This window comes from Rhodococcus sp. C3V, assembly GCF_029269915.1.
GTDB classification, from domain to species: domain Bacteria; phylum Actinomycetota; class Actinomycetes; order Mycobacteriales; family Mycobacteriaceae; genus Rhodococcus_F; species Rhodococcus_F qingshengii.
The window spans coordinates 56,578-114,248 of record NZ_JARJBE010000006.1; the positions used below are offsets into that span (position 1 = coordinate 56,578).

General features: G+C 63.8%; 57 protein-coding genes (2 of these 57 only partly in view). 39 read left to right on the forward strand and 18 right to left on the reverse strand.

All coding sequences use genetic code 11. The features are described 5' to 3' along the window. The 17 genes from nusB to P3G66_RS17255 all read left to right on the forward strand — a co-directional run. Window positions 1-213, forward strand: the 3' end of a protein-coding gene (gene nusB, locus P3G66_RS17175) for a transcription antitermination factor NusB (protein ID WP_007728014.1). Its footprint begins 285 nt before the window's first position; 213 of the gene's 498 nt are visible here — the last part of the coding sequence; its start codon lies beyond the left edge, outside the window; it ends in the stop codon at window positions 211-213. Window positions 214-386: 173 nt separating this feature from the next. Continuing rightward, window positions 387-1,028 carry a bifunctional pyr operon transcriptional regulator/uracil phosphoribosyltransferase PyrR gene (gene pyrR / locus P3G66_RS17180; RefSeq protein WP_003944977.1) on the forward strand — a complete coding sequence of 214 codons (642 nt, stop codon included), beginning with the start codon at window positions 387-389 and terminating at the stop codon, window positions 1,026-1,028. Beyond that, window positions 1,025-1,969 carry an aspartate carbamoyltransferase catalytic subunit gene (locus P3G66_RS17185; RefSeq protein ID WP_003944883.1) on the forward strand — a complete coding sequence of 315 codons (945 nt, stop codon included), beginning with the start codon at window positions 1,025-1,027 and terminating at the stop codon, window positions 1,967-1,969. The genes pyrR and P3G66_RS17185 overlap by 4 nt, the downstream gene beginning before the upstream one ends. A gap of 26 nt (window positions 1,970-1,995) precedes the next feature. After that, entirely contained in the window at window positions 1,996-3,303 is a 1,308-nt protein-coding gene (locus P3G66_RS17190; RefSeq protein WP_003944990.1) for a dihydroorotase, read from the forward strand. A gap of 6 nt (window positions 3,304-3,309) precedes the next feature. Further along, window positions 3,310-3,876, forward strand: a complete 567-nt coding sequence (locus P3G66_RS17195; protein WP_003944773.1) for a transporter — start codon at window positions 3,310-3,312, stop codon at window positions 3,874-3,876. Next, a complete protein-coding gene (carA, locus tag P3G66_RS17200) occupies window positions 3,873-5,048 on the forward strand; it encodes a glutamine-hydrolyzing carbamoyl-phosphate synthase small subunit (RefSeq protein WP_007728009.1) in 1,176 nt (391 codons plus the stop codon). Before P3G66_RS17195 ends, carA begins: the two co-directional genes overlap by 4 nt. Further along, entirely contained in the window at window positions 5,048-8,404 is a 3,357-nt protein-coding gene (gene carB / locus P3G66_RS17205; protein WP_003945010.1) for a carbamoyl-phosphate synthase large subunit, read from the forward strand. The genes carA and carB overlap by 1 nt, the downstream gene beginning before the upstream one ends. Further along, window positions 8,401-9,222, forward strand: a complete 822-nt coding sequence (gene pyrF, locus P3G66_RS17210) for an orotidine-5'-phosphate decarboxylase (RefSeq protein ID WP_007728008.1) — start codon at window positions 8,401-8,403, stop codon at window positions 9,220-9,222. The genes carB and pyrF overlap by 4 nt, the downstream gene beginning before the upstream one ends. 57 nt (window positions 9,223-9,279) lie before the next feature. Next, complete coding sequence (locus P3G66_RS17215; RefSeq protein ID WP_225320370.1) at window positions 9,280-10,479, forward strand: glycosyltransferase 87 family protein; 1,200 nt, start codon at window positions 9,280-9,282, stop codon at window positions 10,477-10,479. Window positions 10,480-10,848: 369 nt separating this feature from the next. Next, window positions 10,849-11,169: an integration host factor, actinobacterial type gene (gene mihF, locus P3G66_RS17220; RefSeq protein WP_003944825.1), complete on the forward strand. Its 321-nt coding sequence runs from the start codon at window positions 10,849-10,851 to the stop codon at window positions 11,167-11,169. Window positions 11,170-11,205: 36 nt separating this feature from the next. After that, window positions 11,206-11,805, forward strand: coding sequence for a guanylate kinase (gene gmk / locus P3G66_RS17225; RefSeq protein WP_003944801.1), 600 nt, complete (start codon window positions 11,206-11,208; stop codon window positions 11,803-11,805). 98 nt (window positions 11,806-11,903) lie between these two features. Next, window positions 11,904-12,203, forward strand: a complete 300-nt coding sequence (gene rpoZ, locus P3G66_RS17230) for a DNA-directed RNA polymerase subunit omega (protein WP_003944996.1) — start codon at window positions 11,904-11,906, stop codon at window positions 12,201-12,203. A 44-nt stretch (window positions 12,204-12,247) separates the two neighbouring features. Next, entirely contained in the window at window positions 12,248-13,498 is a 1,251-nt protein-coding gene (coaBC, locus tag P3G66_RS17235; protein WP_085989960.1) for a bifunctional phosphopantothenoylcysteine decarboxylase/phosphopantothenate--cysteine ligase CoaBC, read from the forward strand. A gap of 188 nt (window positions 13,499-13,686) precedes the next feature. Then, window positions 13,687-14,901: a methionine adenosyltransferase gene (gene metK, locus P3G66_RS17240; protein ID WP_003944827.1), complete on the forward strand. Its 1,215-nt coding sequence runs from the start codon at window positions 13,687-13,689 to the stop codon at window positions 14,899-14,901. 25 nt (window positions 14,902-14,926) lie between these two features. Then, entirely contained in the window at window positions 14,927-16,945 is a 2,019-nt protein-coding gene (locus tag P3G66_RS17245) for a primosomal protein N' (RefSeq protein WP_276116920.1), read from the forward strand. An 85-nt stretch (window positions 16,946-17,030) separates the two neighbouring features. Further along, complete coding sequence (locus P3G66_RS17250) at window positions 17,031-17,786, forward strand: PadR family transcriptional regulator (RefSeq protein ID WP_346349159.1); 756 nt, start codon at window positions 17,031-17,033, stop codon at window positions 17,784-17,786. Between the two features lie 94 nt (window positions 17,787-17,880). Next, window positions 17,881-18,900 (forward strand): alpha/beta fold hydrolase, encoded by a 1,020-nt coding sequence (locus P3G66_RS17255; protein WP_276116921.1) that lies wholly within the window; start codon window positions 17,881-17,883, stop codon window positions 18,898-18,900. A 57-nt stretch (window positions 18,901-18,957) separates the two neighbouring features. On the opposite strand, the gene P3G66_RS17260 is transcribed toward P3G66_RS17255, so the two are convergent. Then, a complete protein-coding gene (locus P3G66_RS17260) occupies window positions 18,958-19,164 on the reverse strand; it encodes a hypothetical protein (protein ID WP_003944900.1) in 207 nt (68 codons plus the stop codon). 288 nt (window positions 19,165-19,452) lie between these two features. On the opposite strand from P3G66_RS17260, the gene fmt reads away from it, so the two are divergent. The 16 genes from fmt (at window position 19,453) to tpiA (ending at window position 35,378) form a co-directional block, all read left to right on the forward strand. Then, window positions 19,453-20,376 carry a methionyl-tRNA formyltransferase gene (fmt, locus tag P3G66_RS17265; protein WP_276116922.1) on the forward strand — a complete coding sequence of 308 codons (924 nt, stop codon included), beginning with the start codon at window positions 19,453-19,455 and terminating at the stop codon, window positions 20,374-20,376. Beyond that, entirely contained in the window at window positions 20,373-21,821 is a 1,449-nt protein-coding gene (locus P3G66_RS17270; RefSeq protein ID WP_075833131.1) for a transcription antitermination factor NusB, read from the forward strand. Before fmt ends, P3G66_RS17270 begins: the two co-directional genes overlap by 4 nt. A 40-nt stretch (window positions 21,822-21,861) precedes the next feature. Further along, window positions 21,862-22,209 carry an MmcQ/YjbR family DNA-binding protein gene (locus P3G66_RS17275; protein WP_003944924.1) on the forward strand — a complete coding sequence of 116 codons (348 nt, stop codon included), beginning with the start codon at window positions 21,862-21,864 and terminating at the stop codon, window positions 22,207-22,209. A 64-nt stretch (window positions 22,210-22,273) separates the two neighbouring features. Next, complete coding sequence (rpe, locus tag P3G66_RS17280; RefSeq protein ID WP_019748384.1) at window positions 22,274-22,957, forward strand: ribulose-phosphate 3-epimerase; 684 nt, start codon at window positions 22,274-22,276, stop codon at window positions 22,955-22,957. Window positions 22,958-22,965: 8 nt separating this feature from the next. Further along, the gene (gene ribD / locus P3G66_RS17285) at window positions 22,966-24,018 is read left to right on the forward strand and encodes a bifunctional diaminohydroxyphosphoribosylaminopyrimidine deaminase/5-amino-6-(5-phosphoribosylamino)uracil reductase RibD (RefSeq protein ID WP_030536416.1); all 1,053 of its coding nucleotides are present in this window, start codon (window positions 22,966-22,968) and stop codon (window positions 24,016-24,018) included. Between the two features lie 5 nt (window positions 24,019-24,023). After that, entirely contained in the window at window positions 24,024-24,632 is a 609-nt protein-coding gene (locus P3G66_RS17290; protein WP_003944892.1) for a riboflavin synthase, read from the forward strand. Window positions 24,633-24,742: 110 nt separating this feature from the next. Next, on the forward strand, window positions 24,743-26,017 hold the full coding sequence (locus P3G66_RS17295; protein WP_003944833.1) for a bifunctional 3,4-dihydroxy-2-butanone-4-phosphate synthase/GTP cyclohydrolase II: 1,275 nt from the start codon (window positions 24,743-24,745) through the stop codon (window positions 26,015-26,017). Beyond that, on the forward strand, window positions 26,014-26,511 hold the full coding sequence (gene ribH / locus P3G66_RS17300; RefSeq protein ID WP_003944999.1) for a 6,7-dimethyl-8-ribityllumazine synthase: 498 nt from the start codon (window positions 26,014-26,016) through the stop codon (window positions 26,509-26,511). Before P3G66_RS17295 ends, ribH begins: the two co-directional genes overlap by 4 nt. Beyond that, on the forward strand, window positions 26,508-26,981 hold the full coding sequence (locus P3G66_RS17305; RefSeq protein ID WP_003944987.1) for a PH domain-containing protein: 474 nt from the start codon (window positions 26,508-26,510) through the stop codon (window positions 26,979-26,981). Before ribH ends, P3G66_RS17305 begins: the two co-directional genes overlap by 4 nt. 74 nt (window positions 26,982-27,055) lie before the next feature. After that, window positions 27,056-29,248 carry an excinuclease ABC subunit UvrC gene (gene uvrC, locus P3G66_RS17310; RefSeq protein WP_276116923.1) on the forward strand — a complete coding sequence of 731 codons (2,193 nt, stop codon included), beginning with the start codon at window positions 27,056-27,058 and terminating at the stop codon, window positions 29,246-29,248. Continuing rightward, complete coding sequence (rapZ, locus tag P3G66_RS17315) at window positions 29,245-30,144, forward strand: RNase adapter RapZ (RefSeq protein ID WP_003944872.1); 900 nt, start codon at window positions 29,245-29,247, stop codon at window positions 30,142-30,144. The genes uvrC and rapZ overlap by 4 nt, the downstream gene beginning before the upstream one ends. Next, window positions 30,141-31,205 (forward strand): uridine diphosphate-N-acetylglucosamine-binding protein YvcK, encoded by a 1,065-nt coding sequence (gene yvcK / locus P3G66_RS17320; RefSeq protein WP_042445666.1) that lies wholly within the window; start codon window positions 30,141-30,143, stop codon window positions 31,203-31,205. Before rapZ ends, yvcK begins: the two co-directional genes overlap by 4 nt. Beyond that, window positions 31,202-32,179 carry a DNA-binding protein WhiA gene (whiA, locus tag P3G66_RS17325; RefSeq protein WP_021344225.1) on the forward strand — a complete coding sequence of 326 codons (978 nt, stop codon included), beginning with the start codon at window positions 31,202-31,204 and terminating at the stop codon, window positions 32,177-32,179. Before yvcK ends, whiA begins: the two co-directional genes overlap by 4 nt. 158 nt (window positions 32,180-32,337) lie before the next feature. Continuing rightward, entirely contained in the window at window positions 32,338-33,357 is a 1,020-nt protein-coding gene (gap, locus tag P3G66_RS17330) for a type I glyceraldehyde-3-phosphate dehydrogenase (RefSeq protein WP_003944851.1), read from the forward strand. 17 nt (window positions 33,358-33,374) lie between these two features. Beyond that, on the forward strand, window positions 33,375-34,586 hold the full coding sequence (locus P3G66_RS17335; protein WP_003944901.1) for a phosphoglycerate kinase: 1,212 nt from the start codon (window positions 33,375-33,377) through the stop codon (window positions 34,584-34,586). Between the two features lie 6 nt (window positions 34,587-34,592). Continuing rightward, window positions 34,593-35,378 (forward strand): triose-phosphate isomerase, encoded by a 786-nt coding sequence (gene tpiA, locus P3G66_RS17340; protein ID WP_042445664.1) that lies wholly within the window; start codon window positions 34,593-34,595, stop codon window positions 35,376-35,378. Between the two features lie 89 nt (window positions 35,379-35,467). On the opposite strand, the gene P3G66_RS17345 is transcribed toward tpiA, so the two are convergent. Beyond that, entirely contained in the window at window positions 35,468-36,268 is an 801-nt protein-coding gene (locus P3G66_RS17345; RefSeq protein ID WP_276116924.1) for a tyrosine-protein phosphatase, read from the reverse strand. 209 nt (window positions 36,269-36,477) lie between these two features. Between P3G66_RS17345 and secG the strand changes: the two genes are divergently transcribed. The 3 genes from secG (at window position 36,478) to P3G66_RS17360 (ending at window position 40,479) form a co-directional block, all read left to right on the forward strand. Then, on the forward strand, window positions 36,478-36,711 hold the full coding sequence (gene secG / locus P3G66_RS17350; protein ID WP_003944946.1) for a preprotein translocase subunit SecG: 234 nt from the start codon (window positions 36,478-36,480) through the stop codon (window positions 36,709-36,711). Between the two features lie 103 nt (window positions 36,712-36,814). Continuing rightward, a complete protein-coding gene (gene ppc, locus P3G66_RS17355) occupies window positions 36,815-39,589 on the forward strand; it encodes a phosphoenolpyruvate carboxylase (protein WP_064444585.1) in 2,775 nt (924 codons plus the stop codon). A 104-nt stretch (window positions 39,590-39,693) separates the two neighbouring features. Beyond that, window positions 39,694-40,479 (forward strand): oxidoreductase, encoded by a 786-nt coding sequence (locus P3G66_RS17360; protein WP_261259513.1) that lies wholly within the window; start codon window positions 39,694-39,696, stop codon window positions 40,477-40,479. Here the strand turns inward: P3G66_RS17360 and P3G66_RS17365 are convergent. The 5 genes from P3G66_RS17365 to P3G66_RS17385 all read right to left on the reverse strand — a co-directional run bounded on the left by P3G66_RS17365 (window position 40,466) and on the right by P3G66_RS17385 (window position 42,981). Further along, complete coding sequence (locus P3G66_RS17365; protein WP_007727952.1) at window positions 40,466-40,978, reverse strand: hypothetical protein; 513 nt, start codon at window positions 40,976-40,978, stop codon at window positions 40,466-40,468. The two genes, P3G66_RS17360 and P3G66_RS17365, sit on opposite strands and share 14 nt — an antisense overlap. 172 nt (window positions 40,979-41,150) lie before the next feature. Next, entirely contained in the window at window positions 41,151-41,399 is a 249-nt protein-coding gene (locus P3G66_RS17370; protein ID WP_261259514.1) for a hypothetical protein, read from the reverse strand. Between the two features lie 134 nt (window positions 41,400-41,533). After that, complete coding sequence (locus tag P3G66_RS17375) at window positions 41,534-41,854, reverse strand: TfoX/Sxy family protein (RefSeq protein WP_003944891.1); 321 nt, start codon at window positions 41,852-41,854, stop codon at window positions 41,534-41,536. A 27-nt stretch (window positions 41,855-41,881) separates the two neighbouring features. Next, window positions 41,882-42,604 (reverse strand): AAA family ATPase, encoded by a 723-nt coding sequence (locus P3G66_RS17380; RefSeq protein WP_276116925.1) that lies wholly within the window; start codon window positions 42,602-42,604, stop codon window positions 41,882-41,884. Window positions 42,605-42,636: 32 nt separating this feature from the next. Then, window positions 42,637-42,981 carry a DUF1801 domain-containing protein gene (locus P3G66_RS17385; RefSeq protein ID WP_276116926.1) on the reverse strand — a complete coding sequence of 115 codons (345 nt, stop codon included), beginning with the start codon at window positions 42,979-42,981 and terminating at the stop codon, window positions 42,637-42,639. A 67-nt stretch (window positions 42,982-43,048) separates the two neighbouring features. On the opposite strand from P3G66_RS17385, the gene P3G66_RS17390 reads away from it, so the two are divergent. Beyond that, window positions 43,049-43,177, forward strand: coding sequence for a hypothetical protein (locus tag P3G66_RS17390; protein WP_257226963.1), 129 nt, complete (start codon window positions 43,049-43,051; stop codon window positions 43,175-43,177). A 10-nt stretch (window positions 43,178-43,187) separates the two neighbouring features. On the opposite strand, the gene P3G66_RS17395 is transcribed toward P3G66_RS17390, so the two are convergent. From P3G66_RS17395 to tkt, 6 genes are all read right to left on the reverse strand, one after another. Then, window positions 43,188-44,111, reverse strand: coding sequence for an SDR family oxidoreductase (locus P3G66_RS17395; RefSeq protein ID WP_007727945.1), 924 nt, complete (start codon window positions 44,109-44,111; stop codon window positions 43,188-43,190). Window positions 44,112-44,435: 324 nt separating this feature from the next. Next, window positions 44,436-45,176, reverse strand: a complete 741-nt coding sequence (gene pgl / locus P3G66_RS17400; RefSeq protein ID WP_030536405.1) for a 6-phosphogluconolactonase — start codon at window positions 45,174-45,176, stop codon at window positions 44,436-44,438. Beyond that, window positions 45,169-46,077, reverse strand: coding sequence for a glucose-6-phosphate dehydrogenase assembly protein OpcA (gene opcA, locus P3G66_RS17405; RefSeq protein ID WP_003944921.1), 909 nt, complete (start codon window positions 46,075-46,077; stop codon window positions 45,169-45,171). The genes pgl and opcA overlap by 8 nt, the downstream gene beginning before the upstream one ends. Then, window positions 46,077-47,621: a glucose-6-phosphate dehydrogenase gene (gene zwf / locus P3G66_RS17410; protein ID WP_030536404.1), complete on the reverse strand. Its 1,545-nt coding sequence runs from the start codon at window positions 47,619-47,621 to the stop codon at window positions 46,077-46,079. Before zwf ends, opcA begins: the two co-directional genes overlap by 1 nt. 4 nt (window positions 47,622-47,625) lie before the next feature. After that, a complete protein-coding gene (gene tal, locus P3G66_RS17415) occupies window positions 47,626-48,750 on the reverse strand; it encodes a transaldolase (protein WP_039972890.1) in 1,125 nt (374 codons plus the stop codon). A gap of 5 nt (window positions 48,751-48,755) precedes the next feature. Beyond that, window positions 48,756-50,858, reverse strand: a complete 2,103-nt coding sequence (tkt, locus tag P3G66_RS17420) for a transketolase (RefSeq protein WP_003944976.1) — start codon at window positions 50,856-50,858, stop codon at window positions 48,756-48,758. Between the two features lie 201 nt (window positions 50,859-51,059). On the opposite strand from tkt, the gene P3G66_RS17425 reads away from it, so the two are divergent. Continuing rightward, on the forward strand, window positions 51,060-52,043 hold the full coding sequence (locus tag P3G66_RS17425) for a heme o synthase (protein ID WP_003944994.1): 984 nt from the start codon (window positions 51,060-51,062) through the stop codon (window positions 52,041-52,043). Between the two features lie 56 nt (window positions 52,044-52,099). Here P3G66_RS17425 and P3G66_RS17430 read toward each other — a convergent pair whose 3' ends face one another. Next, the gene (locus P3G66_RS17430; protein WP_042445639.1) at window positions 52,100-53,065 is read right to left on the reverse strand and encodes a quinone oxidoreductase; all 966 of its coding nucleotides are present in this window, start codon (window positions 53,063-53,065) and stop codon (window positions 52,100-52,102) included. Window positions 53,066-53,148: 83 nt separating this feature from the next. Here P3G66_RS17430 and P3G66_RS17435 point away from each other — a divergent pair, with 83 nt between their 5' ends. Further along, a complete protein-coding gene (locus tag P3G66_RS17435; RefSeq protein WP_003945032.1) occupies window positions 53,149-53,511 on the forward strand; it encodes a hypothetical protein in 363 nt (120 codons plus the stop codon). A 63-nt stretch (window positions 53,512-53,574) separates the two neighbouring features. On the opposite strand, the gene P3G66_RS17440 is transcribed toward P3G66_RS17435, so the two are convergent. The 4 genes from P3G66_RS17440 to P3G66_RS17455 form a co-directional block, all read right to left on the reverse strand. Further along, window positions 53,575-54,549 carry a heme A synthase gene (locus P3G66_RS17440; protein ID WP_021332987.1) on the reverse strand — a complete coding sequence of 325 codons (975 nt, stop codon included), beginning with the start codon at window positions 54,547-54,549 and terminating at the stop codon, window positions 53,575-53,577. A gap of 89 nt (window positions 54,550-54,638) precedes the next feature. Continuing rightward, window positions 54,639-56,033 (reverse strand): hypothetical protein, encoded by a 1,395-nt coding sequence (locus tag P3G66_RS17445; protein WP_276116976.1) that lies wholly within the window; start codon window positions 56,031-56,033, stop codon window positions 54,639-54,641. 47 nt (window positions 56,034-56,080) lie between these two features. Further along, a complete protein-coding gene (locus P3G66_RS17450; RefSeq protein WP_003944914.1) occupies window positions 56,081-56,935 on the reverse strand; it encodes an ABC transporter permease in 855 nt (284 codons plus the stop codon). Beyond that, window positions 56,932-57,671: the 3' portion of an ABC transporter ATP-binding protein gene (locus P3G66_RS17455; protein WP_007727917.1), read on the reverse strand. 202 nt of this gene lie beyond the right edge of the window; 740 of the gene's 942 nt are visible here — the last part of the coding sequence; the start codon falls outside the window, past its right edge — the gene reads right to left on this strand; it ends in the stop codon at window positions 56,932-56,934. The genes P3G66_RS17450 and P3G66_RS17455 overlap by 4 nt, the downstream gene beginning before the upstream one ends.

Below are 57,671 nucleotides of genomic sequence, written 5' to 3' on the forward strand. Positions count from 1 at the left end.
ATCGCCGTGTGGGAGCTCTTCCACGCGACGGACGTTCCGCCGGTTGTCGCCGTGGACGAGGCCGTCGAACTCGCGAAGCAGCTCTCGACGGACGACTCTCCGGGATTCGTCAACGGAATCCTCGGCCAGGTCGTTCTCGTTGCGCCGCAGGTTCGATCGGCTGCGGCCGCGACCTCCCAGCGCGCGCAGGAATCGGATTCGGGTACCGAGTAGCAAGTTTTGTTCCACCACCGCCGTGCGAGTGTCACCGAGCGCGTTGTGTGTCTGCACACAACCGGTCGGAGTCGCTGCTCGCACGGCGGGATCAGGTCTGTCGGCTGATAGGGTGGGGACCGTCAGACATCCTTTAACGATCCGTCCAGTGAGGCGGAGAAGGAGGTCGCTGCATGAGCGTGCCCGAAGGGTCTCGCCCATCCGATCTTGCAGGTCCAGGTAACTCGAAGGCGCCGGTCGGTGCCGAGGCAGGTAGCGAAACCCGCGAATTGTTGTCCGCCCAGGATGTGGGCCGGACCATCGCGCGGATCGCTCACGAGATCATCGAGAAGACCGCACTCGACGGACCCGAGGGAACTGCCCCTCGTGTGGTCCTGATCGGTATCCCGACGCGTGGAACCACCCTCGCCACGCGACTGCGCGCCAAGATCGAAGAATTCTCCGGTGTGCGACTTCCCATCGGATCTCTCGACATCACCCTCTACCGCGACGATCTCCGGAACAAGCCGCACCGCCCGCTCGAGCGCACGTCCGTCCCCGAGGGTGGCGTCGACAATGCGCTGGTCGTTCTCGTGGACGACGTCCTCTTCTCCGGTCGCACCGTGCGCTCGGCACTCGACGCGTTGCGCGATCTGGGCCGCCCCCGCGCGGTCCAACTCGCAGTGCTCGTGGATCGTGGTCACCGCGAACTCCCGCTGCGCGCCGACTACGTCGGCAAGAACGTCCCGACCGCGAGGTCCGAGGACGTCAAGGTTCTCCTCCAGGAGCACGACGGCAGGGAAGCGGTAGTCATCTCCGGGGGTAAGAGCGCGTGAAGCACCTACTTTCCATCGCGGACCTCGATCGTGAGTCCGCGGTAGAACTTCTCGACGAGGCAGAACGGTTCGAGCAGGCACTTCTGGGACGAGAGGTACGCAAGCTCCCGACGCTGCGCGGACGCACGGTCATGACGGTGTTCTTCGAGAACTCGACGCGCACCCGGGTGTCTTTCGAGGTGGCAGGCAAATGGATGAGTGCCGACGTCATCAATGTCAGCGCATCCAGTTCCTCGGTGTCCAAAGGTGAATCCCTGCGCGATACCGCGATGACCCTGCGCGCGGCCGGTGCCGACGCACTCATCGTGCGCCACCCGGCTTCGGGCGCCGCCCACCAGATCGCAAAGTGGACCGGAGCGGCCGACGACGGTGGCCCGGCAGTCATCAACGCAGGTGACGGCACGCACGAGCACCCCACTCAGGCGCTTCTCGACGCTTTGACCCTTCGCCAGCGTCTCGGCGACATCGAGGGCAAGCGGATCGCCATCGTCGGCGACATCCTGCACAGCCGTGTCGCCCGCTCCAACGCACTGCTGCTCTCGATGCTCGGTGCCGAGGTTGTTCTTGTTGCGCCGCCGACACTGCTGCCGGTCGGTGCGCACACGTGGCCGGTCACGGTTTCGCATTCGCTCGACGCGGAACTGCCCGGACTCGACGCGGTGCTGATGCTGCGGGTTCAGGCCGAACGCATGAACGGTGGCTTCTTCCCGTCGCAGCGCGAGTACTCGATCAACTACGGCCTGTCCGAGAAGCGGCTGGCGATGCTGGCCGATCACGCGGTGGTCCTGCACCCCGGCCCGATGCTGCGCGGCATGGAGATTGCATCCGCCGTTGCCGATTCCTCCAAAACTGCTGTACTGCAACAGGTTACCAACGGCGTACACATGCGCATGGCTGTCTTGTTCCGACTGCTGGTCGGGTCGGAGGACGGTGCGCTGTGACCAGAAACGAGAACGGAGAATCACCCGTGAGTGTCCTGCTCCGCGGAGTCCTGATCTACGGAGAAGGTGAGCCCACCGACGTACTCGTCGGCGACGGCACGATCCTCGAGATCGGCGTGGACCTCGATCCGGCCACGGCATCCGAGGTGATCGATGCCGGCGGGCAGATCCTGCTTCCCGGCTTCGTGGACCTGCACACACATCTGCGTGAGCCCGGCCGCGAAGACACAGAGACCATCGAAACCGGAAGCTCGGCAGCGGCTCTGGGTGGATACACCGCGGTCTTCGCGATGGCCAACACGAGTCCCGTCGCCGATTCGGTGGTCATCACCGATCACGTCTGGCGACGCGGGCAGGAAGTCGGCCTCGTCGACGTCCACCCCGTCGGCGCAGTCACAGCAGGCCTGGAAGGCAAGCAACTCGCCGAGATGGCGACCATGGCCGCAGGCGTCGGCAAGGTCAAGATGTTCTCCGACGACGGCCACTGCGTCTACGACCCACTGATCATGCGTCGCGCGCTCGAATACTCCAGCTCACTGGGCGTCCTGATCGCCCAGCACGCGGAAGAGCCGCGCTTGACCGTCGGTGCGGTCGCCCACGAGGGACCCACGGCCGCGCGTCTCGGCCTGGCCGGATGGCCGCGCGCAGCCGAAGAATCGATCGTGGCCCGCGACGCACTGCTCGCGCGTGACGCCGGCGCCCGCGTTCACATCTGCCACGCCTCCACCGCCGGAACCGTCGAACTCGTGAAGTGGGCTCGCAGCCAAGGGATTTCGATCACCGCCGAGGTCACCCCGCATCACCTGCTCCTCGACGATTCACGGCTCGAAACGTACGACGCGATCAACAAGGTCAACCCGCCCTTGCGTGAGGCCAGTGATGTTGCCGCGCTGCGCAAAGGTCTGGCCGAGGGAATCATCGACTGCGTCGCGACCGACCATGCTCCGCACGCCGAGCAGGACAAGTGCTGCGAGTTCGCAGCCGCTCGCCCCGGAATGCTCGGCCTCGAGACCGCACTCTCGATCATCGTGCAGACGATGGTCCAGCCCGGCCTGCTGGACTGGCGCGGTGTTGCCCGGGTCATGAGCGAGCGCCCCGCGGCAATCGTGGGCCTCGACGATCAGGGCCGTCCCATCGAGGTGGGGGAGCCCGCGAACCTGACATTGGTCGATCCGTCGGCCGAGTGGACGGTCCACGGTCCCGACCTGGCGAGTGTCGCGCATAACACTCCGTACGAGTCGATGACATTGCCCGCTCGGGTCACGACCACACTGTTACGTGGCCGCATCACCGCACACGACGGGAATGTGCGGCTGCGGAGTAGCGAGGAGTAGCGCGTCATGGACAGAGCACTGTGGATCATCGGTCTGGCGATCTTCTGGGTCGCGATGATCGGCCTGATGTACGTCGGCTGGCGTGGACGCGCTCGACGCCAGAAAGACAAGATCGGCGAACTGCCGACGGTACCGGCAACCCTGGGTGAACTGCTCGTCCTGCCGACCACCGGCCTGTACGTCGGCAGCACCATCGCACCCAGTTGGCAGGACCGAATCGCCGTCGGCGACCTCGGTTTCCGCGCCACCTGCGAGATCAGCCGCTACAGCGGCGGAATTCTGGTCGAGCGTGACGGCGCGTCGGCCATCTGGATTCCGGAGAAGTCGATCCGCGCGATCCGCACGGAGAACGGTCTTGCCGGCAAGGTCATGAGCAAGGACGGCGTCCTGGTGATTCGCTGGGAATTGCCGAGCGGAACCGAGATCGACACGGGCGTGCGCGGTGACGACAAGACGGTTTATCCGGACTGGGTCAAGCCGGTGACTGCTTCGAACAAGACCGCTTCGAACAAGACGAATGACAACGAAGACGCAAGCTCTGGCGACATCGAGCAGAACGGAAAGAACGCATGAGCGGCTTTGACAACAGCCCCGCAGTACTGGTCCTCGAAGACGGACGGGTGTTCCGCGGAACCACCTTCGGTGCGGTTGGACAGACCCTGGGCGAAGCGGTGTTCAGCACCGGAATGACCGGCTACCAGGAAACGCTCACCGATCCCAGCTACCACCGCCAGATCGTCGTCTCCACCGCACCGCAGATCGGCAACACCGGCTGGAACGACGAAGACGACGAGTCGGTCGGACCGACCGGCGAGCGTGCCGGCGCCAAGATCTGGGTTGCCGGGTACGTCGTTCGTGACCCCTCGCGCGTCACCTCGAGCTGGCGTGCAACCGGTTCGCTCCAGGCCAAGCTCGAAGAGCAGGGCATCGTCGGAATCGCCGGGATCGACACCCGCGCCCTGGTTCGCCACCTGCGTACTCGCGGTTCGATGAAGGCCGGAATTTTTTCCGGTGAAGCCATCGCCGCCGATGACGAACTGGTCCGACGGGTTCAGGATCAGCCGACCATGCTCGGCGCCGATCTTGCCGGTGAGGTCAGCACCACCAGCGGCTACGTCGTCGAGCCGAAGGGCGGGGAGGCGCTGTACACGGTTGCCGCCATCGACCTCGGTATCAAGACCAACACCCCGCGCATGTTCGCCGAGCGCGGTATTCGCGTCCACGTGTTGCCGTCCAACGCGAGTCTCGAACAGATCCTCGACCTGAAGGCCGACGGAGTGTTCCTCTCCAACGGTCCCGGTGACCCAGCCACCGCCGACGGCGCAGTCCACCTCACGAAAGAGGTCATCGGACAGGGCTTGCCGCTGTTCGGTATCTGCTTCGGCAACCAGATCCTGGGCCGCGCCCTGGGCCTGAGCACCTACAAGATGAAGTTCGGCCACCGCGGAATCAACATCCCGGTGATCGAGCATCAGACCGGTCGCATCGCGATCACCGCTCAGAACCACGGCTTCGCGCTCGAAGGCGAAGCCGGTCAGGAATTCGACACCCCGTTCGGCCGCGCGGTGGTCAGCCACACCTGCGCCAACGACGGAGCCGTCGAAGGTGTTCGCCTGCTGGACGATTCGGCCTTCTCGGTGCAGTACCACCCCGAGGCGGCAGCCGGCCCGCACGACGCCGCGTACCTCTTCGACCGCTTCACCAGCCTGCTCTCCGCACGGAAAGAAACCGGAGTCAAGAACTAATGCCACGCCGTACAGATCTCAAGCACATCCTGGTAATCGGCTCCGGTCCGATCGTCATCGGTCAGGCCTGCGAGTTCGACTACTCGGGCACCCAGGCCTGCCGCGTCCTCCAGGAGGAGGGCCTGCGCGTCAGCCTGGTCAACTCCAACCCGGCCACCATCATGACGGACCCCGAGTTCGCCGACGCCACGTACGTCGAGCCGATCACGGCCGAGTTCCTCGAGAAGGTCATCGCCAAGGAAGCCTTGCAGGGCAACAAGATCGACGCCGTCCTCGCGACGCTCGGCGGTCAGACTGCGCTCAACGCCGCAGTGGCGCTGCACGAGCAGGGCATCCTCGAGAAGTACGACGTCGAACTGATCGGCGCCGACTTCGACGCCATCCAGCGCGGCGAGGATCGCCAGAAGTTCAAGGACATCGTCGCCAAGGTCGGTGGCGAATCCGCGAAGTCCGCAGTTTGCTACACGATGGACGAAGTACACGCCACGGTCGCCGAACTCGGTTACCCGGTTGTCGTGCGTCCGTCCTTCACCATGGGCGGCCTCGGTTCCGGCATGGCGTACGACGTCGACGATCTCAACCGCATCGCCGGTGGCGGTCTGGCCGCGTCGCCGACGGCGAACGTCCTGATCGAGGAATCCATCCTCGGTTGGAAGGAATACGAACTCGAGCTCATGCGTGACAGTCGCGACAACGTCGTGATCGTCTGCTCCATCGAGAACGTCGACCCGGTCGGTGTCCACACCGGAGACTCGGTCACCGTCGCCCCGGCGATGACGCTGACCGACCGCGAGTACCAGGCGATGCGCGACCTTTCCATCGACATTCTGCGTGAGGTGGGCGTCGACACCGGCGGCTGCAACATCCAGTTCGCGATGGACCCGAAGGACGGCCGCCTGGTCGTCATCGAGATGAACCCGCGTGTCTCCCGCTCGTCGGCTCTGGCGTCGAAGGCGACCGGTTACCCGATCGCGAAGATGGCGGCCAAGCTTGCCATCGGCTACACGCTCGACGAGATCGTCAACGACATCACCAAGGAAACCCCGGCTTGCTTCGAGCCGACGCTCGACTACGTCGTCGTCAAGGCTCCGCGGTTCGCTTTCGAGAAGTTCCCCGGTGCCGACGGAACTCTGACCACCACGATGAAGTCGGTGGGCGAGGCCATGAGCATCGGCCGCAACTTCACCGAGGCTTTCGGCAAGGTCATGCGTTCGCTCGAGACCAAGCGTGCGGGTTACTGGACCGGCGCCGACATCGAGACAGAGAGCCTGGATGCACTGCTCGCCGATCTGAGCGTTCCGCAGGACGGCCGCATGTACGGCATCGAGAAGGCATTCGCGCTCGGCGCAACTGTCGAGCAGCTCTTCGACGCCACCAAGATCGATCCGTGGTTCCTCGACCAGTTCCAGCAGATTCACGAGCTCGGTGAAAAGCTGCGCGCTGCAGAGTCTTTCGACGAGGCTTCCCTGCGTCAGGCCAAGTACCACGGCATCTCGGACCGCCAGATCGCGGCTCTGCGCCCCGAACTCGGTGGTGACACGCACGCAGGTGAGGACGCCGTTCGCGCTCTGCGTGATCAGCTGGGCGTGCGCCCTGTCTACAAGACCGTCGACACCTGCGCCGCAGAGTTCGAGGCCAAGACGCCGTACCACTACTCGACCTACGAGCTCGATCCCGAGGCCGAGTCCGAAGTTGCTCCGCAGACCGAGCGACCCAAGGTTCTGATCCTCGGATCCGGCCCCAACCGCATCGGTCAGGGCATCGAGTTCGACTACTCGTGTGTCCACGCGGCGCAGACGCTGTCCGAGGCCGGGTACGAGACCGTCATGGTCAACTGCAACCCCGAGACCGTCTCCACGGACTACGACACCGCTGATCGCCTGTACTTCGAGCCGCTGACGTTCGAGGACGTCTTCGAGGTCTACCGCGCGGAGGCGCAGTCGGGCACCGTTGCCGGCGTCATCGTCCAGCTCGGCGGCCAGACCCCGCTCGGACTGGCGAAGCGTCTCGAAGCTGCCGGCGTCCCCATCGTGGGAACCAGCCCCGCAGCCATCGACCTGGCGGAGGACCGCGGCGAATTCGGTCGCGTACTGACCGAAGCCGGTCTGCCCGCACCGAAGTTCGGTACCGCCACCACGTTCGACGGCGCCCGCGAGATCGCAGCAGGCATCGGCTACCCGGTGCTGGTGCGTCCGTCGTACGTGCTCGGTGGACGCGGCATGGAGATCGTCTACGACGAGGCTTCCCTCGCCGACTACATCTCGCGCGCCACGGAGATCTCCGACGATCGTCCGGTCCTGGTCGACCGCTTCCTCGAAGACGCGGTCGAGATCGACGTCGACGCTCTGTGTGACGGCACCGAGGTGTACCTCGGCGGCGTCATGGAGCACATCGAGGAAGCCGGCATTCACTCCGGTGACTCGGCGTGTGCGCTCCCGCCCATCACTCTGGGCCGGGCGGATCTCGAGAACGTCCGCCGCTCCACCGAGGCTCTCGCGAAGGGCATCGGCGTCAAGGGCCTGCTCAACGTCCAGTACGCCCTCAAGGACGACATCCTCTACGTGCTGGAAGCAAATCCCCGCGCCAGCCGCACGGTTCCGTTCGTGTCCAAGGCGACGGCCGTCCAGCTGGCCAAGGCATGCGCCCGCGTCATGCTCGGCGAATCCATCGCGGAACTGCGTGCGAGCGGCATTCTGCCGGCGAAGGGCGACGGCGGAAACACCCCGGCCGGTGCACCGATCGCGGTCAAGGAAGCTGTGTTGCCGTTCAACCGCTTCCGCCGCGCCGACGGTACCGGCGTGGATACCTTGCTCAGCCCGGAAATGAAGTCCACCGGTGAAGTCATGGGAATCGACTTCGACTTCGGTACGGCTTTTGCCAAGTCGCAGACTGCCGCCTACGGTTCGTTGCCCACCACGGGCGCGGTGTTCGTCTCGGTCGCCAACAAGGACAAGCGTTCGCTGATCTTCCCGGTCAAGCGCCTGGCAGACCTCGGATTCACCATTCTTGCCACCGAAGGAACCGCAGATGTTTTGCGGCGCAACGGTATCGAGTGCAAGCAGGTGTACAAGCAGTCGGGTGAAGATGTTCCGGCCGGTGCCGAGACCATCGTCGACCAGATCCGCAGCGGCGAGGTCGCCATGGTCATCAACACGCCGTACGGCAACAACGGCCCGCGTGTCGACGGCTACGAGATCCGAAGCGCAGCGGTTGCGTCGAACATCCCGTGCATCACGACGGTGCAGGGCGCCTCGGCTGCCGTGCAGGGCATCGAAGCAGCCATTCGCGGCGACATCGGAGTTCACTCCCTGCAGGAATTGCACGCAGGTCTTCGTCAGCCGGCACAGCAGTCGTGAGTCACAGTTGGGGGCAGCGTCTCCGGTCCGCGATCGCGGACCGGGGGCGGCTGTGCGTCGGTATCGACCCGCATCCCGCGCTTCTCGACGCGTGGGGACTGCCGCGTACGGCCGAAGGTCTCGAGACTTTCGCCGAGATCTGCGTCGAGGCCTTCACCGGTGAGGTCGGACTGGTCAAACCTCAGGTCGCGTTCTTCGAGGCTTACGGCAGCGCCGGCTTCGCCGTGTTGGAGCGGACCATCTCGGTTCTTCGCGATGCGGGAACTCTGGTCGTCGCGGATGCCAAGCGCGGTGACATCGGTTCGACGATGGACGCGTACGCGCAAGCCTGGTTGGGTGATTCGCCGTTGGCCTCCGACTCGGTCACCGTTTCGCCGTACCTGGGATTCGGGGCGCTGACTCCGACACTCGAACTGGCACGGCAGAACGCCCGCGGGATCTTCGTCCTGGCACGAACCTCCAATCCGGAAGGCGGCGTACTTCAACAGTCGTCGACTGACGGTGTGAGCGTGGCTCAGTCGATCGTCGACGCTGCGGTCGATGCGAACGGCGACGGCCGTGACACCGTCGGACTGGTGGTCGGTGCAACTCGGGACCACGGTCTGGACCTGTCGCAGTTCAACGGCCCGATTCTCGCTCCGGGACTCGGCGCTCAGGGTGCGACGGCAGCGGATCTCGCAGACATCTTCGCGGGATCGACCGAGCTCCTGCTGCCGAACACTTCCCGTGGGGTGCTCAAGCATGGTCCTTCGGTATCGGCACTTCGGGAGGCAGCAATGCGTGACCGAGACGAGATCGAAGCCGCATTGGCGAACTGATCCGTGAGTGACCTCGAGGCTCGTTCGAGCGGTGGAACCCGGTGGTACCGTCCGTCGGTGAATCGTTGGTGGCAGATCGGACTTCTCGTCGCGGCGTGCGCGCTGCTGGCCACCGGGTTCCAATCCGTCACCGGCGTACACGGCGACGATCTCGCCGTGTACCGGACGGCGGGTCAGGCCGTCCTCGACGGCTCGAACCTGTACGACGAGTCGTTCAACGCGAGACTGCCGTTCACGTATCCGCCCTTCGCTGCGCTCGTCGCCGTTCCAGTCGCCCTGGGTTCCTGGGGTGCGGTCCAGTGGGGATGGAGTTTCGTCAGCCTCCTGATGCTGGCCGCGATCATCGTGCTCAGCTATCGCGAAGTCCCGTTCACACGTAAGCGGCCAGTCGTCGTCTACGTGGGTTTCCTGGTCCTGTGGACGGCGGCATCGCCGATCTCCGATCACCTCGGGTACGGCCAGGTCGGGTTGTTTCTGACTCTCCTGTGCTTGATCGACGTGCTGGCTCGACCACGGTGGATTCCCGAGGGTGTGCTGGTGGGGATCGCCGGCGCGGTCAAACTGGTGCCACTCGTCTACATCGGTTACTACGTGATCACCGGGCGCTGGAAAGCAGTTGCGGGCGGCCTCGCCGGCTTCCTCGGCGCCACGGCTCTGGGCTTTGCGGTTCTCCCGCGCCAGACGATCGACTACTTCGGCGACATCGCCTCACTCTCGGGGCGCGTCGCCGTCGGTGACCCGTCCGTGTTCGGTAACCAGTCCGTGCGTGGAATGGCCTTGCGGCTACTTCCCGAGGGCCTGGTGGGTCCGGCATGGCTCGTCGCCTGTGCGGTGTTGGGTGTCCTCGGAATTGTCGCGACGCGGCGCGCTCAGCGCCTGCGGGGCGATCTCGCCGGTTTCACGGTGGTGGCTCTGCTGGCGGCAATCGTGACTCCCATTGCCTGGACGCACCACTTCGTGTGGTTGGTGCCGGCGGTGGGTGTACTCCTCGTTCCGATCAAGTCGGGCGTGGGGGAGGGCACTCGATCGGTCCCTGTGTGGTCCTGGATCGCGATCGGTCTCACCGCTGTCGTAGTGCTGTTTCGGCTTCCTCGAGTCGGCGCGGACATGGATATCCCGGTAGTCGGCTTCGTGCTGGAGAATTCATTGCTCTGGGCGAGCCTCGCGGTAGTGCTCGCTCTGGCCGCCCCCGGCGTGAGTCGCATCGAACCCGAGACGGTCGACGCCGGCGATCCGAAATCGTCGCTGCAGACCTGAAAACGGGCCGCGACACGCGCATAGGCGTCGAAAATGCTCGAAAATTTTGGATGTGTCGGCGACCACGTTCATTCCCGCAGGTAACGATTTCGCACACTCGCACGGGGGTGTCGCACGCTATGGGTCGAAATACATTGTGTTACAGTCTATTTCGGTACTGTACGCACGTTCGTGTGGCGTCGAATTCGTCTCGATCCAGCCGAAAACGGTGACGATCCGTGACATCGATTCGACGCGCATAACCCACCGCGATCTGCATCGGACCGCGGGGGGTGGGTTAGCAATTCGCGCCAGGCGTGAGTACGGTCGCTATCGCTGCTGGTTATCAGCGGAATAGACAAAATTTGCACACGACGAGACGGAGGAACCGTGGCCCTTCCCCAGTTGACTGATGAGCAGCGCGCTGCTGCTTTGGAGAAGGCAGCTGCTGCCCGCAAGGCCAGGGCTGAGCTCAAGGAGCGCCTGAAGCGTGGCGGCACCGACCTCAAGCAGGTCCTCAAGGACGCCGAAGACAACGAAATCTTGGGCAAGATGAAGGTTTCGGCACTGCTCGAGGCGCTGCCCAAGGTGGGCAAGGTCAAGGCTCAGGAGATCATGACCGAGCTGGAGATTGCACCGACCCGTCGCCTTCGTGGCCTCGGTGATCGGCAGCGCAAGGCTCTGCTCACCAAGTTTGACTTCGAGGCCTGAGCCGACAAGTGATGATTGCTGACGCGGCAGTGTCTGATGATTGCTGACGCAACAGTGTCAGAGAGCAAGACCGCAGTGCGGAGGGGTCGGCTGGTTGTACTGGCCGGCCCTTCGGCTGTCGGTAAGTCCAGCGTCGTTCGCGAGCTGAGAACTCGGTTGCCTGAACTCGTTTTCAGTGTTTCGGCGACCACTCGCGATCCCCGTCCAGGTGAAGTGGACGGCAAGGACTACCGATTCACCTCCCGTGAAGAATTTCAACGGATGATCGACTCCGGTGAACTTCTCGAATGGGCGGAAATCCACGGCGGCCTGCAGCGCTCCGGCACCCCCGCAGCTCCGGTCGAAGAAGCGCTCGAAGCTGGAAAGCCCGTTCTCGTCGAGGTCGATCTCGCCGGAGCACGAGCTGTCCGCAAGGCGATGCCCGAGGCTCTGTTGGTGTTCATGGCTCCACCGAGCTGGGACGTTCTGGTGCAACGGCTGACCGGACGTGGAACCGAAACGGAAGACGTCGTGGCGCGCCGACTCGAGACGGCCCGAGTGGAATTGGCCGCACAGGACGAGTTCGACACGGTCATCGTGAACGAGGATGTAAGCCGTGCTTGCGATGAGTTGGTATCCTTGTTGGTTGGGAACTGATTCCGCACCATTCGGGAACCGATTTCCACCCCGTTTCTCAGATATCCGGATCGATAAAACTAGTTCTTCAATGAAGATCTAATTCAGGAGACACAAGAGTGAGCAGCACTTCAGCCGCGTCCGCAGCAGGTCAGGGCGCTCTGCCTGCCTACGACACCCCGCTCGGCATCACCAACCCGCCGATCGACGAGTTGCTCGAACGCACCTCTTCCAAGTACGCCCTGGTCATCTACTCGGCCAAGCGCGCGCGCCAGATCAACGACTACTACAACCAGCTCGGTGACGGCATCCTCGAATACGTCGGACCTCTGGTCGAGCCCGGTCTGCAGGAAAAGCCGCTGTCCATCGCGTTGCGTGAAATCCACGCTGATCTCCTCGAGCACACCGAAGGCGAGTGAGCACCACATCTGCCGCACCCGAACCTCGTTCGGGTGTCGGGGGAGTGTCCGACGCGCCCACATCGATACGTAAGCGCATTGTCGTCGGTGTCGGTGGGGGTATCGCCGCCTACAAGGCGTGCTCGATCATCCGCAGCTTCACCGAGAGCGGTCATCACGTCCGCGTGATTCCGACTGAATCCGCTCTGGAGTTCGTCGGGCGCGCGACGTTCGAAGCACTCTCCGGCAACCCGGTTCACACCGGCGTCTTCAACGACGTCCCGCAGGTTCCGCATGTCCGTCTCGGACAGGAAGCCGATCTGGTCGTCATCGCGCCGGCAACCGCTGATCTGATGGCGCGAGCGGTCATGGGTCGCGCAGACGACCTGTTGACGGCCACTTTGTTGACCGCGCGCTGTCCGGTCGTCTTCGCCCCAGCAATGCACACCGAGATGTGGGAGCACCCCGCAACGGTCTCGAACGTGGCGACACTGCGTTCGCGCGGCGTCCACGTGATCGAACCTGCCTCCGGGCGTTTGACAGGGAAAGACACCGGAGCCGGTCGACTTCCCGAACCCGACGAGATCGTCGGGTTGGCATCGTTGCTCCTCGAGCGCTCGGACGCGTTGCCGCGCGACCTGGAGGGTCGCCGCATTCTGGTCACCGCCGGCGGTACTCGCGAGCCGCTCGATCCCGTGCGCTTTCTCGGTAATCGCAGCTCGGGCAAGCAGGGCTACGCGCTCGCCCGTCTTGCCGCGCAACGCGGCGCGCACGTGACACTGATCGCCGGGTACACGGCTGATCTCGCCGACCCCGCCGCTGTCGACGTCGTGCACATCAAGACGGCCGAAGATCTCCGGTTGGCAGTGGAAAAGCACGCACCGGGACACGACGGAGTCGTCATGGCTGCGGCTGTCGCGGACTTCCGCCCCACCACCGTCGAAGGCAGCAAGATCAAGAAGGGCGCAAACGAACCCGACTCGATCAGCCTCACCAGAAATGCCGACATCCTCGCCGGTCTCGTCGAAGCGCGTCGTGACGGCGACTTGGATGCTCGAACGGTGATCGTCGGATTCGCCGCTGAGACCGGTGACGCCCATGGTGACGTACTCACCTATGCCCGCTCCAAGCTTGCCCGCAAAGGTTGCGATCTCCTCGTGGTCAATGCGGTCGGCGAGGGCAAGGCGTTCGAGGTCGATCACAACGACGGTTGGCTGCTCGGTTCCGACGGCTCGGAGTCCGCTCTCGAACACGGATCCAAGGCTTTGATGGCCAGTCGAGTACTCGACGCCCTGGTCAAGCTTTTTCCCGAGTAGCGACACGCGCCCGGTGGTGAGAGTTACCCCACGATAATCGGGTGAGTACAAGGGTGTTGCGCAGGCGGTCCAACCGTTATCGTCGGCTCAGCCCCCAGCTAACAAAGCATGACAAAACGGTCACCGAACGGTGATTCGGATACTTCAATAAGCTGTAGTCAAGAACTCAGTCGTCGAGAGGGAGATCTGTGAGCAAGTCCGGCAGTCGGCTATTCACCAGCGAGTCCGTCACCGAGGGGCACCCGGACAAGATCTGTGACGCGATCAGCGACTCGATCCTCGACGCGCTGCTCACCCAGGACCCGCGCGCCCGCGTGGCCGTCGAGACACTGGTCACCACCGGCCAGGTTCACGTAGCCGGTGAGGTCACGACCACTGCGTACGCGGACATTCCGAAGATCGTGCGCGACACGGTCCTCGAAATCGGCTACGACAGCTCCGCAAAGGGCTTCGACGGTAACTCCTGCGGCGTCAACGTCGCGATCGGCGCCCAGTCGCCCGAGATCGCGCAGGGTGTCGATCACTCGCACGAGGCTCGCGTCGACGGAATCAGCGACGACGAGATCGACCGTCAGGGTGCGGGCGACCAGGGCCTGATGTTCGGCTACGCCACCACCGACACGCCGGAACTGATGCCGCTGCCCATCGCGCTGGCTCATCGTCTCTCTCGCCGGTTGACCGAGGTCCGTAAGTCCGGCGTGCTGCCGTACCTGCGCCCGGACGGCAAGACCCAGGTCACCATCGAGTACGACGGTGACAAGGCTGTCCGTCTCGACACCGTGGTCATCTCCACCCAGCATGCCGCTGACATCGACCTCGACAACCTGTTGACGCCCGATCTTCGCGAGAAGGTGCTTCACTCGGTGCTGACCGACGTCAACCTCACCGATCTCGACACCTCCGATGTTCGTCTGTTGGTGAACCCGACGGGCAAGTTCGTCCTCGGTGGCCCGATGGGTGACGCCGGTTTGACCGGCCGCAAGATCATCGTCGACACCTACGGCGGAATGGCTCGCCACGGTGGCGGCGCGTTCTCCGGCAAGGACCCGTCAAAGGTCGACCGCAGCGCTGCCTACGCCATGCGCTGGGTGGCCAAGAACGCTGTTGCCGCAGGTCTGGCCGACCGCATCGAGGTTCAGGTCGCCTACGCCATCGGCAAGGCAGCTCCGGTCGGACTCTTCGTTGAAACCTTCGGCACCGAGAAGACCGATCCGGCACGGATCCAGAAGGCGATCACCGAGATCTTCGACCTGCGTCCGGGAGCGATCATCCGCGACCTCGACCTGCTGCGCCCGATCTACGCGCAGACGGCGGCATACGGTCACTTCGGTCGCACCGATATCGACCTCCCGTGGGAGAGCACCGATCGCGCCGACAAGCTGCGTAGCGCAGCTGGTCTCTGATCACTGACGTACAGACGGGGCGCGGGTGGGCGCGGAAAGAGTAGCGGCAGAAGTCGATCCGGTCGCCCGGGTGCTGCCGATGCTCCCGCTCGCTCACCTCGACCGTGAATTCGACTACCTCGTTCCTCGTGAACTCGAAGTGGATGCGCAGCCCGGAGTCCGGGTGCGCATCCGCTTCGCTGGTCGTCTGGTGGACGGTTTCATCGTCTCGCGCGAGGCGACCAGTGACCATCAGGGGAAGTTCGGCTGGCTCGAACGCGTCATCTCGTCCGAGCGGGTCTTGACGGCCGAAATCGCGCAAGTCGTCGATCGTGTGGCGGAGCGTTATGCCGGAACCCGCGCCGATGTTCTCCGTTTGGCGGTACCGCCGCGCCACGCGAAGGTCGAGGCGGAACCGTGGGAGCCCGCCGAGTCACCGTCCGCTCCTGAAGCGATCGAAAATGGTTGGCATCTCTACAGATTCGGTGACGCCTTCCTGTCCGCCATTCGCGAGTCGAAAAGCCCGCGTGCGGTCTGGCAGGCGTTGCCTGGTGAAAACTGGCCACTGCGCCTGGCCGAACTGGCCGGGGCCGTAGCGGCAAGTGGTAAATCCGCGATCCTGGTTGTGCCCGATCAACGCGACCTGGACCGCGTCGTCGCCGCTTGTACCGAACTCTCCGGAGCGGATGCGGTGGTAGGTCTGTCCGCGGGCCTGGGGCCGGCCATGCGATATCGGAGGTGGCTCGCTGCACTGCGCGGGACCGCCCGGATCGTCGTCGGCACACGGAGTGCTGTTTTTGCGCCGACGCCCGAGACCGGTCTTGTCGTCGTCTGGGACGACGGCGACGACAACTTGTCCGAGCCGCGGTCGCCGTATCCACATGCCCGCGAAGTTGCCGTCCTGCGTGGCTACGTCGCCGGGTGCGCCGTCGTGATCGGTGGGTTCTCCCGTACGGCAGAAGCGCAGGTACTCGTCGACTCGGGATGGGCGCACGATCTGGTCGCTACGCGGGACGTCGTTCGTGCCCACGCACCCAAGATCACCGCGCTTGCCGACAGCGATCAAGCCTTGGCCCGCGATCCGGGAGCCAGAGCGGCTCGTTTGCCCGCTATTGCATTCGCGGCCGCCCGGCGCGCTCTGGGTGAGGGCAACGGAGTCCTGGTGCAGGTGCCTCGGCGGGGGTACGTACCGACCCTGGCCTGCGGAAAGTGCCGTGCCCCGGCACGGTGCCGTCGGTGCAACGGCCCACTGGCTCTTCCCGCTGCGGCAGGTCCCGACGGCGCCGGGACACCGGCGTGCCGCTGGTGCGGGGTTGCCGATGCCGCCTACCGATGTCACGCGTGCGGGGCGAAAGCGTTGCGCGCGGTGGTGGTCGGTGCCGGCCGGACCGCCGAAGAACTCGGGCGGGCGTTTCCCGGTGTGAAAGTTGTTCTGTCCGGGGGCAGTGATGTGGTCAAGGAACTGCCACACGGGCCCGCGTTGGTGGTCTCGACAGTGGGTGCGGAGCCGGTGATGACCGGCGGCTACGGCGCCGCGCTCTTGCTCGACGGCTGGGCACTGCTCGGCCGGCCCGATCTTCGCGCCGCCGAGGAAACACTCAGACGCTGGATGTCGGCTGCTGCCATGGTGATTCCGCTGTCCGAAGGCGGTGAAGTTGTGGTTGTCGCAGACTCGGGTATCCCGACGGTGCAGGCGTTGGTCCGATGGGATCCAGTGGGGCACGCACAGTCTCAATTCGAGGAGCGAGACGAGGTCGGCTTTCCTCCGGCCGTTCACATGGCTGCGATCGACGGTGGATCCGCGGCAATTGCGGAGTTGGTGGATTCAGCTGATCTGCCGGCAAGTGCTGTACTGCTCGGACCAGTGGAACTGCCTGCGGGGGAGAGGCTTCCGTATTCCGGTGAGGACGAGAGCGGTGTCGCGCCGGAGCGAATGCTGGTCCGCGTTCCACGCAAGGACGGTCGCGGCCTTGCGGACGCTCTGGCACATGCGAGGGCCGCGCGCAGTGCGCGGAAGTCTTCGGGTCCGGTCCGCATTCAGATCGACCCACGCCGCATCGGCTGAGTTTCGAGTTGTCGGAGGAATCCTTGCGCTACCCGATATGACGATATATCGTCGAACTATCAACGATAGTGATGGAGGTTCGACGATGGATGCAAGTTTCCCGAACGAGGGGATGTTCGGCCGGCGCGGTTTCTTCGGCGGTTTCGGCCGTGAGCAACGGCCACCATTTGTGATGTGGGTCCCGACGGACGACGGCGCGTCGGGCGATGGTCCCGGCGATCGAGACGGTGGACGACGCGGTCGACCGCACGAGCGGCCGGGCTTCGGTGACATGCCACGCAGAGGCCACCGGCGGGGGCGTTTCGGTCCAGACGGCGGACCCGGCCCCGGCTTCGGTCCGGGCGCTCAGTTCGGTCGCGGGCGAGGACGTGGCGGACGAGGTCGTCGAGGAGATGTGCGCGCTGCGATTCTGCTGTTGATCGCGGTAGAGCCGATGCACGGCTACGAATTGATTCAGCAGATCGTCGAGCGCAGCGGCGGCGTCTGGAAGCCGAGTCCGGGTTCGATTTATCCCGCGCTGTCCCAGCTCGAGGACGAAGGACTGGTGATCATCGAAAAGGTTGCCGGCCGCAAGACCGCCAAGCTGACAGAAGAAGGCGTCGCGTACGTCGAGGAACATCGCGCCGATCTCGGGGCGCCGTGGGATGACGTTCGTCTCAGCGTAGGGGAGCCGGAGCAGGACCTTCGAGAACTGATCGGCCAGCTGATGGGCGCGGCCGGTCAAGTGGCTGCTGTAGGCACACCAGCGCAGGTCAAGGCCGCAGCCGACGTGCTTGTCGAGGCGCGCAAATCGCTCTACCGAGTGCTTGCCGGTGATGACGCCGATGAAGGCGGCAATTGAGACGTCGGATACCTACTGTTCGGTAGGGTATGCGCCTCGAAGTTTCTGGTGTTACGGTCAGCTCCCTCGTAGGATCAGAGCAGGAGCAGGAACAATGTCTGGCGTCAAACGGTCTGTGGGACTGACATTTTCGGTAGCAGTGGCGCTGCTGATCGGAGCACCGTCGGCTATATCGGGTGCCGCACCGACGCTTCCGTCTGCGAGTGCCGACGCGATGGACGTTCCTCTCGACGTCGGTCCGGGTCAGGCGACCCGTTCCGTTGCTACGGCATATGCGCATGCTCATCCAGCATCCGCACCTGCCGGATCGAACGATTTCGGCTGTGAGCCTTCCGCCACGCATCCCCGACCGGTTGTACTCGCCCACGGAACCGACACCGAGGCGTACGCGGATTGGGCGGCCCTGTCGCCGGCACTGGCAGCTGACGGCTACTGCGTCTTCGCCCTCAATTACGGCGGTGCGATCAAAGAAGTAGACGGGGACGTCGTACACGAGACCTACGGCGTCGGCGACATAGTCGGTAGTGCCACCGCGTTCGGTTCTTTCGTCGATCAGGTGCTGACCGCGACCGGAGCGGACAAGGTCGACGTGATCGGCTACTCCCAAGGCGCGACGGTGACGCGGTACTACGTCAACAAGATGGGCGGCGACGCCTACGTCGATCATTGGGTCGGTTTGGCTTCGCCGACCTACGGTGGGGTGATGTTCGGGTTGGTTCCCATTGTCCGTGCGATCCCCGGCGGAGAAGACTTTGTCGAAGACGTCTTTTCGCGAGCTGTCCGCGAGCAGATGCAAGGGTCGGATATGTTGAACACCCTCAACGCCGGCGGTGACACCGTACCCGGAGTGCGCTACACGACCATCGGGTCCACTGTCGACGAGATGATCCAGCCGTCCTCGAACATCGCGCTCCGCGGTGCCGGTGCAGAAAACATCGTCCTCCAGGATCTGTGCCCGTCTAACCTGACCGGCCACTTCCGCATGCCGTACGACCCCTACGTGATCGACGTCATCCGGACGGTCCTCGACCCCGATGCCGAGCGGCACGCTTCGTGCAGCGTGGTGCCGCTCGGCACGGATATTCCGCAAGTGGTCATCGACGCAAATTCGTGAGCTGCAAATTCGTGAGCTGCTAACTCGTGAGCACCGAGATCACGTGGGTCGGGATGTTTACTCGGCGAGCTTGGCAGTGGCCTGCGCCCACAGGAAGAACTTGTTCGTTCCGAGGTCGCGGACGGTCTTGATGTTGAACGCTGCCTTCAAATGTTCTGCGTCCGAATCGCTTACGCCGTTGAGTGCCGCGACCGGGGCGTCCGCCAATTCTTCGACGGACTTTCCTGCGTAGGCCTTGTCGAACTTACTGTCGATGCCTGCCATCTAAGTTCCTCCGTGTGATCGGTGTATCCCGTATCAGCCTCCGCCGAGTGGCGACGACAGAAACAGTCAATACCGAGGACCGGTGAATGTGCAGGGTTCTGATCAAAGAAATTGCTGAGAAAGTGGTTCGGTGTGGCGCGAGGTAGGTCGTAGCTCTCGCAGTCCTTAGACTGACAGTTCCACCCACCGACACATCCGGGAGCATTTTCGTGAGTTGCAGTCCACCGCGTTCGACAGGCCGATCGGCTGATCAGAGTCCGAAGAGCCCAACGAAACGGGAGAGCTGACATGCGCGTCGTGTTCGCCGGAACACCCGAACCCGCGGTTCCTTCACTGCGTCGGCTCATCGAATCCACCAACCACGAAGTGGTAGCCGTCGTCACGCGTCCGGACGCTGTGGCGGGCCGCGGTCGAAAAGTCACCCGATCGCCGATCGGTCTGCTTGCCGACGAGCACGGCATCCCGGTGCTGACGCCGGCCAAGGCGTCCGATCCCGACTTCGCGGCCGAACTCGCCCGCCTCGAACCGGACTGTGCACCCGTCGTCGCCTACGGAAACCTGTTGCCACAGAACGTCCTCGACATTCCGAAATACGGTTGGGTCAATCTGCATTTCTCATTGCTTCCCGCGTGGCGCGGCGCCGCGCCGGTGCAGGCCGCGATCAGTGCCGGTGACGAGGTGACGGGTGCGAGCGCGTTCCGTTTGGAAGCCGGGATGGATACCGGCCCCGTGTACGGAGTGATGACCGAGCGGATTCGCGACACCGATACGGCGGGCGACCTGCTCGGACGTCTCGCGGAAAACGGCGCTGCCCTCCTCGAATCGGTACTCGACGGACTCGAGGCCGGCGAGATCAACGCGGTTCCGCAGTCTGCCGACGGCGTCTCGTATGCCCCCAAGGTGACGGTGGACGCGGCCCGCGTGCGGTGGGAACTGCCCGCTCGCACAGTGGACCGGCATATCCGAGCCGTCACACCCGCACCCGGGGCATGGACGATGATCGGTGATCTTCGAGTCAAGGTCGGCCCGATCACCGTCACGGACGAGACCCTGGCAGTCGGTGAGATCTCGGTACGCAAGGATGGTCTGTACATCGGTACCGCGACCACCGCGGTGCGACTCGGGCAGATTCAGCCCCCGGGCAAGAAATTGATGTCGGCAGGGGACTGGGCACGCGGTGCCCGACTCGACGCGGAGGTACGAGCACAGTGACCGAATCACGACGACCGGCACGACGGGCACAGGGTCCCGGAGCCAAGAACGGCGGGGGCGGCAAGAACACCAAGCCGAAGCAGGCCAAGCGGCCTGATCCGGCAACCGCCGGGCTCGATCAACCGCGTCTGGCAGCGCGTGACGTCCTGCGCGCGGTCCGCGAGCGTGACGCGTACGCGAACCTGGTTCTGCCAGGGCTCCTGCGTGACCGCAAACTCGACGCACGCGATGCGGCGCTGGCAACCGAACTGGCGTATGGCGCGGCACGTGCTCAGGGACTGCTGGATGCGGTGATCGCGCATGCAGCGGGTCGGCCGATCGAAGAGATCGACGGAACGCTGCTCGATGTTCTCCGACTCGGCTCGTACCAATTGCTGCGCACTCGTGTCGCACCGCACGCTGCCGTCGCAACCTCGGTCGATCTGGTCCGCGCCGAAAACGGCCAGGGCCGAGCAGGATTCGTCAATGCGGTCCTGCGCCGTGTTTCCGAACGCACCCAGGAGGAGTGGGTCGAGCTGCTGGCCCCGAAGGACCCGGTCGGCCGGCTCGCCTTCGAGCACGCTCACCCCCTGTGGATCGCGCAGGTATTTGCCGACTCGCTCGGCGCTGCTGCCGGTGAACTCGAAGACGTCCTGATCGCCGACGACGCCCGCCCTGCAGTACACCTCGTCGCCCGCCCCGGCGAGATCTCCGCCGAGGAGCTTGCACTGGTGACCGGCGGCGAGATCGGGCCGTACTCGCCGTACGCCGTGCATCTCGACGGCGGTGACCCCGGACAGCTCGAGGCGGTCCGCCAAGGCTTGGCGGGCGTGCAGGACGAGGGCAGTCAGCTGGTGGCCCGCGCCCTCAGCATTGCTCCTCTCGAAGGTGAAGACTCCGGACGCTGGCTCGATCTCTGCGCAGGTCCGGGCGGTAAGGCAGCGCTTCTCGGCGCTCTCGCCGGTATCGAAGGCGGGCGACTCGACGCCGTCGAGCCCGTCGAACATCGCGCCGAATTGATCCGCAAGACCACTCGCGAGCTTCCCGTGGACGTACACGTGGCGGACGGCCGCGAATCCGGGCTCGAACCCGGATACGACCGCATCCTCGTCGACGCTCCCTGCACCGGGTTGGGTGCGCTGCGTCGGCGCCCGGAGGCACGTTGGCGTCGCCAGCCGTCCGATGTGGCCCCGCTCGTGAAGTTGCAGCGTGAATTGCTCGCTGCCGCAATCGAACTGGTTCGCCCCGGCGGAGTGGTGCTGTACTCCACGTGCTCGCCGCACTTGTCGGAAACGCTGGCAGTGGTCGCCGATGCGGTGCGGCGTCATGGCGTCGTGGAACTCGACACCAAGGAATTGGTGCCAGGTGTCCCAGACGTCGGCGACGGATCGTCGGTTCAGTTGTGGCCGCACCGCCACGGGACCGATGCGATGTTCATGGCCGCTTTGCGCAAGCCGCTGGCCTGATCGGATGACTTCTGGGCATCGGTAGTCGTATGGTGCCTACATGGTTACGTGGGAACAGGTTGTAGTACTCGGTTCGGCTCTTCCCTCCGTGGAAGAGTCGACCTCGTACAACACCCCGGCACTCAAGGTGGCAGGTAAGACTTTTGCGCGGCTCCGCACCGAAGCGGAGGGCGCTTTGGTCGTGATGTGCGGTCTGGACGAGAAGGAGGCGCTACTCGCCAGTGGCGAGGCGGCTTTCTTCACCACCGATCACTATCACGGGCACGGCTCGATCCTCGTGCACCTCGAACTGATCGACGAGGTGCAGTTGGGTGAGATGCTCGAAGACGCGTGGCGTATCAAGGCACCGGCCAAGGTGCGAAAGCTCCACACCGTCGTCAAGAACTGATCGGATTTCACCGGCTCCGATGTGCATGCACGGTCGGCAATGAGACACAGCTAAACTCGGCGTCGTGGCTTCCCCGATGATTGCACCGTCCATTCTGTCCGCAGATTTTGCTCGACTCGCTGATGAAGCGACTGCCGTGTCCGGCTCCGACTGGCTTCACGTCGACGTGATGGACGCGCATTTCGTTCCCAATCTCACGCTGGGTCTGCCGGTGGTCGAGAGTCTGCTGAAGGCGACGGATATTCCGCTCGACTGCCATCTCATGATCGAGAATCCGGAGCGCTGGGCGCCGCCGTACGCCGAGGCCGGTGCGTACAACGTCACGTTTCACGCCGAGGCCACCGACGATCCGCGTTCGGTTGCCCGCGATATTCGTGCAGCTGGTGCCAAGGCGGGGCTGAGCATCAAGCCTGGAACCCCGATCGACGACTACCTGGAAATCCTCAAGGACTTCGACACCCTCTTGATCATGAGCGTCGAACCCGGATTCGGTGGTCAGTCCTTCATGCCTCAGGTGCTCGACAAGGCACGCGCAGTTCGAAAGCTCGTCGACTCGGGTGAGCTGACGCTCCTTGTCGAAATCGACGGCGGCATCAACGCTTCCACGATCGAGCAGGCCGCTGAAGCAGGGATCGACTGCTTCGTCGCCGGTTCGGCGGTGTACGGAGCGAGTGATCCCGGTGAGGCGGTGCGCAAGCTGCGCGCGCAGGCCGCCTCGGCGTCGCCGCACCTGACGCTGTCGGTCTGAGCCGCTCGATGGCAAAGGGTGGACAGGCGTCGACGGCTGATCTCGACGCCGCGATGCAGATCGCGCTGGCCGCAGCTGATTCCGCGCGCGGATTCACCAGCCCCAACCCACCGGTCGGCGCGGTCATCCTCGCTGCCGACGGAACCATCGCGGGCGTCGGTATGACGCAACCGCCCGGTGGACCGCACGCGGAGGTCGTGGCTCTCGACGAGGCCGGCGATGCAGCGCGTGGCGGTACGGCAGTGGTGACACTGGAACCGTGCAATCACCAGGGGCGAACCGGCCCTTGCTCACAGGCATTGATCGATGCCGGAGTCTCGGCGGTTGTCTACGCCGTCGGTGATCCCAATCCCGAGGCTTCCGGCGGCGCAGCGACGCTCATGCGCGCTGGAATCAGCGTCACGGCCGGACTGAGAGCACCCGAGGTGGAAGCTGGTCCACTGCGGGCCTGGCTGCACAAACAGCGCACCGGTCGCCCGCACATCACGTGGAAGTACGCGGCCAGTCTGGACGGACGCAGCGCCGCCGAGGACGGAACGAGTCAGTGGATCACCGGTCCGCAGGCGAGGGCGCGCGTGCATGCGCAGCGAGCGCAGATCGATGCGATCGTGGTCGGTACCGGCACCGTGTTCGCCGACGATCCGTGGCTGACCGCACGTCAGCCCACCGGTGAGCTCGCGGCGCACCAGCCCGTTCGCGTCGTCGTCGGAAAGCGCGAAATACCCTCGACAGCAAGCATTCTCGACGACACCGCACCGACTCTGGTGCTCAACACCGACAACATCGACGAAGTAGTCGAGGCGTTGGGGGAGTACACGGACGTACTTCTCGAGGGTGGGCCCCGTCTGGCCGGAGCATTCCTTGCCGCCGGATATGTCGACGTCATAGAGGCATACATCGCTCCGATCCTGCTCGGCGCGGGCGCCTCCGCACTCGTCGATGCCGGAGTGCACACCATCACCGACGCCCACCGATTCCGTTTGGAGTCTGCGGTAACGATCGGCCCCGATATTTTGTTGAGTCTGGTTCCGGAGAGTTCTGCTCCGGGGAACGAGGAGTAGGGCGCGTGTTCACAGGAATTGTGGAAGAACTCGGCGAAATCGTCGCCAAGGAAGAACTGGTCGATGCTGCACGTTTCACGGTGCGCGGGCCACTGGTCACCTCCGACGCCGGCCACGGTGATTCGATCGCGGTCAACGGAGTGTGCCTGACGGTGGTCGACGTGCTTGCCGACGGTTCGTTCACCGCAGATGTCATGCAGGAAACCCTGAACCGCTCGAGCCTGGCGAAATTGGATGTCGGCTCTCGCGTCAACCTCGAGCGTGCCGCGGCGCTGAACAGCCGACTCGGCGGCCACCTGGTTCAAGGGCATGTCGATGGAACAGGCCACGTCATTTCCCGCTCGCCGTCCGAGAACTGGGAGGTAGTGCGGATCGCACTGCCCGACTCCATTTCCCGTTACGTCGTGGAGAAGGGTTCGATCACCGTCGACGGAGTCTCGCTGACGGTCTCCGCGCTGGGCGGAGACCGCGGGTTCGAGTACTTCGAGATCTCGCTGATCCCGACAACGCTCGAGTTGACGACGCTCGGAACCGCTGTGGTCGGTACGCCGGTCAACCTCGAGGTGGACGTGATCGCGAAGTACGTCGAGCGGCTTCACTCTGCCGGTCGGTAGGACCAGGCTGATCGGACCCGTCCGATTGGTCGTAGGGTTGTCAGTGCATCCGTCGGATGCACTTGTTGTATTCGATGATGTGAAAAGTCAAGACTTTGGAGTGCGAGCACGTGACCAGGTTCGACAGTATCGAGCGCGCAGTAGCAGATATCGCTGCAGGTAAAGCTGTTGTCGTCGTGGACGACGAGGATCGCGAGAACGAGGGCGACCTCATCTTCGCCGCCGAGAAAGCCACCCCGGAACTGGTGGCGTTCATGGTCCGGTACACCTCCGGCTACCTGTGCGTGCCGCTCGACGGTGACGATTGCGATCGGCTGGGCCTGCCCCCGATGTACGCCACCAACCAGGACAAGCACGGTACGGCGTACACCGTCACCGTCGACGCCCGTGAGGGAATCGGTACCGGCATCTCGGCGTCGGACCGCGCTGCGACGATGCGTCTGCTCGCCAACCCCGAATCCGGTGCCAACGATTTCACTCGCCCCGGTCACGTCGTTCCGCTCCGCGCGAAGGAAGGCGGAGTACTGCGTCGTCCTGGCCACACGGAAGCTGCAGTCGACCTCGCCCGCATGGCGGACCTGCGTCCTGCCGGCGTCATCTGCGAAATCGTCAGCCAGAAGGACGAAGGCGCGATGGCTCAGACCGACGAGCTGCGAGTCTTCGCCGACGAACACAACCTTGCTCTGATCTCGATCGCGGACCTCATCGCGTGGCGTCGCAAGCACGAGAAGCACGTGCTGCGTATCGCCGAGGCCCGCATCCCCACCCGCCACGGTGAGTTCACCGCTGTCGGCTACACCAGCATCTACGACGAGGTCGAGCACGTTGCGCTGGTGCGCGGCGACATCGCAGGCCCCGACGGAGACGGTAGCGACGTACTCGTCCGCGTTCACTCCGAGTGCCTCACCGGCGACGTCTTCGGTTCGTTGCGGTGCGATTGCGGCCCGCAGCTCGACGCCGCACTGGACATGGTCGCCCAGGAGGGCCGCGGCGTTGTTCTGTACATGCGCGGGCACGAGGGTCGTGGCATCGGTCTCATGCACAAGCTGCAGGCCTACCAGCTCCAGGACGCCGGTTCCGACACCGTCGACGCCAATCTCGAACTCGGCCTACCGGCGGACGCCCGTGACTACGGCATCGGTGCCCAGATCCTCGTCGATCTGGGGATCTCGTCGATGCGTCTGCTGACCAACAACCCGGCCAAGCGTGTGGGTCTGGACGGCTACGGCCTGCAGATCACCGATCGTGTTCCGATGCCGTTGCGCGCGAATGCGGAGAACCTCACCTACCTGCGCACCAAGCGCGATCGGATGGGTCACGATCTGATCGGACTGGACGAGTACGAGGCGAACCAGAACACCGCACAGCCGGGAACCGCACTGTGAGCGGGGAAGGTCAGCCGCAGCTCGCGATCGCCGAGGCCAAGGATCTGAAGCTGGCGATCGTTGCCGGGCAGTGGCACGCGACGATCTCCGAGGCCCTGATCGCCGGCGCGCAGCGCGTCGCGCAGGAAGCACAGATCAAGGACGTGACACTGGTCCGTGTCGCCGGCGCGATCGAACTGCCGGTCGTTGCGCAGGCATTGGCGCGCACGCACGACGCCGTCGTCGCTCTCGGTGTTGTCATCCGCGGCGGTACGCCGCACTTCGAGTACGTGTGCGACGCGGTCACCGCGGGCCTCACACGCGTCTCGCTCGACGAAAGCACCCCCGTGGGGAACGGTGTCCTGACCACCGACACCGAGCAGCAGGCTCTTGACCGTTCGGGTCTGCCGGGTAGCGTCGAGGACAAGGGCGCACAGGCCTGCGCCGCCGCACTGGACACCGCAGTGACCCTGCGCCATCTCCGAGCACCATGGACCGAGGATTCGTTTCGATGAGTACACCCGGCGACAACGAGAACTGGGAACTGATCGCGTCACCGCGTAAGTCGACGCGATACGCGATCGGAGTTGCCGTCCTCCTGGTGATCGTTCACGTCACACTTGCACTCCTGCTCCGCCAGGGGTCCACCGGCGTGTACTTCCGTGCCGCGGACCAGATCGCGATGGCAGGCATCGGCACCATTCTGGCTCTCGGTGTGCTGATGTTGACGCGGCCCCGGGTCAAGGTGGGCAAGCAGGGTATCGCCGTACGAAACATCCTGGGCGAGAAGATCGTCGACTGGGATCTGTTCGAGGGACTCTCGTTCCCCGACGGTGCCGCCTGGGCACGCATCGAGTTGCCCGACGACGAGTACATGGCAGTGATGGCGATCCAGTCCAACGACCGCGAGTACGCCGTCGACACGGTCGGTAAGTTCCGCGAACTGGCCGACCGCTACGCACCGGTCGCGCACAAGAGCAACTGACGTCTTCCGACCGGTTCGGTGCCCGCATCCTGCGCGTTTCCGAGTCGGTCGGTGGCGGCGACTAACCTGAAACCGTGCCGGATCCCTCGACTTACCGCCCCGCTACCGGAACCATTCCGGCTGCGCCGGGCGTCTACAAATTTCGCGATCCGCATGGTCGGGTCATTTACGTCGGAAAGGCGAAAAGCCTCCGTTCACGTTTGAACTCGTACTTCGCGGACGTCACGACACTTCATCCCCGTACTCGGCAGATGGTGACCACCGCCGGCAGCGTCGAGTGGACCGTCGTCAGTACCGAAGTCGAAGCGCTTCAGCTCGAGTACAACTGGATCAAGGAATTCGATCCGCGGTTCAACGTCCGGTACCGCGACGACAAGACGTATCCGGTTCTCGCGGTGACGCTCAACGAAGAGTTCCCGCGACTGTTCGTCTACCGCGGTCCGCGGCGCAAGGGTGTCCGGTACTTCGGTCCCTACTCCCATGCCTGGGCGATCCGCGAAACTCTCGATCTGCTGCTACGAGTCTTTCCCGCACGAACGTGCTCGTCCGGAGTCTTCAAACGGCACAACCAGATCGGTCGTCCGTGTCTGCTCGGCTACATCGACAAGTGCTCGGCGCCCTGCGTCGGGCGAGTCAGCGCCGAGGAGCATCGACAGATCGTCGAAGATTTCTGCGACTTCCTCGCCGGCCGCACGGACAAGTTGGTCAAAGATCTCGAAAAGCGCATGCAGCAGGCTTCCGAGGATCTCGACTTCGAGACCGCAGCCCGTCTGCGTGACGATATCGGCGCTTTGCGCAAGGCGCTCGAGAAGCAGGCCGTCGTACTCGGTGACGGCACCGACGCCGATCTCGTCGCCTTTGCCACCGATGATCTCGAAGCCGCCGTTCAGGTGTTCCACGTGCGGGGCGGACGCGTGCGGGGTCAGCGTGGATGGGTCGTGGAGAAGGCAGGCGACGCCATCGACTGGGCCGCACTCGACGCCGAGTCCGACCTGCCGATCCTGGTCGAGCAGTTCCTCACCCAGTTCTACGGGGAGCAGGCGGCCCTCGACCCGGGAGCGGGTTCCGAGGCCGGGATCAGCGCAGTTCCCAAGGAAGTTCTGGTGCCGGTTCTGCCGGCAAACGCGACCGAGATCCAGGCGTGGCTGAGCAAGCTTCGGGGATCGCAAGTGCAACTGCGGGTTCCGCAACGCGGCGACAAGAAAGACCTCGCCGAAACAGTTCAGCGAAACGCGAAAGAGGCTCTGGCGCAGCACAAGCTCAAGCGTGCCGGCGATTTCACTTCGCGTTCTGCGGCGCTGCAGGGCATCCAGGAAGCACTGGACCTGGACTCGGCTCCGCTACGAATCGAATGCATCGACATCAGTCACGTCCAGGGAACCGACGTCGTGGCGTCACTGGTCGTGTTCGAGGACGGGCTCCCGCGTAAGTCGGACTACCGGCACTACGCGATCAAGGAAGCCGCCGGCGACGGTCATTCCGACGACGTCGCGAGTATCGCCGAGATCACGCGTCGGCGGTTCCTGCGCCACAACCGCGACCTGGGCGTCCTCGCGGCGTCGGCGTCGACCATGGACTCGGACGGTGGGGACCTGGCTCCCGAAGCGGCGATCGACCCGGCGACGGGCCGGCCTCGGCGGTTCGCCTATCCGCCCAATCTGTTCGTCGTGGACGGCGGCGCCCCTCAGGTCACGGCGGCAGCGGGGGTCCTCGACGAGCTGGGGGTCACTGACGTCGCGGTAGTCGGGTTGGCCAAAAGACTCGAAGAGGTATGGGTACCGGGGGAAGAAGATCCGGTCATCCTCCCTCGGACGAGCGAGTCGTTGTACCTACTGCAGCGCATCCGAGACGAAGCCCACCGCTTCGCGATCACGTTCCATCGCAGCAAACGCTCGAGGCGGATGACGGCTTCGGCTCTGGATTCGGTCAAGGGGCTCGGTGAAACTCGTCGAACCGCTCTGGTGGCTCACTTCGGTTCCGTGGCGAAGCTGAAAACGGCAACGGTCGAGGAGATCATGCAGGTCCCCGGTATCGGTGAGACCACCGCCACAGCAGTTCTGGCCGCACTCGGCACGGATTCGGCTGCAGCCGACGCGGGCGCTGAAGCTCGAGCGCTGCCAGCCGCGGTAGGGGATGATGAGCTGGACACGGAATCCGAATCGTCTGTTACGTCTGCTGACGCGCCCAGCGCCAAATCCGGTAGCGGCGACGAGGGCTCCGAGTCGCGAGAATTGTCCATGCCGACGACGGGGCCGAGTGCACAGTGACTACCGACAGCGCCAAAGACAGTCGAACGATGGATTTCCTGCTGGTGACGGGATTGTCCGGAGCAGGTTTGAGTACCGCTGCCAAGGTGCTCGAAGACCTCGGCTGGTATGTCGCGGACAATTTGCCACCTGAGCTCATTTCCCGAATGGTCGGTCTGAGCTTGACCTCCGATCCGCCGGTCGATCGTCTGGCCGTCGTGATCGACGTGCGGAGTCGACTCTTCACCGGCGATCTCGGGTGGGTGCTCACCGAGCTCGAGGCGGAACCGATCCACACTCGGGTGCTGTACCTCGAAGCGTCGGACGACGTGTTGATCCGACGGTTCGAACAGGTGCGCCGCAGTCATCCGTTGCAGAACGACGGCATCGACGGCACGTTGTCCGAAGGGATCGCAGCCGAGCGTCGGCAGTTGGCCGTGGTGAAGGCGGCCGCCGATCTGGTCATCGACACGTCGGCACTGAAGGCGCATCAGCTGCGTCAGAAGATCGAAACGGCGTTCGGAAACGATGCCAACCGAACGATGAAGGTGACGGTCCAGTCGTTCGGATTCAAGTACGGCCTGCCCATGGACGCCGATCTCGTCTGTGACGTTCGTTTCCTGCCCAATCCCCACTGGATCCCTGAACTTCGCCCGCACACCGGTCAGGACGCCGACGTTCGCGACTACGTGTTGTCGCGCGAGGGCGCGGAAGACTATCTCGACACCTACCGACATCTGGTGGATTTGACGATCGCCGGATATCGACGAGAAGGAAAGCGCTACATGACAATTGCGGTCGGATGCACCGGCGGTAAGCACCGAAGCGTAGCCATGTCCGAAGCTCTCGCGAGGCGTTTGGGTTCCGAGGACGACATCTCGGTCAGCATCGTGCACCGGGATCTGGGGCGCGAATGAGTGAACCGACACATCGCTCGCGGGAGACACCCGAGGGGCCGGCCATCGTCGCGCTCGGCGGCGGGCACGGATTGTTCGCCACGCTCCAGGCCGTCAGACGCTTGACGTTCGACGTCACCGCCGTGGTCACGGTCGCCGACGACGGTGGTTCGTCGGGCCGGCTGCGCGCCGAACTCGGCGTCATCCCGCCTGGAGACCTCCGGATGGCGCTGGCAGCTCTCGCGTCGGACGAACCCGAGATAGTCGACTGGACTCGGACCATTCAGCATCGCTTCGGCGGTGTCGGCGCACTTGCCGGGCACTCGGTGGGCAATCTCATCCTGGCCGGACTGACCGAGGTGCTCGGCGATCCGGTCGTCGCGCTCGACGAGATGGCGCGACTGCTGCGAATCCGTGGCCGTGTGCTGCCGATGTCGCCGATCGCGCTCGAGATCGAAGCCGACGTTCAGGGACTCGAAGAGGACCCCCGCGTCAGCCGCTGCATTCGTGGACAGGTTGCCGTCGCGACCACCCCGGGCAAGGTTCGGCGTGTGAGACTGCTCCCGTCCAATCCGCCCGCGTGCCCCGATGCCGTGACTGCGATCGATCGTGCCGATCTCGTGGTTCTCGGCCCGGGATCGTGGTTCTCGAGCGTGATCCCACACGTCCTGGTACCCGAACTCGTCGAATCACTGTCGTCGACGAAGGCTCGAAAGGTACTGGTGCTCAATCTCGCACCCGAGCCGGGGGAGACCGCCGGATTCTCCGCGGAGCGTCACCTGCACGTACTCTCCCAACACGTGCCCGATTTCCGGGTCGACTACGTGGTGGTCGACTCGGCGTCGGTACCGGCCGGGCGTGAACGTGAACATCTGCAGCGTGCGGCGGATCAATTTTCAGCCGAAGTCAGGTACGCGGATGTCGCGGACACCTCACCGGGCGCAGCGCATGTACACGATCCGGCAAAACTGGCCGATGTACTGGCTGAACTGTCGAGCAGTGCGGCAGTAGGGGATTCGACACAGTCTTCCCTGCAAGAACAGCAATCCGAAGAACAGAGGGAGAACGCTTCGTGGCAATGACAGCGGAGGTCAAGGACGAACTGAGCCGGTTAGTGGTGACTCAGGTCAGCTGCCGCAAGGCAGAGGTCTCCGCGTTGCTGCGCTTTGCCGGTGGGCTCCACATCGTCGGCGGCCGGGTGGTCGTCGAAGCAGAGGTGGATCTGGGCTCCACGGCGCGACGTCTGCGCCGGGAGATATTCGACCTGTTCACCTACAGTGCCGACGTGCACGTACTCAGTGCGGGCGGGCTTCGAAAGTCCGCTCGTTACATCGTGCGTGTGGCGAAGGAGGGTGAGGCCCTCGCGCGCCAGACGGGACTGCTCGATCTTCGCGGGCGCCCGGTTCGCGGCTTGCCTGCGCAGGTCGTCGGCGGAAGTGTCGGCGACGCCGAAGCAGCGTGGCGCGGTGCGTTCCTCGCGCACGGTTCCCTGACCGAACCCGGCCGTTCGTCGGCGCTCGAAGTGAGCTGCCCCGGCCCGGAAGCTGCACTTGCTCTGGTTGGAGCTGCGCGGCGTCTGGGGATCTCGGCGAAGGCACGTGAGGTTCGCGGAACGGATCGTGTGGTGATCCGCGACGGTGAGGCCATCGGCGATCTCCTGACCCGAATGGGAGCCCAGGACACACGCCTGGTGTGGGAGGAGAGGCGGATGCGACGCGAGGTCCGCGCCACCGCCAATCGTCTCGCCAATTTCGACGACGCAAACCTGCGACGCTCTGCTCGCGCTGCCGTTGCGGCTGCTGCGCGCGTCGAGCGTGCGTTGGAGATCCTCGGTGAGGACGTGCCCGATCACCTCGCGGCGGCGGGTGCACTGCGCGTCGAGCATCGGCAGGCGTCCCTCGAAGAACTCGGCCAGTTGGCCGACCCGCCGATGACCAAGGACGCCGTTGCCGGACGTATCCGTCGCCTGCTGTCCATGGCTGATCGCAAGGCCAAGGAAACGGGCATACCCGACACCGAATCCGCAGTGAATGTGGAGCTACTCGAAGAGGGGTGACCTGCCCTCCGTCAGGGTGGGCTGCGCACGTTCGGGCCACGCGCATTAGGGTATGAGTCACATCGACCGATGAACCCCACGTCCGCGTCGTGCACACACGGATTCGGAGTATGCGTGGGTCAAGTTGCACACCAGAATCATGGTCAAAGGAGCGAATTGTGACTGTCCGGGTTGGCGTAAACGGTTTCGGCCGTATCGGACGTAACTTCTTCAGGGCGGTGGATGCGCAGAAGGCGCTCGGAACCACCGATATCGAGATCGTGGCAGTCAACGACCTGACTGACAACGCGACGCTCGCTCACCTGCTGAAGTACGACTCCATCCTCGGCCGTTTGCCGTACGACGTGTCGCTCGACGGTGACGACACGATCGTCGTCGGCGATCAGCGCATCAAGGCCCTCGCACACCGTGGCCCGTTGAACGAACTTCCCTGGGGCGAGCTGGGCGTCGACGTCGTCGTCGAGTCCACCGGCATCTTCACCGACGCCGCAAAGGCCAAGGGACACCTCGAAGCCGGCGCCAAGAAGGTCATCATCTCGGCTCCGGCCAAGGGTGAAGACATCACCATCGTGATGGGCGTCAACGACGACAAGTACGACGGCAGCCAGAACATCATCTCCAACGCGTCGTGCACCACCAACTGCCTCGGCCCCATCGCCAAGGTTCTCGACGACGAGTTCGGCATCGTCAAGGGTCTGATGACCACGATCCACGCGTACACCCAGGATCAGAACCTGCAGGACGCTCCGCACGCAGACCTCCGTCGCGCCCGCGCAGCTGCCCTCAACATCGTTCCCACCGGTACCGGTGCAGCCAAGGCAATCGGCCTGGTTCTCCCGCAGCTGCTCGGCAAGCTCGACGGCTACGCACTGCGCGTGCCGATCCCCACGGGCTCGGTCACCGACCTCACCGCGAACCTGAAGAAGTCGGCCACCGCCGACGAGATCAACGCTGCGATGAAGGCTGCTGCCGAAGGACCCCTCAAGGGCATCCTGAAGTACACCGACGCACCGATCGTCTCCTCGGACATCGTCACCGACCCGCACTCGTCGATCTTCGACTCGGGTCTGACGAAGGTCATCGACGACCAGGTCAAGATCGTCTCCTGGTACGACAACGAGTGGGGCTACTCCAACCGCCTCGCCGACCTCATCGGCCTCGTCGCCAAGTCTCTCTGAGCGGAGTTTCGATAACAGTGGCAGTTCAGACGCTGAAGGATCTGCTGGACGCTGGGGTCGAGGGGCGCACCGTACTGGTGCGTTCCGACCTCAACGTCCCGTTGGATGGCGGAGAAATCACGGACCCGGGTCGCATCGTCGCGTCCGCTCCCACCCTGCGGGCACTCGCCGAGGGTGGAGCGAAGGTCATCGTGACCGCGCACCTCGGGCGCCCCGACGGTCAGCCCGATCCCAAGTTCTCCCTCGCACCGGTTGCCGCGAAGTTGGCCGAAATCCTCGGTCGCAACGTGCAACTCGCCGGTGACGTCGTGGGACAGGACGCGCTGGCTCGTTCCGAAGGACTCACCGATGGTGACGTCCTGATGCTCGAGAACATCCGTTTCGACCCTCGCGAGACCAGCAAGGACGAAGCCGAGCGGGTCAAGCTCGCCAAGGCTCTCGTCGAGCTGGTCGGTGACGACGGCGCATTCGTCTCCGACGGATTCGGTGTTGTTCACCGTAAGCAGGCGTCGGTCTTCGACGTCGCGAAGCTGCTCCCGCATTACGCCGGATACCTGGTCGGCGCCGAGGTCGAGGTGCTCGCCAAGCTCACGCAGGACGCGGCGCGTCCGTACGCGGTGGTGCTCGGTGGCTCCAAGGTCTCGGACAAGCTGGCCGTCATCGAGGCACTGGCGCCGAAGGTCGACACTCTGGTGATCGGCGGCGGAATGTTCTACACGTTCCTCGCGGCTCAGGGTGTGTCCGTGGGCAATTCGCTGTGTGAAGAGTCCATGATCGAGACCTGCAAGGATCTCCTCGACCGGTACGCCGACGTCATCCACATCCCTCAGGATGTTGTCGTCGCGGACTCCTTCTCGGCCGATGCCGAGTCGAAGATCGTTCCGTTCGACAAGATTCCCGACGGCTGGATGGGTCTGGATATCGGACCGGAGTCGGTCAAGCGCTTTGCCGCGATCCTGACCGGCGCCAAGACGGTGTTCTGGAACGGCCCGATGGGCGTGTTCGAGTTCCCGAAGTTCGAGGCAGGCACCCGCGGTGTCGCCGAGGCAATCGTGGAGGCAACCGAGAAGGGCGCCTTCAGCGTCGTCGGCGGCGGCGACTCCGCAGCAGCCGTTCGTCAGCTCGGTATCCCGGACGAGGGCTTCTCGCACATTTCCACCGGTGGTGGCGCTTCCCTCGAGTACCTCGAGGGCAAAGAGCTGCCTGGCATCGCAGTACTGGAAGGCTGATCCGACATGGCACGTAAGCCGTTGATCGCCGGCAACTGGAAGATGAATCTGAACCACCTCGAGGCTATCGCCCTGGTGCAGAAGATCGCTTTCTCCTTGCCTGCGAAGTACTTCGACAAAGTGGACGTCACGGTCATCCCGCCGTTCACCGACATCCGAAGCGTCCAGACGCTGATCGAGGGCGACAAGCTCCTCCTCACTTACGGCGCGCAAGATGTCTCGGCTCATGACTCGGGTGCGTTCACGGGCGAGATCAGCGGCTCCATGCTGGCCAAGCTCGGTTGCACCTTCGTCGTGGTCGGTCACTCCGAGCGTCGCACCCTTCACGGTGAGACCAACGAGACCGTCCTCGCGAAGACGAAGGCTGCTCTCAAGAACGGCCTCACGCCGATCGTGTGCATCGGCGAAGGCCTCGAGATCCGCGAAGCGGGCGAGCATGTCGCCTACAACGTCGACCAGCTCAAGGGTTCGTTGGCGGGCCTGAGCGCGGAGGAGATCTCCAAGATCGTCATCGCGTACGAACCTGTCTGGGCCATCGGCACCGGCCGTGTCGCTTCTGCCGCCGATGCACAGGAAGTGTGTGCTGCGGTGCGAGCAACAGTGGCCGAACTTGCCGACGCCGAGGTCGCGGCCGGCGTTCGCGTTCTGTACGGCGGTAGCGTCAGCTCCAAGAACGTCGGAGAGATCGTCGGCCAGACCGACGTCGACGGCGCTCTTGTCGGAGGCGCGTCGCTCAAGGCTGACGAGTTCGCGACACTGTCTGCGATCGCTGCAGGCGGTCCACTCCCGTGATGATCGGGTAGTGAGCTGAAACTGCTCGAGACTAAGACTGCGGGTGTGTGACCGAGTAGGTCACACACCCGCAGTTTTTTGTTCGCGAGTCAGCTCACCAGTTTGGTTTCCAGAGCGCCGACGAGTTCGGGAGCAAGCTCCAACCCGGCGGTCAGATAGTTCTCGACGGTCCCGTAGTGGTGCTCGACCTGCTCGAAGGCAGCGCCCAGGTAACTCGCGTCGACGGAAAGCAGCAACCGGATCACCTCGCCCTTGTCTGCATCTGTGGCAGCGGCGATCTTCGCGACTGTTGCATCGATGTACTCGGCCGAGTACGTGTTCGTGAGCAGGTAGTCCGCCGTGATCGTTTCGCGCGGTACACCAGCGAGTGTCTGCAGTAGTGCTGCCGCCCAACCTGTTCGGTCCTTGCCCGCCGTGCAGTGGAAGAGTTGCGGCCCCTCGGTGGTCGCCAGGGCGGCGAACAACTGCGAAAATCCGTTCCGAGTGACGGGGTCTGCGACAAAGCTGCGATTGATGTTCTGCATGAAAGCTGTTGCAGCGTCCGCTGTTCGGAGAGCCATCGCTTCGGCGTGGATGTTTCCGGACAGGATGGGAATGTGGGCGTACATCGCCGGCGCCGGCACGATGTCGGGAGTTTCGTTCGCCTCGGTTTCGGAGCGCACGTCATAGACGGCGGTCAGCCCCAGCGATTCCACGATTGCAAGATCCTCGGGCGAGGGCGTCAGTACGTTTGCACGGTAGAAGACTCCGCGGCTCATCGCCTGTCCGCTGGTCGTGACGTACCCGGGGCCGGCCACGTCGCGGAAGTTGTGAATCGAAGCCAGACGTGGTGTGTCAGGCAGGGGTGTGTTGGGCAGGGCAGTGTTGGGCAGGGCAGTGTCGGAAAGCATGGAGCCGGCCTTTCGGAGGTAGAGTCGCGTCAACTGAAAAACTACTGAATCGGTATCTCGACAGTGTGATCGATGCCACTGACCAAGAGTCGTGCCTGGCCGGGTGCAAAGTCATGTGCGAGGCGGGTATGTGGTCAGGCTATCTGTGCGCGCCTGTATGGTGTTATCGGTTGTAGTTGTCCCTATTGGATTGGTGGACGTAGACAGACATGAAACTGTTCCTGGATATCCTGCTGGTCATCACCAGCTTGCTCCTCATCGCCTTGGTGCTCCTGCATCGCGGTAAGGGCGGCGGTTTGTCGAGTCTGTTCGGTGGCGGTGTCCAGTCCAGCCTGTCCGGCTCGACTGTTGTCGAGAAGAACCTCGACCGGTTGACGGTCTTCACCGCGTTGATCTGGCTCATTTCGATCGTCGGCATCGGCCTGGAGATCAAGTTCGCCTGATTCTCGGCTCATGACTTACAGCCGGTAGTTTTTCACACACGAATTTCAGACACGGAACCCCGCCCATCGAGCGGGGTTCTTTGTTTCGGTCGATAATTGTGTGATGACTGAAACCGCGTCGCATCGAGAAACACCGCGAGAGGCCACCGAGCCGCTGCGCGAAGACATCCGGCTTCTCGGCGGAATACTCGGACAAATAGTGCGAGAGCAAGCCGGCGACAATGTGTTCGATCTGGTCGAGCGAGCCCGTGTCGAGTCGTTCCGAGTCCGTCGTTCGGAGATCGATCGCGCCGAACTGGTGTCGCTGTTCGCCGAAATCAGTACGGACGACGCCATTCCCGTCATCCGGGCGTTCAGTCACTTCGCACTGCTCGCCAACCTGGCCGAGGACATCCATCGCGAGCGTCGACGGGCCATCCATGTCAATGCGGGGGAACCGCCCCGCGACAGCACTCTCGCGGCCACGTACACCAAACTTGATGCAGCCGATATCGATTCGGCCACCGTCGAAGAAGCGCTGCGGGGCGCCCTGGTCTCACCCGTCATCACCGCTCACCCGACGGAGACTCGACGCCGTACGGTGTTCGAGACGCAGAGTCGGATCACCGAGTTGATGCGATACCGCGAGCGCACGGCGCTGAGCGTCGCAGAAACCGCTGATGTCGATCTGCAATTGCGCCGTCAGATCCTGACCCTGTGGCAGACGGCACTGATCCGGCTCAGCCGCCTCCGTATCCAGGATGAAATCGAGGTAGGCCTGCGCTACTACGACGCAGCGTTGTTCGAGGTGATTCCGAAGATCAACGCCGAGGTTCGCAAAGCTCTGCGCACGCGTTGGCCGGACGCCGGGCTTCTGCCGGAACCGATCCTGAGGCCGGGTTCGTGGATCGGCGGTGACCGAGACGGCAATCCGTACGTGACCGGCGAAATTGTCCAGCGCGCCACGTCGCGCGCTGCGGCGACTGCTCTCGAGCATCACCTCGAGGAACTCGAACATCTCGAGCGTGAACTGTCGATGTCGGCGCGGCTGGTGTCCGTCACGCCCGAACTCGATCTGCTGGCGTCTACCTCCGGCGACGATTCTGCCTTCAGGGCCGACGAGCCGTACCGTCGCGCGATTCGCGGTATCCGCGGGCGCTTGAGCGCCACAGCACTGACGGTACTGGGGGAGTTGCCCGCCCACGGCTCCGACGACGGACTCGTGGCGTACACCGACCCGGCACAGTTGCAGCGGGATCTCGGAATCATCGACACCTCGTTGCGTCGTTTCGGTGACGAGACCATCGCCGACGATCGACTCGATCGGCTCCGAGAAGCGGTGGAGGTGTTCGGCTTTCACCTGTCCGGTCTGGACATGCGGCAGAACTCCGAGGTACACGAAAGCGTCGTCGCAGAACTTCTGGCGTGGGCCGGAGTTCACCCGGACTACGCGTCCTTGCCGGAAGCCGATCGAGTCGAATTGCTGTCGGCCGAGTTGACGACGCGGCGACCACTGACTTCGCCGGACGCCGAGTTCAGCGAATTGACCACCAAGGAACTGGCCATCATGGCGGCCGGTGCCAAGGCAGTGCGGGTTCTCGGAGCGGGTGCGGTACCCAACTACATCATCAGCATGTGTACCTCGGTCAGTGACATGCTCGAGGCTGCAGTGCTGCTCAAAGAGGTCGGGGTGCTCGATCCGGGCGTCGGTAGCGAGCCCTCGTGCCCGATCGGCATCGTGCCGTTGTTCGAGACGATCGAGGATCTGCAGGGCGGCGCCGACACATTGCTGGCGACGCTCGACATCCCGATCTATCGTGCGATCGTCCGTTCCCGTGGTGACAGTCAAGAAGTGATGCTCGGGTACTCCGACTCGAACAAGGACGGCGGGTACCTGGCAGCCAACTGGGCGCTGTACCGTGCCGAACTCGACCTCGTCGATGCCGCGCGTAAGAGCGGAATCAGGTTGAGGCTCTTCCACGGCCGCGGCGGAACCGTCGGACGTGGCGGCGGACCGAGTTACGAAGCGATTCTGGCTCAGCCTCCCGGTGCAGTCGCGGGTTCTCTGCGAATCACCGAGCAGGGTGAGGTGATTGCGGCCAAGTACGCCGAACCGCGTCTGGCGCATCGCAACCTCGAAACACTCATCGCCGCGACCATCGAGTCGACGTTGCTCGACGTCGAAGGACTCGGCAGCGATGCCGACGCTGCCTACGCGGTACTGGACGAGCTCGCGGCCCTCGCCCGCACCGCGTACAGCGAATTGGTGCACGACACACCAGGATTCGTGCAGTACTTCGAAGCGTCGACACCGGTCGCCGAGATCGGGGCACTCAACATCGGCTCTCGTCCGGCCTCTCGCAAGCAGACCAAGGCGATCTCCGACCTGCGAGCGATTCCCTGGGTGCTCTCGTGGAGTCAGTCTCGCGTGATGCTTCCGGGTTGGTACGGAACCGGCGCCGCGTTCGAACGATGGATCGACGGAGACGACACTCGGCTTGCCACGTTGACGGCCCTGTACGAGAAGTGGCCGTTCTTCCGAACCGTGCTCTCGAACATGGCCATGGTGATGTCGAAGTCGGATCTCGGTTTGGCGGCCCGGTACGCGGACCTCGTGCCCGACGCCGAACTGCGCGATCGAGTCTTCGGAATGATCACCGACGAGCACGAACGCACAATTCGCATGTACAAGGCAATCACGGGCAACGAGAACCTCTTCGCCGACAACTCGGGCCTCGAGCGTTCGGTCCACAACCGGTTCCCGTACCTCGAACCTCTCAACCATCTACAGGTCGAGCTGATCCGTCGGTACCGTTCCGGCGACGAGAGCGATCAGGTGCGTCGGGGTATCCAGCTGACGATGAACGGCCTGGCCACTGCGCTTCGTAACAGTGGCTAGGTAACAGCGGCTGGTTCTGCAGGTTTACCAGGGTGTGCGTGCGGCGACTCTAGAGCTGTCGCACGCACACCCAACGCTGCGCACCGGACCGAACGGGGACCGCAGTGGATCTGCAATTGGACGGACGAACTGCCGTCGTTACCGGCGCGGGAAAAGGTATCGGGTTGGCGATCACTCGGGCCTTGGTGGCCGAGGGAGTCCACGTCGTCGCGGGCTCGCGGACGCTCTCGCCGGAACTCGAATCGCTGCAGTCCGGCGGCGCCGTCACCTTTGTCGGCGTCGACCTCGCGAGTGTCGAAGGATCAACCCGACTGCTCGAGGTTGCAGCAGTGAGGGGCGGCGTCGACATCCTGGTCAACAACGTCGGCGCCGTCACCCCGAGGACGAGCGGTTTCGCGGCAATCACAGACGAAGAGTGGGCGGCGTCGTTCAATCTGACGTTCTTGTCGGCTGTACGCACTGTTCGCGCTGCGCTGCCGGAGTTGATCCGCCGAGGTGGCGGGAGCATCGTGACGATCAGTTCGATCAACGCATTCTTACCTGACCCCACGGTGATCGACTACAGCGCCGCCAAAGCGGCGTTGACCAACTTCTCGAAGTCGTTGTCGAAAGAACTGGGCGGGCAGGGGATCCGCGTCAATACCGTCAGCCCTGGCCCGGTGCAAACGGAGTTGTGGCTCGGCAAGCACGGAGTGGCCTCGACGCTGGCGAAGGCGAGTGGATCAGCCGCCGACGACATCGTCGAAAGCGCCGCGGCCGGAGCCGAGACTGGGCGGTTCACCTTCCCCGAAGAGGTTGCCGACCTGGTGTTGTTCCTCGCCAGCGATCGTGCGGGGAACGTGACAGGCGCGGATTTCGTGATCGACGGCGGTCTGATCAAGACCTTGTGATCATTGCTGCCTGAAACCTGATCATGTGCGCGACGGTCGACGACGTGATGCACAGGATCACTGCGGACGCGATGACCACCCACAGTCCCCACCCGATGGACGGTCCGGCAGTGTGCCCTGCGAACTCGGTACTACGTCGCACGATGGACGCGGCGTTTCCGACGGCAACGATCAAGACCGCGATTCCGACCAAAGGGCCGGTGCAGTGATTCTTGATCTCGGGCGTGACGTCTCGAACCATGAGGGTGATCAGCGCGGTCACCGCGCAGAGAGCGAGGACGAGAGTGATCACTCCGCATTCGTCGATACCACTGTGGTCCAGCGCGGAGGATGACGTCCACGGGCCGAGGCTTCCGGCGACGATCCCGGCGCACGCCCAGAGCGATCCGATGAGGCTAGGTCCGAAACGGTCGGGCATGAGGGAGGGAATTGCGCGGGTCGACGGCAGCTGAAACCCGAAGGCGCGTTGGTGATCCGGCTGATTGGGTGTGAACGTCACGGGACGGACCACCTTTCCTCCGCGGCGTCGAGCCGCCCAATCCAATGCTTTTCCGGAGTCTAAGGGCCGCCCAGTTCACTTTTGCCGAATCGAACGAAATTGATCGAACCGACGCTAGGGCTCGAGCAACTCGGCGTGAGAATATTCGTTGCAGCCCGCACCGACGAGGCGCTTACTGTTCAAACGGCGTCGTGAACGACACTGGTTTGCCGGCGGCGCGCGCGTACGCGATCTCTCGGCGCGTGGACTCACCGATGTATCCGCGAGGGTTGACGACCAGAACCCGATCGGCGAGGTCGATCTTGCGCAGATGGAGCGCGTCGAGCAGGATCTTCTGCTCGACAGAGACCGCCTCGTCTGCTTCAACCGGCGCGACGACGATCACGCCCGCGAACGTCAGGTTGCGGTTCGCCTCCCGCATCTCTTCAGCGAATCGCGCAGAGCCGCAGATACAGACAATCTCAGGTCGATCGGGCACGGTTCAGTCTCTCATCGACGCGAGAGCCCGCGGCCACACCAGTCTCGTCAGATATCTTCGGCAACGCACCCCAGCTGTCAGTGAACGAAGTCCAGAGCTTCCTTGATCCACGCGTTGAATTCGACGTTCGAACTCGTCCCGGTTCGGTCGACGACGATCCATCCCTTGCTCATCGGCTTACCCCGCATCTCGGGCCAGCTTGCACCCTTGTGCGTCAGAAGCTCGTCGACTCGATCGGGGTCACACCGAACCATGATGTTGCCGTGTGAGTTCGCACTGGCGGCCAGCTTCCCGTTCACCATGAAGCTCAGCCCACCGAACATCTTTACTTCCTCGACGTCGTCCTCGCCCGAGAGCGCATCGCGGATACGCTCAGCCAGCGCTTTGTCGTATGCCATGGAGGCCTCCTGGGGTGGAGTTCCAGGTTAGATCAGATGGCGCAGGTACGTGTGCGGGTCGTGAAGGAACCGCTGCCAGTTCGACACCAGATCGAGGTCCTCCCAGCTCGAGGCTCGGATTCCCCATTCGCCGATCTCGAGCAGGTTGGCGTTCGGCAGCGCCGCGATGATCGGCGAGTGCGTCGCGATCACCGCCTGCGCGCCGGATTCCACCAGCTCGCCGAGCAGCGCGGCCAGTGTCAGGGTCCCCTGGAAGGAGAGTGCGGCATCGGGTTCGTCGATGAGATAGAAGCCGCCGTCGGAGGTCCTCGACGACAGGATCTCGAGCAGCGCCTCACCGTGGGAGAGGTGATGGTAAAGCGGTTCAGGTCGCTTGGGATTGGGGTTGTCCTCCAAGTACGTGTACAAACCGTGCAGGGTTTCGTCTCGGAGGTAGTACGCCCACTTCGATGCTCCGGGACTCCGCTCGAGCACAAGGTCGAGGCCGCCCGGTTCACTCGATCGAGTCTGATGCCGCGTATTGGTCGACCCGCCTTCGGCATTGAGACCGAGAACGGCGGCAAGAATTTCGATGACGGTCGACTTTCCCGCTCCGTTTTCGCCGACCAGAATGGTGACACCCGGTGGTAGCTCGAGACCGTGCTGAACGATCTGCGCGACTGCAGGCACCGTCATCGGCCAGCTGCCTACGTCGGCGCCCGACGATGGCCCGGCCTTGATGCGGCGGATGGGTTGTCTCTGCACGGCCATACGTTCTCACAAGGCTCCGACGAGAACGGACGTTAGTGGCGCTGCGCGAGCAATTCGACGATCCGAGCCACGAGATCGAGAGGGATCGGTTTGTTCAGCGGGAACTTCACCGTTGATTTCGCAGCCCGGTAAGGGTCGACGGACTTCTCGAACTCGGCGTCACCCGCCGGGAGCGGGTACATCGAGATGTGGTTTTTCCAGCCTGCGAAGTGAATCAGGTTCTTTCCGTGCACCGTCATGGTCGGCATCTGATAGCTGATGGTCTCATCGAGGCCTGGAACCGTGTTGTGAATCGTCTCGCGGATACTCTCGAGGGCTGGTTGCACGTCGGTGGGAAACGAAGCGATGTATTCGTCGATCGTCGCGAATTCGGCCATGCGCGGATCATAATCGCGCTCCGACTCCCAATTGCGGCGACTTGGGGGACAAATGAGACCATTAGGTATGAAAAATCTGGAACCTTGGGAGTTCGCCGGCATGCTCACGCATCTGCGCGCCTACCTGGCCAACGCAAGGCGCTTTCTGCGGGGGTGGTCTTACCGCGAGGTAGACGGCTCGTCGGAAGATCGTTGACTAGTCACGTTCAGCGTTGGTAATGCCAGAAATCGGGGCGGCTGCCGTCCGCGTCGGTGAACCCGTATTCCGTTCCGAGTTCGCCTGAACTGACCGATCGCTGATTCCATCGCTGTCGATTCGGATCGGCAGCGATGGCCGCGATCGCACGTCCGATGAATCTCGGTGACTCGGAGCGTGCGAAATCCGCGGGCGCAGTCGGACCATCCCGCTCCGGCAACAAAGCGTCACGCCAATTCGATTCGCCGACACCAAAATTCTCGAGCATCATCTCCGATCGCAGGAACCCGGGAGTGATGGCGACGGCAGTACAGCCGAACGGGGCAAGTTCGTGGCCTTGCGAAAATGCGAGCCTGTTCACGGACACCTTGGCCAAGTCGTAGAACACCGAGATGCGATAGTTCGATGCGTTGTATTCGGTAGTGCCATCGGTTATTTCGGCGACCAGTCCGCCTGGCCGATCAGTCATGAGCGGCAGGAGGTGGTGCGACGTGGTGATGTGGGTGTCGATCGCCAGACGCAAGATGTGAAACCCCTTGTCCAGATCGTGTTCCCATACCGGCGTGTTCCACTCCGCCGGCCCACCCTTGAGTAATTCCGCGCCCCAGATGTCGTTGACCAAGATGTCGATATGGTGATAGTCGATTCGCAAGCGTTCGGCGAGATCAGCCACTTGTTTGCTCTTGAGATGATCGACGGCAATCGGCACGCCGACGCCGCCCAGCTCGGTGACCAGCTCTGCCGTCTCTTCGATGGTCTCTCCGCGCGGATAGTCCGACTGAAGAATTCCGGCAGATGTGCTCCGGCCAGTGCAGATGACGGTTGCACCGGCCTCGCCCAAGGCCGCGGCGATTCCGCGTCCGGCGCCCCTCGTCGCCCCGGCAACTACAGCCACTCGCCCGCGAAGTGCGTCCGGATTCGGTGTCCACGACATTGTTCGATTGTTCTCGCCTGGATTGCTTCGTTCAAGAGTGAACGCGATCTGCGGAACCGAACCTTACTTCGCGGCGTCCAAGGTAGTAATCACTCGGATGAAGGAGGTAGGGGAGAGATGGATCGTTGTGTGGGGCGCAGTGCTGGTTGGAGAAACGGGATCTCGGGATTGAGTTCCGTTCCGTCAAAAGGAAATTCGCATCGGATCCGGACTCGGCGGGTAATCGAAAGTCGCCACGGTGAGGAAGTCGTCGACGTACCACCAAGCCGGGAATCGCCCGAAGACGATTCCCGACCGGTGTGAAATCAGATCTGTGAAATCAGATCAGGGAAGCTGCGAGGCAGCGTCCGAATCGAGGAACCAACGTGTCGCAACCAAACCGGTGGCGCCGGCAGACGGCCAGTCGTCGGCCGAAGCACCTCCGACGGCTTTGGCAACGGCCTCGGCCTTTGCAGCACCCGAGACGAGCAGCCAGACCTCTTTGGCTCGCCGAACAGCAGGCAACGTGAGGGTGATCCGCACCGGTGGCGGCTTGGGGGAGTCCGTCACCGCGACTACGAAACGCGCTTCTTCGCGAACAGCGTCGGTATGCGGGAACAACGAGTTGACGTGTCCTTCGCCGCCCATACCGAGCAGGTGCACGTCGAACGTCGGAACCTGATTCCCGTGTGCCTGAGCGCCCAGCAGTTGTTCGTACGCCGTCGCCGCCCCGTGTGGATCACCGTCGTAGATACCGTCGGATGCGGCCATCGCATGTACCCTGTCGGGATCGACCGGCACATGATCGAGAAGCGCCTCACGTGCTTGCACTTCGTTCCGCTCGGGATCGCCGGACGGCAGGAACCGTTCGTCGCCCCAGTACAGATCGATCTGCGACCAGTCGATGTCGCCGGGAGCTTCACGCAACTTCTCGAGAAGTGCGATGCCGGTTCCACCGCCAGTCAGCACGATGGACGCAAACCCGCGAGCCTTCTGGGCATCGACGATGGTCGTGACCAGGCGTGCGGCGGCAGCGTCGACAAGTTGGCCGGCGTCGGAAAACTTCTCCACGACAACATCACTCATAGGTCACCTTCTCCAATCCGGCCAGAGCTTCTTCGTAGATCTCGTCCGGATCGAGCCGACGCAATTCCTCGGCGAGGCAATCGCGTGTCTCTCGACGACCCAGAGAAACCAGCGCGTCAGGCTGACCGGTGCGGATCAACGTAGCGGTCGTGCCCTCCTGCGGACGACTGATGGAGATACTGCGGGTCTCGAGCTTCAACTCGACCGTCAGCTCACCCGTACGTCGAATGACCGGACCGTCGATCTTGGCTGCCAACCAACCGGCGAGAATATCCAGTGCCGGTTCGGTTTTGAGACCGGAGACCACCGCTGAGGTGATCTTCTCGTGCGGCGGCTGATCGAGAGCCGACGCGAGGAGCGCGCGCCAGTAGGTGACGCGACTCCAGGCGAGATCGGTATCGCCGGCGGTGTACGACGCGAGTCGCCCCTTGATGGTGGCGGTCGGATCGGGGGCGCCGGTGGCATCGGTGATGCGCCGTATCGCGAGCTTCCCGACGGGATCCTTGGCCGGAATCTCGGGTGCCTCGAGGGGCCACCACGCGACTACCGGGGTGTCGGGGAGCAGGAACGGGATGACGACGCTGCTCTCGTGGTCCGCCAGGGGACCGTAGAGACGCAGCACGACAACCTCCGAGGCGCCGGCGTCCCCGCCGACACGGATCTGAGCATCGAGCCTGGGCTCACTCTGCTCGTCGCCACGCAGGAGCACGATGACGCGGCAAGGGTGCTCGCGGCTGGCTTCGTTGGCGGCCTCGATGGCTTCCTCGGCATTCCCGGTGTCCCTGGTGCAGACGACGAGCGTCAGCACTCGCCCCAAGGTGACAGCGCCGCCGGTCTTACGCACCTCGACCAGTTTCTTGCTGACCTGGACCGTGGTGGTGGACGGCAAATCGAGAATCACTAGGGTCGCCTCCATTCGCGTCCGGTGCGTTGCATCATTTCGTCCGCAGACGGTGGTCCCCACGTTCCGGCCTCGTAGGGTTCCGGCTTACCGCCGGCAGCCCAGTGCTCGAGGACGGGATCGAGGATCTCCCAAGACAATTCGACTTCGGCATTCACCGGGAACAGAGACGGCTCGCCGAGCAACACGTCGAGAATGAGCCGCTCGTACGCCTCCGGAGACGACTCGGTGAAAGCCTGGCCGTACGAGAAGTCCATGTTGACGTCACGGACTTCCATGCTCGATCCGGGAACCTTCGAGCCGAACCGCATGGTGACGCCCTCGTCGGGCTGCACGCGGATGACCAGAGCGTTCTGGCCGAGGTCTTCGGTCATCGTCTTGTCGAACGGTAGGTGCGGTGCACGTTTGAACACCACCGCGATCTCGGTGACACGGCGTCCGAGTCGTTTGCCCGTGCGCAGGTAGAACGGCACACCCGCCCAGCGGCGGGTGTCGACCTCGAGGGTGATGGCGGCAAAGGTCTCCGTGATGGAGTCCGCTGCGAAGCCGTCTTCTTCGAGGAGCCCGACCACCGGCAGCCCACCCTGCCAGCCGCCCGCGTACTGGCCGCGGGCGGTGGTCTCGTCGAGGGGCTCGGCAAGGCGAGTAGCCGAGAGGACCTTGATCTTCTCCGCCTGCAGATTGAGCGGCTCGAAGCTGATGGGTTCTTCCATCGCCGTGAACGCGAGCAACTGCAGCAGGTGGTTCTGGATCACGTCACGGGCCGCGCCGATGCCGTCGTAGTACCCCGCGCGTCCACCGAGGCCGATGTCCTCGGCCATCGTGATCTGAACGTGGTCGACGTAGTGCGCGTTCCAGATCGGATCGAACAACTGGTTCGCGAAGCGCAGAGCCAGAATGTTCTGGACGGTTTCCTTACCGAGGTAGTGGTCGATACGGAAGACCGTGTCCTCGGGGAACACCTTGTTGACGACGGCGTTCAGTTCGCGAGCGCTCTCGAGGTCGTGGCCGAACGGCTTCTCGATGACGACTCGTCGCCACTGACCGTCCTCGGCCTGCGCGAGGCCCGACGCCGACAGTTGCTCGAGCACCTGAGGAAACGCGTTGGGCGGAATCGCAAGGTAGAAACCGTGATTGCCGCCGATACCACGTTCGTTGTCGAGCGTGGCCAACGTGTCGGACAGGTTCTGGAAGGCCTCGGCCTCGTCGAAACTGCCCTCCACGAACCGGATACCTTCGGCGAGCCTCTCCCAGACGTCCTGACGGAACTTGGTGCGAGCGCCGTCCTTGACTGCTTCGAGGACGACGTTCGTGAAGTCCTCGTCCGTCCAGTCACGCCGGGCGAACCCGACCAGAGCGAATCCGGGCGGCAACAGTCCACGGTTGGCGAGGTCGTAGATGGCGGGCATGAGCTTGCGCCTGGCAAGGTCGCCGGTAACACCGAAAATCACCAGGGCGCAGGGCCCCGCAATGTGCGGAAGCCGTTTGTCGGTGCTGTCCCGAAGGGGATTCACCCAATCTGATGCCGCCGCGGAATCGCTCACAGGCTCAGCTCTTCTGGGTTGCTGCGCGGAGCTGCTCGGCGGTTGCGTCGAGCAACTCGTTCCAGGACACCTCGAACTTGTCGACGCCCTCTGTCTCGAGGACCTTGAACACGTCCGCAAGATCGATGCCGACTGCAGCGAGCTGATCGAAGACCGCCTGTGACTCCTGAGCGGTGCCCGAGATCGTGTCGCCGGTGATCTCGCCGTGGTCGGCGAGAGCGTCGAGCGTCTTCTCCGGCATGGTGTTGACCGTGTTCGGCGCAACCAACTCGGTGACGTAGAGCGTGTCGGGGTAATCCGGGTTCTTCACGCCGGTCGACGCCCACAGCGGACGCTGAGCCTTGGCGCCGTCGGCCAGAAGAGCCTGGAAGCGCGGCTGCACCTCGAAGATCTGCTGGTACGCGTTGTACGCCAGACGTGCGTTTGCGAGTGCAGCCTTGCCACGAAGCTCGAGGGCTTCCGGCGTGCCGATTGCCGTGAGGCGGTTGTCGATCTCGGAATCCACGCGGGAGACGAAGAACGAGGCGACCGACTCGATGGACGAGATGTCGCGGCCGGCAGCCTTGGCGGTGTCCAGACCTTCCAGGTATGCGCCCATGACTGCCTCGTAGCGCTCGACCGAGAAGATCAAGGTGACGTTGACGCTGATGCCCTCACCGATCACCTTGGCGATGGCGGGAATGCCTGCCAGCGTCGCGGGAATCTTGATCAGGACGTTCGGACGATCGACGATCTTATGCAGCTCGATCGCCTGCGCGACGGTGGCGTCGGTGTCGTGAGCCAGGCGAGGATCGACTTCGATGGACACGCGGCCGTCGACGCCGTTCGACGCCTCGAACTGCGGAGCCAGGATGTCGCACGCAGCACGCACGTCGTCGGTGGTCACCGCGGTGATGGTGGCGTCGACATCGGCGCCGCGCTGTGCGAGCTCACGGACCTGAGCGTCGTACGCCGATCCCTTGGACAGTGCCGCCTGGAAGATCGACGGGTTGGTCGTGACACCCACGATCGACTTCGTGTCGATGAGGTTCTGCAGGTTGCCGGACTGGATGCGATCCCGCGAGAGGTCGTCGAGCCAGATGGAAACGCCTGCAGCGGAGAGCTTTTCGGTATTCACGTTCTGTGTCATCGAGATCATCCCTTCACAGCTGCGAGGGAGCGCTGCGCGGCTTCGACAGTCGCGTCGGCAGTGATGCCGAACTCCCGGAACAAGGTCTTGTAATCGGCGGAAGCGCCGTAGTGCTCGAGCGAGACGGCCTGACCGGCGTCGCCGAGGATGCGCCACCACGGCATCGCGATGCCGGCTTCGACGGACACACGCGCGCGCACGGCGGGCGGAATGACCTCGTCGCGGTACGCCTGATCCTGCTCGAGGAACCAATCGAGGCACGGCACGGAAACGACGCGGGTTGCGACGCCCTGAGCTTCGAGGGTTTCGCGAGCCTCGGTGGCCAGATGCAGTTCGGAACCGGTCGCCAGCAAGATGACCTCGGGCGAACCGTTGGCTGCGTCGACGAGGACGTAAGCGCCGCGCTTGACACCCTCGGCAGCCTTCTCCTTGGTGCCTTCGAGAACCGGGATGTCCTGGCGAGTGAGTGCCAGAGCCGTCGGGCCCGTCTTGTTCTCGAGTGCTGCCTGCCATGCGAAAGAGGTCTCGTTGGCGTCACCCGGGCGGACGACGGCGAGGTTCGGGATCGCACGAAGAGCAGCGAGGTGCTCGACCGGCTGGTGAGTCGGGCCGTCTTCACCGAGACCGATGGAGTCGTGGGTCCAGACGTAGGTGACGGCAGTCTTCATCAGTGCGGCCAGGCGAACCGCCGGACGCATGTAGTCGGAGAAGACCATGAAGGTTCCGCCGTACGGGCGGGTCGGGCCGTGAAGCGCGATACCGTTGAGGATCGAGCCCATCGCGTGCTCGCGGATGCCGAAGTGGAGCGTGCGGCCGTAAGGCTGCGCATTCCAGTCGTTTGTGGAGATGGAGAACGGGCCGAACGAATCTGCGCCCTTGATGGTGGTGTTGTTGCTGCCGGCGAGGTCGGCGGAGCCGCCCCACAGCTCGGGCAGGATCGGTCCGAGCGCGTTGAGTGCCGAACCGGAGGCCTTGCGAGTCGCAACGCCCTTGGCGTCGGCCTCGTAGGTCGGGAGAGCGTCGGCCCAGCCGGCGGGGAACTCACCGGCGAACAGGCGGTCGAAGAGTTCCTTGCGCTCGGTCTCACGTGCAGCCCACGCGTCGAACTCGACCTGCCATGCCTTGCGTGCGTCGGCGCCGCGGGAGACGACCTCACGGGCGTGAGCCAGAGCGTCGGCGTCGACGTCGAAGGACTTGGCCGGATCGAAGCCGAGGGCTTCCTTGACCGCTGCAACTTCGTCGGCACCGAGAGCGGAGCCGTGGACGTCGCCGGTGTTCATCTTCTTCGGAGCCGGAAAACCGATGATGGTGCGGAGCAAGATGATGGACGGACGATCGACGACGGCCTTGGCCGCGGCAACCGCGTCGAGGATGCCGGAGACGTTCTCGCCACCTTCGACGTGCTGAACGTGCCAGCCGTATGCCTCGTATCGCTTTCCGACGTCTTCGCCGAGAGCGATGGTGGTGTCGTGCTCGATGGAGATCTTGTTGTCGTCGTAGAAGACGATGAGGTTGCCCAGTTCCTGGACACCGGCGAGAGACGAGGCCTCGGACGTAACGCCTTCTTCGATGTCACCGTCGGACGCGATCACGTAGATGTGATGGTCGAAGGGGGAGGAGCCGACCGGGGTCTCCGGATCGAACAACCCACGCTCACGACGCGCAGCCATCGCCATACCGACTGCGGACGCAAGGCCCTGGCCCAGCGGACCGGTGGTCATCTCGACGCCGACGGTGTGGCCGACCTCGGGGTGGCCGGGGGTCAGTGCGCCCCACGTGCGGAGAGCTTCGAGGTCAGCGAGCTCGAGACCGTAGCCCGACAGGTAGAGCTGGGTGTACAGCGTCAAGGATGAATGGCCACAGGAGAGAACGAAGCGGTCACGGCCGACCCATTCTGCATCCGAAGGATCGTGGCGCATGACGCGCTGGAAGAGGGTGTATGCCAACGGCGCCAAGCTCATTGCAGTTCCGGGATGGCCGTTGCCGACCTTCTGAACCGCGTCGGCGGCGAGCACGCGGGCGGTATCGACAGCCTTGGTGTCCAGGTCGGTCCAGTCCGAGGGGTGGACGGGTTGCGTGAGGACGTGGATCTCGTCTGTGATCGACACTGGCAGATGTCTCCTGACATGGTGTACGTGGATTGCGAGGGTGGGGTGTCCCTCCACTGCGTAACCCAGCCTAATGGTCCTGGCTGTCCGGGTCGATTCGGTTCCTCAATGGCTGCGGTCTACCATCGTTCGTAGTAGAGAACAGTGTCAGCAGTGTGTCGTGAAGAGTTAGTGCGGTAACGCGTGGTGCAAGGAGAGAACGTGCGGACAGGGCAACAGCCGAGCGGACATGGCTTCGGCAGCCCAGGTGCCGCCCCGCGGGCGACCAATACCGATACGGTGTGGGGTCGCGCAACGGGCAAGGTTCTGGCTTATATCGCGCTCACGAAGCCGCGAGTGATCGAATTGCTGTTGGTGGCAACCATTCCGGCAATGCTGCTGGCCGATCGCGGAACAGTCGACATCGTTCTGATCCTCAGCACCCTCTTCGGTGGCTGGATGGGCGCGGCGAGTGCGAACTCGCTCAACTGCGTCGTCGACGCCGACATCGACAAGGTCATGAAGCGCACGGCGAAGCGTCCGCTGGCCCGCGAGGCGGTGCCGACGCGCAACGCGCTCGTCTTCGGGCTCCTTCTCGGACTCGCGTCGTTCCTGTGGCTGTGGTGGCGAGCCAACCTCTTGGCCGGCATCCTCGTCGTGATCACGATCGCGTTCTACGTCCTCATCTACACGATGGTTCTCAAGCGTCGTACCTGGCAGAACGTCATCTGGGGTGGCGCAGCCGGATGTATGCCCGTCCTCGTGGGCTGGGCCGCTGTCACCGGTTCGCTGAGCTGGCAGCCCGTCGTGCTGTTCCTGATCATCTTCTTCTGGACGCCGCCGCACACCTGGGCGCTGGCGATGCGATACAAAGAGGACTACAAAGCTGCCGGTGTTCCCATGCTTCCGGTGATCGCCACCGAAGAGCACGTCACCAAGCAGATTCTGTTCTACAGCTGGGCAATGGTCGTCACGACGCTTGTCCTCGTCCCCGCGTCGGGCGTCATCTACGCCGCAATCACCATCGTCGCCGGTGCGTGGTTCCTGCTCATGGCACATCAGCTGTACCGCAGCGTTCGCGGTGGTGCTCAGGTCAAACCGCTACGCCTGTTCCTGCAGTCCAACAACTATCTTGCGATCGTGTTCGTCGGCCTCGCCGTCGACTCGGTTCTCGGACTCCAGACGATCAGCGACATGCTGAGCTGATTCTGCTGTGCGCCTTTATTAACCGCGGGCGGTTAATAAAGGCGCACAGCACTTCGCTAGGGGATCAGAACGATCGACCCGGTCGTTGCTCTACCTTCCAGATCCCGATGGGCTGTTGCCGCGTCGGCGAGGGGATACTCGGCGCCGACGCGAATATCGAGTTTCCCGGCCGCAATGGCGTCGAAGACATCGCCGGCACGCCAGGTCAGTTCCTCTCGAGTGCGAATGTGATGCGCGAGCGTCGGACGCGTCAGGAACAGCGAACCCGACGAATTGAGCCGCTGCGGATCGACAGGCGGAACCGGTCCACTGGCCGCACCGAACAAAGCGACCGTGCCGCGGATGCGCACGGAAGCCAAGCTCGAATCAAAAGTTGTCGCACCGACGCCGTCGTATGCCGCCGCTACTCCTTCGCCGCCGGTCAACTCCCGGACTCGCGCTGCGATGTCCTCGTCGTACCGCAGGACCTCCGCGGCGCCCGCGCCACGCGAGAGTTCTTCCTTTGCATCCGATGACACAGTCGTGATGACCTTCGCCCCGAGGCTGACGGCCATCTGCGTCAGGATCAACCCGACGCCGCCCGCGCCTGCGTGCACGAGCACGGTGTCGCCGCTCTGGATCGGATACGTCGACTTCGCGAGGTAGTGCGCCGTCATCCCCTGCAGGAGCGCCGACGCTGCGGCCGATGCCGGGACACCGTCAGGCACTTTCACTGCGACTGCGGCGGGAACAGCCACCTTCTCGGCATAGCTGCCAGTGGCAGCGGCCCACGCGACCCGGTCGCCCACGGAGAATTCGGAGACGTCGGAGCCGACAGCTTCGACGACACCGCTGCCCTCGTCGCCGGGAATGTAGGGGAGCGGACGCTTGTACTGGCCCATTCGGAAGTACGTGTCGATGAAATTGATGCCGATCGCTTCGGTCTTGACGAGTAGATCGCCTGGGCCGGGTGTCGGTTCGGGTTGTTCGGTCAGAGTCAGAACGTCTGGTCCGCCGGTCTCGGTCACGTAGATGGCTCGCATGGTTTCTGTTCTACACCCGAGGCGGCCGACGCTCAGTCCATGCCTGGTGTCGCTTCCGGGCTACCGACCAGTATTGTCGAGTCATGAGCACCGATACCGAGAAGTCGGACGCCACCCCGTCCGCGCCGGAACTGCCGAAGTCCACGGTGAACGCCATCACCAAGTTCGTCGCCGAGCACGGCGGCTCCGCCAGCGCCGTCATCCAGCCGGTCGGCCTGGCCGGCGTTCGCATCACCCTCGTAGGTGCCGACGGCATCCTCGGTGATCAGGTCGTCGAGGACCTCGCCACGGCAAACGCGGTCGTCGCGTCCTTCGACAACGTCACCGTCGCCGAGTGGGAGCGCGAACTGACGAGCATCGTCACCCCGCAGGAAGGCCATTTCAAGAAGATGGCCGGTTGGGTCGCCAACCAGACTCGGTTCCCGAAAGCTCGCAACGAATCCTGAAATGACGTGTGGGGCGCAGGAACACGTTTTGGTGTTCCTACGCCCCACACGTGTCTTGAAGCGTCAGACAGCTGGTATCGGCGAATTGGTCGGCGTGTACTGGCGGGTCTTACCCGCAGCCCAAACTGCTGCGGTCGCAGCCGTGCACAGTCCTGCACCGGCGACGTGCATGATCACCAGAACTTCCGGCACATCGGTGAAGTACTGCACGACACCGATGAGCGACTGCGCGAGGATCAGTCCCAGCAGGACCTTCAGACGGATCTTCACGGCTGCGGATGTCCCGACCGCATACAGGCCGAAGGTCAGACCCACGACCAGCGCGAGATATCCGACCAGAAGCTGTGAGTGCAGATGGACGAGCGTCACGATCTCGATCTCCAGGCGAGGCACCGTCCGGTCCAGTCCCTTGTCGCCGGCGTGCGGGCCTGCGCCCGTTACGAGAGTTCCAGCGACCAAAACGCCGGCGAGCGCGACACCTGACAGCGCGGTAAGCCAGCGCAACGGCTTCGGCATCACGACCAGAGTTGTTGCTTCGTCGGGTTCCGCGATCTTCGCGTACATCACCGTGGCAACCCAGACCATCAGCATCGACGCAACCAGGTGAATGGCGACCGTCCACCACAGCAAGCCTGTGAGGACGGTGATACCGCCGATCACTGCCTGAACGACAGTGCCGAGCGGCATCATCCAGGCGTAGACAAGCACCTCTTTGCGTCGGCGAGCGCGAGTCACCGCAAGCACGATCGCAGCGGCGACGATGACGACCAGGAAGGTCAGCAGGCGGTTGCCGAACTCGACGGCTTGGTGAATCACCGCGACCTGTCCGTGGCCGACCGGGACGAAGCTACCGGGGAAGCACTGCGGCCACGTCGGGCAACCGAGTCCCGAGTCCGTCACGCGCACCACCGCGCCGGTGACAGCGATGCCGCCCTGCGTCAGGATCACGATGAACGCGATGATTTTCTGCGTTTTCAGCGAGGGGAGAGGTAGTCGATCCACCAAGCGTAAAAATCCGGCATACACACGATTCACCACGCCAACGATCGTAGTTCCCCATCAACTACACAGTGTCGTTGGGGCCAGCTCGCTCCGCGCCTGCCCCGCGTCGTTGGGGCCAGCTCGCGTCAGTTCGCGCGAACTCGCACGATTCCCGAGATCGTTCCCTGGAAGTACTCGCCCGACTCGGTGATGAGTGCAGACATCTGAAGGGTGTCGTTGAGGATCGTCGACGGCAACGGAGTCGAACCGATCTGAGACCCGTCCTTCGAGTCGATCACCGCGAAGGAGTAACCGTCCAGCGGAGAGGTGTTCGGAGCACCGTCCCGTGTCACCGTGTAAATCGAGCCGTCAGCCGTCGAGAGGTGAGGTACCGCGGAGCTGCGAATCGTGTTGTCCCACACGACATGGCAGCCGACCGGATCGATGTCGACGCGGGTCATTCCGCCGTTGAAGGGTGCCGTGGCGGGGACCGCTGGACCGGCACCTTCAGGAGTCGTGGGGTACGGGTATCCGTAAGTGCCGGCGACGTAGACGGAATGACCGATGCCGACGGGGGAGTTCTCGCTGCCGCTCGGTGAGCCGTCCTGGCTGGCAGCGGACAACACCGGCTGCGTGCACACCTCGGCGCCCGTGTCAGCGCGATAGACATGCAAGCTCACTGTCGGGTGGGCGTTGTCGACGATGGTCAAGAAATCGCTGCCCGTCGACGGGCCGAAGTATGTCGGCGTCGATCCGGTTCCCCAGCTGAGCTGACCCGGATTACGGGCCGGCCCGCGGTCGTACGGCTGACGCCAGTCGATGACGACCTCGTCGCCATTTCGCTTCAGTTGGTAGAGCGCGTGGGTAGTTGCGACAGCAGTGCCCGTCGGGGAGGTGGAGATGCTGTTCTGCACCTGTTCACCTTCGGGGAGCGCAATGCTGTGCGCGATTCGATCCGCGCCGACATACCCGACGGTGCCGTGCCCGGTGGCGAACCAGACATTGCCGTCCCAGTCCGGAGCGAGGCCGGTGACGTTGTCGTCGGCGGCTACCGCACCACTGAGATCGACTACATCCGCGAGTTCCAGCCGCCAACTGCCGTCCGGATTCTGCGCATGGGAAATGCGGACCAGTTGACGGTTTCCGTCGACGGCTACGAGACGGTTCTCGTTGTCGAGGTAGGCGTAGACGCCGCCGAGCAGACTGCCCTTCGCGAGCGGCAGTTGTGCTACGGATCTACCCAACGGCGTGGCGTCGGCCTTCGGATCGATCAAATGGATGGTCGGGATCTGGCCGATCATCGTCGTGCAGAGCGAGACGACCATGCCGTCGGAACCCTGGAGGACCGTCGGGCAGGCGGCCATCATCGGGAAAGCAGTCACCTCGTGGGGGCCGGTTCCTGGACCGGGCAGCGGAGTGACGTCGGACGAGCCCGCGTCACCGTGCATGGTGGAAGTACCGACGGGACCGAGGTACGGATTTGCAGGTGCGAGTGGACCGGACACCGAAGGGGTCGCCGTTGCGGGTCCGGCACACAACATGACTGTTGCGGCCACACAGCCGACGATCTGAGCTGTCCGTCGTGTACTCACGTGAACTTGAACCACCTTGCTGCGCAGACTCCGGCCACTGCGGCCCAGATGAGTAGTACGAGAATCGAAAACCAGTCCATCGAGGTGTCGAGGGCCGCTTCGAGTGCGTGTGCGAGAGCGCCGGACGGAACAATGCGGACCAGCGTGTGAACAGCGGTCGGAAGTTCGCCGCTGGCGAAGACCACACTGCCGATGCCCACCATGATGAACCACAGGATGTTGGCGAGCGCGAGAACGATCTCTGCTCGCAAAGTACCGCCGAGCAGTAGGCCAAGCGCTGCAAATGTGACAGTACCGATGGCAATGACCACTGCACCGAGTACAAGTTCGACGAACGACGGACGCCATCCCAACGCCAAACCGATAGCGCCGAGCAAGAGTGACTGCAGAGCCACGACGATGATGACGGCAGCGCTCTTGCCTGCGATGATTCCCCACCGCGGTAGCGGCGTTGCACCGAGTCGCTTGAGCGCGCCGTATCGGCGGTCGAATCCGACGGCGATGGCCTGTCCGGTGAACGCCGTCGACATCACGGCAACCATCATGACACCAGGGAGCACGGTATCGACCCGAGAATCGCCCAAATCGCCGATCGGGAGTAGACACAGTCCGATGAGCAGGGTGATCGGGATGAACATGGTGAGCAGCAATTGCTCACCGTTGCGGAGCAGAAGAGTCAGCTCCAGTTTGGTCTGCGCCGCCAGCATCTTGGCCGCCGAATTGGGGCGGGGATCCGGCGAGAAGGTGCCTGGCTCGAAGCGGTTCTCGGCGAGCCGTCGGTCTCTGGCAACGCTGATGGGACTGCTCTGGCCGTTCGACGCTGTTTCGTTCATGACCTTGATCTCCGTCATCCCCTCAGTTCCCGGCCCGTCAATTCGAGGAAGACGTCTTCCAGACTCCGTTGATCGACGCGAATGTCGTTGATCAGCACGTCCTGATCGGCACACCACGTCGCAACTGTTGCCACGGTTGCCGGATCGATTGCACCTTCGACGACGTAGGTGCCGGGGTTGGATTCCTCGATGCGGAACCCGGCGAGTGAACCGGCCAGCGAATCGAGGCTCAAACCGGGAACCGTCGTCAGACGGAGTTGTCCTTCGGCGCCCTTGCTGGTGACCTCCGCCGGCGTTCCCGACGCGACGATCTTGCCGTGGTCGATGATGACCAGTTCGTCGGCGAGCGCTTCGGCCTCGTCCATGAGGTGTGTGGTGAGCAGGACGCTCACGCCGTCGCGTCGCAGAGCGTCGATGAGTTCCCACACGAGCAGGCGCGCCTGAGCGTCGAGGCCGGCGGTGGGTTCGTCCAGAAATACCAACTCGGGACGCCCGACCAGCGCGCACGCCAGGGACAGTCGTTGCTGCTGGCCTCCGGAGAGGCGGCGGTACGGGGTCTTGCGCGCATCGGTGAGGCCGAGTTTGGAAAGGAGCCAGGCGGGATCGAGCGGGTCGGCCGAGTATGCGGCCACGAGGTCGAGCATTTCCCCGGCCTTGGACCCGGGGTACGCGCCGCCGCCCTGCAGCATGACGCCGATTCGCGAGCGGACTTCACCGGAGTCGGCGATGGGGTCGAGACCGAGCACTCGAACCG

Excerpts from the sequence above, each read along its gene's own strand:
- P3G66_RS17430 (WP_042445639.1), bottom strand. The coding sequence starts at position 53,065 with ATGCGAGCCATCTACGTGACCGAGACCGGCGGACCAGACGTTCTGACT.
- P3G66_RS17375 (WP_003944891.1), bottom strand. The coding sequence starts at position 41,854 with ATGGCATACGACAAAGCGCTGGCTGAGCGTATCCGCGATGCGCTCTCG.
- yvcK (WP_042445666.1), top strand. The coding sequence starts at position 30,141 with ATGAGTGAACCGACACATCGCTCGCGGGAGACACCCGAGGGGCCGGCC.
- whiA (WP_021344225.1), top strand. The coding sequence starts at position 31,202 with ATGACAGCGGAGGTCAAGGACGAACTGAGCCGGTTAGTGGTGACTCAG.
- pgl (WP_030536405.1), bottom strand. The coding sequence starts at position 45,176 with ATGAGTGATGTTGTCGTGGAGAAGTTTTCCGACGCCGGCCAACTTGTC.
- P3G66_RS17395 (WP_007727945.1), bottom strand. The coding sequence starts at position 44,111 with ATGTCGTGGACACCGAATCCGGACGCACTTCGCGGGCGAGTGGCTGTA.
- P3G66_RS17275 (WP_003944924.1), top strand. The coding sequence starts at position 21,862 with ATGGTTACGTGGGAACAGGTTGTAGTACTCGGTTCGGCTCTTCCCTCC.
- ppc (WP_064444585.1), top strand. The coding sequence starts at position 36,815 with ATGACTGAAACCGCGTCGCATCGAGAAACACCGCGAGAGGCCACCGAG.
- P3G66_RS17260 (WP_003944900.1), bottom strand. The coding sequence starts at position 19,164 with ATGGCAGGCATCGACAGTAAGTTCGACAAGGCCTACGCAGGAAAGTCC.
- P3G66_RS17345 (WP_276116924.1), bottom strand. The coding sequence starts at position 36,268 with ATGCTTTCCGACACTGCCCTGCCCAACACTGCCCTGCCCAACACACCC.
- P3G66_RS17250 (WP_346349159.1), top strand. The coding sequence starts at position 17,031 with ATGGATGCAAGTTTCCCGAACGAGGGGATGTTCGGCCGGCGCGGTTTC.
- P3G66_RS17255 (WP_276116921.1), top strand. The coding sequence starts at position 17,881 with ATGTCTGGCGTCAAACGGTCTGTGGGACTGACATTTTCGGTAGCAGTG.
- carB (WP_003945010.1), top strand. The coding sequence starts at position 5,048 with ATGCCACGCCGTACAGATCTCAAGCACATCCTGGTAATCGGCTCCGGT.
- ribD (WP_030536416.1), top strand. The coding sequence starts at position 22,966 with ATGGCAAAGGGTGGACAGGCGTCGACGGCTGATCTCGACGCCGCGATG.
- secG (WP_003944946.1), top strand. The coding sequence starts at position 36,478 with ATGAAACTGTTCCTGGATATCCTGCTGGTCATCACCAGCTTGCTCCTC.
- P3G66_RS17435 (WP_003945032.1), top strand. The coding sequence starts at position 53,149 with ATGAGCACCGATACCGAGAAGTCGGACGCCACCCCGTCCGCGCCGGAA.
- P3G66_RS17370 (WP_261259514.1), bottom strand. The coding sequence starts at position 41,399 with ATGCGGGAGGCGAACCGCAACCTGACGTTCGCGGGCGTGATCGTCGTC.
- gmk (WP_003944801.1), top strand. The coding sequence starts at position 11,206 with ATGATTGCTGACGCAACAGTGTCAGAGAGCAAGACCGCAGTGCGGAGG.
- carA (WP_007728009.1), top strand. The coding sequence starts at position 3,873 with ATGAGCGGCTTTGACAACAGCCCCGCAGTACTGGTCCTCGAAGACGGA.
- P3G66_RS17195 (WP_003944773.1), top strand. The coding sequence starts at position 3,310 with ATGGACAGAGCACTGTGGATCATCGGTCTGGCGATCTTCTGGGTCGCG.
- P3G66_RS17305 (WP_003944987.1), top strand. The coding sequence starts at position 26,508 with ATGAGTACACCCGGCGACAACGAGAACTGGGAACTGATCGCGTCACCG.
- P3G66_RS17385 (WP_276116926.1), bottom strand. The coding sequence starts at position 42,981 with ATGGCCGAATTCGCGACGATCGACGAATACATCGCTTCGTTTCCCACC.
- tal (WP_039972890.1), bottom strand. The coding sequence starts at position 48,750 with ATGACACAGAACGTGAATACCGAAAAGCTCTCCGCTGCAGGCGTTTCC.
- P3G66_RS17445 (WP_276116976.1), bottom strand. The coding sequence starts at position 56,033 with ATGTTGTGTGCCGGACCCGCAACGGCGACCCCTTCGGTGTCCGGTCCA.
- fmt (WP_276116922.1), top strand. The coding sequence starts at position 19,453 with ATGCGCGTCGTGTTCGCCGGAACACCCGAACCCGCGGTTCCTTCACTG.
- tpiA (WP_042445664.1), top strand. The coding sequence starts at position 34,593 with ATGGCACGTAAGCCGTTGATCGCCGGCAACTGGAAGATGAATCTGAAC.
- P3G66_RS17390 (WP_257226963.1), top strand. The coding sequence starts at position 43,049 with ATGAAAAATCTGGAACCTTGGGAGTTCGCCGGCATGCTCACGCATCTG.
- P3G66_RS17380 (WP_276116925.1), bottom strand. The coding sequence starts at position 42,604 with ATGGCCGTGCAGAGACAACCCATCCGCCGCATCAAGGCCGGGCCATCG.
- pyrR (WP_003944977.1), top strand. The coding sequence starts at position 387 with ATGAGCGTGCCCGAAGGGTCTCGCCCATCCGATCTTGCAGGTCCAGGT.
- P3G66_RS17450 (WP_003944914.1), bottom strand. The coding sequence starts at position 56,935 with ATGACGGAGATCAAGGTCATGAACGAAACAGCGTCGAACGGCCAGAGC.